This window comes from Actinomyces sp. 2119 (assembly GCF_003591215.1).
Classification (GTDB): domain Bacteria; phylum Actinomycetota; class Actinomycetes; order Actinomycetales; family Actinomycetaceae; genus Actinomyces; species Actinomyces lilanjuaniae.
In genome coordinates, this window is sequence record NZ_QYRR01000011.1 from 1 (window position 1) to 56,533 (window position 56,533).

Annotated in this window: 49 protein-coding genes, 1 tRNA gene and 1 riboswitch (1 of these 51 cut by a window edge); of the genes, 20 read left to right on the forward strand and 30 right to left on the reverse strand. The window is 70.6% G+C overall.

Annotation, left to right across the window (positions count from 1 at the left end; translation table 11 throughout):
- Positions 1-242 (forward strand): hypothetical protein (locus D4740_RS12975; RefSeq protein ID WP_182911415.1); only part of this gene is annotated, 242 nt, incomplete at its 5' end.
- Positions 243-490: 248 nt separating this feature from the next.
- Here D4740_RS12975 and D4740_RS13050 read toward each other — a convergent pair.
- A complete protein-coding gene (locus tag D4740_RS13050) occupies positions 491-1,630 on the reverse strand; it encodes a hypothetical protein (RefSeq protein ID WP_220475048.1) in 1,140 nt (379 codons plus the stop codon).
- Positions 1,585-2,436 carry a hypothetical protein gene (locus D4740_RS11935; RefSeq protein ID WP_119837101.1) on the reverse strand — a complete coding sequence of 284 codons (852 nt, stop codon included), beginning with the start codon at positions 2,434-2,436 and terminating at the stop codon, positions 1,585-1,587. Before D4740_RS11935 ends, D4740_RS13050 begins: the two co-directional genes overlap by 46 nt.
- Before the next feature lie 157 nt (positions 2,437-2,593).
- On the opposite strand from D4740_RS11935, the gene D4740_RS11940 reads away from it, so the two are divergent.
- The 4 genes from D4740_RS11940 (at position 2,594) to D4740_RS11955 (ending at position 5,343) form a co-directional block, all read left to right on the forward strand.
- Entirely contained in the window at positions 2,594-3,274 is a 681-nt protein-coding gene (locus D4740_RS11940; protein ID WP_119837102.1) for a TetR/AcrR family transcriptional regulator, read from the forward strand.
- 255 nt (positions 3,275-3,529) lie between these two features.
- Positions 3,530-3,602 (forward strand) — tRNA-Thr (locus D4740_RS11945).
- Between the two features lie 165 nt (positions 3,603-3,767).
- Positions 3,768-4,046, forward strand: coding sequence for a HigA family addiction module antitoxin (locus D4740_RS11950; RefSeq protein ID WP_119837103.1), 279 nt, complete (start codon positions 3,768-3,770; stop codon positions 4,044-4,046).
- Positions 4,047-4,053: 7 nt separating this feature from the next.
- Positions 4,054-5,343, forward strand: coding sequence for a methyltransferase domain-containing protein (locus D4740_RS11955; protein WP_119837104.1), 1,290 nt, complete (start codon positions 4,054-4,056; stop codon positions 5,341-5,343).
- 45 nt (positions 5,344-5,388) lie between these two features.
- Here D4740_RS11955 and D4740_RS11960 read toward each other — a convergent pair whose 3' ends face one another.
- Positions 5,389-6,843 (reverse strand): PAS domain-containing protein, encoded by a 1,455-nt coding sequence (locus D4740_RS11960; RefSeq protein ID WP_119837105.1) that lies wholly within the window; start codon positions 6,841-6,843, stop codon positions 5,389-5,391.
- A gap of 155 nt (positions 6,844-6,998) precedes the next feature.
- Here D4740_RS11960 and D4740_RS11965 point away from each other — a divergent pair, with 155 nt between their 5' ends.
- Entirely contained in the window at positions 6,999-7,445 is a 447-nt protein-coding gene (locus tag D4740_RS11965; RefSeq protein ID WP_119837106.1) for an N-acetyltransferase, read from the forward strand.
- Positions 7,446-7,543: 98 nt separating this feature from the next.
- Here D4740_RS11965 and D4740_RS11970 read toward each other — a convergent pair whose 3' ends face one another.
- The 4 genes from D4740_RS11970 to D4740_RS11985 all read right to left on the reverse strand — a co-directional run bounded on the left by D4740_RS11970 (position 7,544) and on the right by D4740_RS11985 (position 13,562).
- Positions 7,544-8,317: an HAD family hydrolase gene (locus D4740_RS11970; RefSeq protein ID WP_119837107.1), complete on the reverse strand. Its 774-nt coding sequence runs from the start codon at positions 8,315-8,317 to the stop codon at positions 7,544-7,546.
- A gap of 179 nt (positions 8,318-8,496) precedes the next feature.
- A complete protein-coding gene (locus tag D4740_RS11975) occupies positions 8,497-10,755 on the reverse strand; it encodes an NAD(+) synthase (RefSeq protein ID WP_119837108.1) in 2,259 nt (752 codons plus the stop codon).
- A 231-nt stretch (positions 10,756-10,986) separates the two neighbouring features.
- A complete protein-coding gene (locus tag D4740_RS11980; RefSeq protein ID WP_147392919.1) occupies positions 10,987-13,110 on the reverse strand; it encodes an alpha/beta hydrolase in 2,124 nt (707 codons plus the stop codon).
- A gap of 146 nt (positions 13,111-13,256) precedes the next feature.
- Positions 13,257-13,562 (reverse strand): PspC domain-containing protein, encoded by a 306-nt coding sequence (locus D4740_RS11985; protein ID WP_119837110.1) that lies wholly within the window; start codon positions 13,560-13,562, stop codon positions 13,257-13,259.
- Here D4740_RS11985 and D4740_RS13395 point away from each other — a divergent pair.
- On the forward strand, positions 13,561-13,686 hold the full coding sequence (locus D4740_RS13395) for a hypothetical protein (protein WP_259390824.1): 126 nt from the start codon (positions 13,561-13,563) through the stop codon (positions 13,684-13,686). The two genes, D4740_RS11985 and D4740_RS13395, sit on opposite strands and share 2 nt — an antisense overlap.
- Positions 13,687-13,720: 34 nt before the next feature.
- A complete protein-coding gene (locus D4740_RS11990; protein ID WP_259390828.1) occupies positions 13,721-14,392 on the forward strand; it encodes an HAD family phosphatase in 672 nt (223 codons plus the stop codon).
- Here the strand turns inward: D4740_RS11990 and D4740_RS11995 are convergent.
- Entirely contained in the window at positions 14,389-15,303 is a 915-nt protein-coding gene (locus D4740_RS11995) for a thioredoxin domain-containing protein (protein ID WP_119837111.1), read from the reverse strand. The genes D4740_RS11990 and D4740_RS11995 overlap by 4 nt on opposite strands.
- Positions 15,304-15,661: 358 nt before the next feature.
- Positions 15,662-17,920, reverse strand: a complete 2,259-nt coding sequence (locus D4740_RS12000) for a serine/threonine-protein kinase (protein ID WP_119837112.1) — start codon at positions 17,918-17,920, stop codon at positions 15,662-15,664.
- A gap of 235 nt (positions 17,921-18,155) precedes the next feature.
- Between D4740_RS12000 and D4740_RS12005 the strand changes: the two genes are divergently transcribed.
- Together D4740_RS12005 and D4740_RS12010 are read left to right on the forward strand one after the other, a co-directional pair.
- Positions 18,156-19,283 (forward strand): ABC transporter ATP-binding protein, encoded by a 1,128-nt coding sequence (locus D4740_RS12005; protein WP_119837113.1) that lies wholly within the window; start codon positions 18,156-18,158, stop codon positions 19,281-19,283.
- A 232-nt stretch (positions 19,284-19,515) separates the two neighbouring features.
- The gene (locus tag D4740_RS12010; RefSeq protein WP_119837114.1) at positions 19,516-20,883 is read left to right on the forward strand and encodes a DUF4032 domain-containing protein; all 1,368 of its coding nucleotides are present in this window, start codon (positions 19,516-19,518) and stop codon (positions 20,881-20,883) included.
- 50 nt (positions 20,884-20,933) lie between these two features.
- Here D4740_RS12010 and D4740_RS12015 read toward each other — a convergent pair whose 3' ends face one another.
- The 13 genes from D4740_RS12015 to D4740_RS12075 form a co-directional block, all read right to left on the reverse strand.
- Complete coding sequence (locus tag D4740_RS12015) at positions 20,934-22,175, reverse strand: hypothetical protein (protein ID WP_119837115.1); 1,242 nt, start codon at positions 22,173-22,175, stop codon at positions 20,934-20,936.
- Positions 22,176-22,255: 80 nt separating this feature from the next.
- Positions 22,256-23,263, reverse strand: a complete 1,008-nt coding sequence (rlmB, locus tag D4740_RS12020; protein ID WP_119837116.1) for a 23S rRNA (guanosine(2251)-2'-O)-methyltransferase RlmB — start codon at positions 23,261-23,263, stop codon at positions 22,256-22,258.
- Between the two features lie 38 nt (positions 23,264-23,301).
- Positions 23,302-24,879 carry a cysteine--tRNA ligase gene (cysS, locus tag D4740_RS12025; RefSeq protein ID WP_119837117.1) on the reverse strand — a complete coding sequence of 526 codons (1,578 nt, stop codon included), beginning with the start codon at positions 24,877-24,879 and terminating at the stop codon, positions 23,302-23,304.
- A 70-nt stretch (positions 24,880-24,949) separates the two neighbouring features.
- A complete protein-coding gene (gene ispF / locus D4740_RS12030; RefSeq protein WP_119837118.1) occupies positions 24,950-25,564 on the reverse strand; it encodes a 2-C-methyl-D-erythritol 2,4-cyclodiphosphate synthase in 615 nt (204 codons plus the stop codon).
- A gap of 4 nt (positions 25,565-25,568) precedes the next feature.
- On the reverse strand, positions 25,569-27,158 hold the full coding sequence (locus D4740_RS12035; RefSeq protein ID WP_119837119.1) for a PTS ascorbate transporter subunit IIC: 1,590 nt from the start codon (positions 27,156-27,158) through the stop codon (positions 25,569-25,571).
- 107 nt (positions 27,159-27,265) lie between these two features.
- Positions 27,266-28,303, reverse strand: a complete 1,038-nt coding sequence (locus tag D4740_RS12040; protein WP_220475046.1) for a PTS sugar transporter subunit IIA — start codon at positions 28,301-28,303, stop codon at positions 27,266-27,268.
- A gap of 144 nt (positions 28,304-28,447) precedes the next feature.
- Entirely contained in the window at positions 28,448-29,248 is an 801-nt protein-coding gene (locus tag D4740_RS12045) for a hypothetical protein (RefSeq protein WP_119837120.1), read from the reverse strand.
- Positions 29,248-29,784, reverse strand: a complete 537-nt coding sequence (locus tag D4740_RS12050) for a hypothetical protein (protein WP_119837121.1) — start codon at positions 29,782-29,784, stop codon at positions 29,248-29,250. Before D4740_RS12050 ends, D4740_RS12045 begins: the two co-directional genes overlap by 1 nt.
- Positions 29,781-30,221 (reverse strand): hypothetical protein, encoded by a 441-nt coding sequence (locus D4740_RS12055; RefSeq protein ID WP_119837122.1) that lies wholly within the window; start codon positions 30,219-30,221, stop codon positions 29,781-29,783. The genes D4740_RS12050 and D4740_RS12055 overlap by 4 nt, the downstream gene beginning before the upstream one ends.
- The gene (locus D4740_RS12060; RefSeq protein WP_119837123.1) at positions 30,218-30,721 is read right to left on the reverse strand and encodes a hypothetical protein; all 504 of its coding nucleotides are present in this window, start codon (positions 30,719-30,721) and stop codon (positions 30,218-30,220) included. Before D4740_RS12060 ends, D4740_RS12055 begins: the two co-directional genes overlap by 4 nt.
- Before the next feature lie 14 nt (positions 30,722-30,735).
- Positions 30,736-31,809 carry a hypothetical protein gene (locus D4740_RS12065; protein ID WP_119837124.1) on the reverse strand — a complete coding sequence of 358 codons (1,074 nt, stop codon included), beginning with the start codon at positions 31,807-31,809 and terminating at the stop codon, positions 30,736-30,738.
- A complete protein-coding gene (locus D4740_RS12070; RefSeq protein ID WP_119837125.1) occupies positions 31,809-32,093 on the reverse strand; it encodes a hypothetical protein in 285 nt (94 codons plus the stop codon). Before D4740_RS12070 ends, D4740_RS12065 begins: the two co-directional genes overlap by 1 nt.
- 191 nt (positions 32,094-32,284) lie before the next feature.
- Positions 32,285-32,962 carry a uracil-DNA glycosylase gene (locus D4740_RS12075; RefSeq protein WP_119837126.1) on the reverse strand — a complete coding sequence of 226 codons (678 nt, stop codon included), beginning with the start codon at positions 32,960-32,962 and terminating at the stop codon, positions 32,285-32,287.
- 104 nt (positions 32,963-33,066) lie between these two features.
- Here D4740_RS12075 and D4740_RS12080 point away from each other — a divergent pair, with 104 nt between their 5' ends.
- The 3 genes from D4740_RS12080 to groL all read left to right on the forward strand — a co-directional run bounded on the left by D4740_RS12080 (position 33,067) and on the right by groL (position 36,987).
- Complete coding sequence (locus tag D4740_RS12080; protein WP_119837127.1) at positions 33,067-33,699, forward strand: LytR C-terminal domain-containing protein; 633 nt, start codon at positions 33,067-33,069, stop codon at positions 33,697-33,699.
- Positions 33,696-35,039 (forward strand): glycoside hydrolase family 15, encoded by a 1,344-nt coding sequence (locus tag D4740_RS12085; protein WP_119837128.1) that lies wholly within the window; start codon positions 33,696-33,698, stop codon positions 35,037-35,039. Before D4740_RS12080 ends, D4740_RS12085 begins: the two co-directional genes overlap by 4 nt.
- A gap of 322 nt (positions 35,040-35,361) precedes the next feature.
- Complete coding sequence (gene groL, locus D4740_RS12090; RefSeq protein WP_119837129.1) at positions 35,362-36,987, forward strand: chaperonin GroEL; 1,626 nt, start codon at positions 35,362-35,364, stop codon at positions 36,985-36,987.
- A gap of 147 nt (positions 36,988-37,134) precedes the next feature.
- On the opposite strand, the gene D4740_RS12095 is transcribed toward groL, so the two are convergent.
- The 7 genes from D4740_RS12095 to D4740_RS12125 all read right to left on the reverse strand — a co-directional run bounded on the left by D4740_RS12095 (position 37,135) and on the right by D4740_RS12125 (position 45,590).
- Positions 37,135-37,425: a WXG100 family type VII secretion target gene (locus tag D4740_RS12095; protein ID WP_119837130.1), complete on the reverse strand. Its 291-nt coding sequence runs from the start codon at positions 37,423-37,425 to the stop codon at positions 37,135-37,137.
- A 188-nt stretch (positions 37,426-37,613) separates the two neighbouring features.
- The gene (locus tag D4740_RS12100; RefSeq protein ID WP_259390825.1) at positions 37,614-38,999 is read right to left on the reverse strand and encodes a hypothetical protein; all 1,386 of its coding nucleotides are present in this window, start codon (positions 38,997-38,999) and stop codon (positions 37,614-37,616) included.
- 218 nt (positions 39,000-39,217) lie between these two features.
- Complete coding sequence (locus D4740_RS12105; protein ID WP_119837131.1) at positions 39,218-40,804, reverse strand: cell wall metabolism sensor histidine kinase WalK; 1,587 nt, start codon at positions 40,802-40,804, stop codon at positions 39,218-39,220.
- On the reverse strand, positions 40,804-41,541 hold the full coding sequence (locus D4740_RS12110; protein ID WP_119837132.1) for a response regulator transcription factor: 738 nt from the start codon (positions 41,539-41,541) through the stop codon (positions 40,804-40,806). The genes D4740_RS12105 and D4740_RS12110 overlap by 1 nt, the downstream gene beginning before the upstream one ends.
- Positions 41,542-41,675: 134 nt before the next feature.
- Entirely contained in the window at positions 41,676-42,266 is a 591-nt protein-coding gene (locus D4740_RS12115) for an NYN domain-containing protein (RefSeq protein WP_119837133.1), read from the reverse strand.
- Positions 42,267-42,447: 181 nt separating this feature from the next.
- Positions 42,448-43,290, reverse strand: coding sequence for a PspA/IM30 family protein (locus D4740_RS12120; RefSeq protein WP_119837134.1), 843 nt, complete (start codon positions 43,288-43,290; stop codon positions 42,448-42,450).
- 170 nt (positions 43,291-43,460) lie between these two features.
- Positions 43,461-45,590 carry a TPM domain-containing protein gene (locus D4740_RS12125; RefSeq protein ID WP_220475047.1) on the reverse strand — a complete coding sequence of 710 codons (2,130 nt, stop codon included), beginning with the start codon at positions 45,588-45,590 and terminating at the stop codon, positions 43,461-43,463.
- Positions 45,591-45,706: 116 nt separating this feature from the next.
- Here D4740_RS12125 and D4740_RS12130 point away from each other — a divergent pair, with 116 nt between their 5' ends.
- Entirely contained in the window at positions 45,707-46,672 is a 966-nt protein-coding gene (locus tag D4740_RS12130; RefSeq protein WP_119837136.1) for a type 1 glutamine amidotransferase, read from the forward strand.
- A gap of 147 nt (positions 46,673-46,819) precedes the next feature.
- Here D4740_RS12130 and D4740_RS12135 read toward each other — a convergent pair whose 3' ends face one another.
- Positions 46,820-48,496: a DNA repair helicase XPB gene (locus D4740_RS12135; RefSeq protein WP_119837137.1), complete on the reverse strand. Its 1,677-nt coding sequence runs from the start codon at positions 48,494-48,496 to the stop codon at positions 46,820-46,822.
- Between the two features lie 123 nt (positions 48,497-48,619).
- On the opposite strand from D4740_RS12135, the gene D4740_RS12140 reads away from it, so the two are divergent.
- The 6 genes from D4740_RS12140 to D4740_RS12165 form a co-directional block, all read left to right on the forward strand.
- Positions 48,620-51,004 (forward strand): helicase-associated domain-containing protein, encoded by a 2,385-nt coding sequence (locus D4740_RS12140; RefSeq protein ID WP_259390826.1) that lies wholly within the window; start codon positions 48,620-48,622, stop codon positions 51,002-51,004.
- Positions 51,005-51,067: 63 nt separating this feature from the next.
- Positions 51,068-52,114, forward strand: coding sequence for a DUF3027 domain-containing protein (locus D4740_RS12145; RefSeq protein ID WP_259390827.1), 1,047 nt, complete (start codon positions 51,068-51,070; stop codon positions 52,112-52,114).
- 156 nt (positions 52,115-52,270) lie between these two features.
- Positions 52,271-53,749 (forward strand): NCS2 family permease, encoded by a 1,479-nt coding sequence (locus D4740_RS12150; RefSeq protein ID WP_243106761.1) that lies wholly within the window; start codon positions 52,271-52,273, stop codon positions 53,747-53,749.
- Between the two features lie 223 nt (positions 53,750-53,972).
- The gene (locus D4740_RS12155) at positions 53,973-54,644 is read left to right on the forward strand and encodes a metal-dependent transcriptional regulator (protein WP_119837138.1); all 672 of its coding nucleotides are present in this window, start codon (positions 53,973-53,975) and stop codon (positions 54,642-54,644) included.
- Between the two features lie 334 nt (positions 54,645-54,978).
- Positions 54,979-55,160: riboswitch (cyclic di-AMP (ydaO/yuaA leader) on the forward strand.
- 4 nt (positions 55,161-55,164) lie between these two features.
- Complete coding sequence (locus tag D4740_RS12160) at positions 55,165-56,028, forward strand: C40 family peptidase (protein ID WP_119837139.1); 864 nt, start codon at positions 55,165-55,167, stop codon at positions 56,026-56,028.
- A 206-nt stretch (positions 56,029-56,234) separates the two neighbouring features.
- On the forward strand, positions 56,235-56,533 hold the 5' end (the start) of the coding sequence (locus D4740_RS12165) for a universal stress protein (RefSeq protein WP_119837140.1). The gene runs 634 nt beyond the window's last position; the window shows 299 of its 933 coding nt (coding positions 1-299); its start codon is at positions 56,235-56,237; its stop codon lies beyond the right edge, outside the window.

Genomic DNA, 56,533 nt, shown 5'->3' on the forward strand with positions numbered 1-56,533 from the left:
ACGAGCCGGGGTCGGGGGACGGGCCGGTGGTTGACCTGCCTGCTGCTCCTGGTCCAGGGACTGTCTCTGACGTGCGTGAGTGGGCCATGTCTATTGAGGTGGCCAGGGCCGACCACGACGACGTCCTAGGCGGTCTGCGCTCCAATGTTAGCCAGGGTGCTAGGGAGGCTGCTGAGCTGGTGCTGGGGGATGACGGCGAGCCGGGTGGTGACTCTGGTGACGTCACCATCAACAAGGACTAGCCGTGTTGGCTGCGGTGGGAGGATGAGGCGGGCAGGGGGAACTGCCCTTGCGGCGGTCTTGCTGGGTTTGTCTGGCTGTCTTGGTGGTAGCCCAGAGGGTGAGAATGTGACTGCGTCGTCGATCCTGCTGGCCCGAGGTCGGTCTCCCCGGGTGTCAGTCTGTCGGCTTCCTCCGCGGTGGCTTTCTGGCCCCCGGGGCCGGGACCCTGGTAGCGCAGGCGGTGGTGTTTCCGGGTTTCTAGTCGTTTCTAGTCGGGGTTGGTGGTGAGGGTCTGGACCTCGGCGACAGGGATGTCGTGGGTGCTGGTGGTAGTCACGGTGTCCAGGGTGTCGGCGGCGCCGTCGGTGGCGGTATAGGAGACCTCGTAGCGGACGGAGGTGGTCAGGGGCGTGGTCCCGCCCAGGTGGGCCGAGCTGCGGGTGAACACCACGGTGCAGTCGGTGCCCTCGGCGCCCTGGTTCCAGGGTGTGCCGAAGCCGTGGCAGTCCACCTGGGCGTCGGGGGCGGACAGGTCCAGGCCGGTGGCGGTGGCGGTGACGGTGGCGGTCACTGGTCCGGCGGTGGCGGTGGCGGTGACCTGGGTGGGTGTGTCCCCGGCGGCCCACACCCAGGTGTACCAGCCCACCAGGGTCGCGCCTCCCTCTCCCAGGGAGGGGTTGTGGCCTACCTCTGGCACGGGTATGTCCACCGCGTCCCAGGCTGCGGCAGCCAGGGTGGCCCCGTCCACCGGGGGCTCGGGAGGCGCCTCCTCGGCCTCCACGTAGACCGGGGGGTTGTCCTCCATGAAGGAGGTGACGAGGTCGATGAAGTCCTGGTCGTCGTCACCCTCCCACCTGTTCCTCTCACAGGTGGGGAGATACCAGTGGCCCTGGGCGTCCTCGGCGTGGTCCTCCCAGTTGCGGTAGTTCATGACGATGCTGGCAGCGTCATCCCTGGTAGCGATCCTCTCCAGGAACTCGGCAGTCTCCTGGCCGGTATTTCCCTCCTCGAACCAGCACACGGGCAGCACGGTGGTCTCCACCTGGGTGGATGTTGTGACCGGGCTACCCCCGGTGCCCTCGGAGCCTGCCTGGGCCTGGGTATAGGACACCGACACCGTGACCTGCGCGCCGCCGTCAGAGGACTGGCTGGCTCCCGCCGCGCTGGGCGCGTTGCCTCCGTTGTTTTCCTCATCTCTCGCTGTCGCGGTCGAGACGACGGGGAGGCCCGCAACTGCCAGCACCGCAGCAAGGAGGAGGGGCGCCAGCCGGTGCGGAGCCCGCAGGGCCGCCCTGCGGGGGCATCTCCTGCCCCGCCCCCATCCACCGAAGGCGGGGCTGATCTTCCTGAGGCGGTGCGCGCTCAGCACCAGTCTGCCCCCGTATCTGACCAGGACGAGACCTTCCATCCCCCGACGCTGTAGATCAGCGTGAAGTCTGCACTGGAGGTGCTCTGAAAGCCTTCCGGGGTCTGGTCCTCTCCTGAGGAGGACAGACGTGTTACTTCTCGGTAGTCCCCGCAGGATCCCACCGTGGCGACGCCATAGTCTGAGATGAGTTCCACCGACTCCACAGTCATTGAGAAGGAGCCGTCATAGTGCTGGGCGGCCTCGTCATACCTGTTGTAGGTCTCGGTGTAGGACTCCAGGGCGCTGCCGGTGGTGGTGGCCTCGACCTCCTCCAGGCCGTCCATGTCGCGAAGAGCCTCCCAGGTGGCGCGGTCATAGGCCACGAAGGCCAGCAGCACCTCCGCCTGGGCCTGGTCGAGGTCATCGGGGACGGAGGTCACCGTGTAGCCGGTGGCGGGGTCGGACAGGGACTGCGCGGTGACCTCGCTGGGATCGGGCGGGCTGGCCTGGGCAGAGGCCTGCTCCGGGGCCTGGGTGCCGTCCGCGTCTTCCGTCCCGTCCTCGCTGCCAGCTGACGCAGTGGCCGCGTCCTCGGCTGCGGCCCCGCTCTCAGCGGTGGCCTCCTGGGAGGCCCCGGGCGTCGCGGAGGCGGAGGCGGCCTCCTCCAGGGCGGGGATGTCGGGGTCCTGGCCGGAGGAGCAGGCCACCACGCCCCCTGAGGCCAGGAGCACCGCCGCCACCACGGCCGCTAGGCCCCGACGGGCGCTGCCAGCGCAGGTGCCGCCGCTGGCAGGGGCGGGGCGGGCGTCTGGGGCAACGGCGTCACGGACAACGGCTTCACGGGCGTTGCGGGGCTCGGCGGGCATCTGGGCCTCCCTCGGGCTGGCAGTGCGAGGACCGGCGTCTGCGCCGGGACCAGGACCAAACCTATACCAGGATCACGTTCCTGTCACGGGAACACTGTCACAAAGGTAAGCGGGGTCGGAGGTGCCGCACCAGGGCCAGCAGTGCCATGATGCAGGTATGAGCAGCCCAGACACCCCTCCTGGCGAGGCGGGTCCCTCACGCAGGCGCGGTCCCGGCAGGCCCAAGGCCGGCAGCGAGGACAAGCGCGAGCGCATCCTCACCGAGGCCGTCACGCTGTTCGGCTCCCGAGGCTACGCGGGCACCTCCCTGGCCGATGTCGCCGCGGCTGCCGACATCTCCAAGGCGGGTGTCCTCCACCACTTCTCCTCCAAGGAGGAGCTGTTCACCAGGGTCCTGGAGCGCCGGGACCAGCGCGACGTTGCTGACTTCCTGGCCCAGGCCGAGGGGTCGGCCGACCCCTGGCACCAGCTGGAGCGCTACATCGACCTCCTGCACCGCAGCGCTCAGTCCCGCGAGCTGGCCGCGATCTACACGGCGACCTCGGTGTCGGTCCTGGACGCCAGCCACCCGGCCCACGCCTGGATGGCCGCCCACCTGGGCAGCGCCGTGGGGCTCTTTGAGGCCTGCTTCGAGGCGGGCAAGCAGGCTGGCACCGTGGACCCGCAGATGCCCTCCCGGCTGGTGGCGCGCACGCTCGTCGCCCTGTCCGACGGCCTCCAGCTCCAGTGGCTGTGCTCGACGACGCCGGGCAGCGCGGCCACCGACGTGCTGGAGACCACGGTGGTGGACGAGCTGCGCCTGTACGCGAACTCTCTGCGGGCGCGGTGGGCGCGCTGAGGAAACGGTCGCCCTGAGAGAAGACGCTAGGTCCTGGCGCCGGTACGTCGGCGGTGTACCGCCCACCAAGCCCCAGCAAGCAGAATCCAGAACCAGGGGCGCTGGCCTTGAGGAGGCAGCGTGCACCCGATGTGTTCTGGGACCCACGGCCCACCCCTGGACCCCGAGGGCTGGGGGAGCATCCCGGCGGCTCACGGAGCGCCGCTTCCCCTGCGGGGCAGCCTGTGACAGACTGTCCTGCGCCACCAGGCGCCCGCCGCTTTAGCTCAGCTGGTAGAGCAGCTGTCTTGTAAACAGCAGGTCGTCGGTTCGAGTCCGACAAGCGGCTCTGTGGGACCCAGCCGCCCCAACGAGGAACAGCAGTCCCACCCACCCGGGGCGTAGTTGCGAATACCTGGTACGTACGCTTAGATCCGCTATCTGGATCGCTATCTAGTGTGACCTGCTCGGCTCAGCGCCAGCCGAGGGCTCGTCGTCCCCGAGGAGAACAGTCTTGACTCAGCGTCCCAACTACGTCGTGCCTACCGGCGACTTTGTCGAGGAGTGGATGGAGGACCAGGGGGTCAGCGCCGCCGAGCTCTCCCGCAGGCTCGGTGTGAGCCGTAGGCACGTGAGCAGGCTTCTTCACGGGGAGGTCCCGCTCAGCCGCGAGATGGCGCTGCGGCTTGAGGAGGTCACCGGTGTGCCTGCTCGTATCTGGAACCTCCACGAGACCGGCTACCGGGAGCGCTGGCTCGCTGCGAGGCCGGGGGGACACCCAGAAGGACGCTGAGGAAATTATGGTGAGACACCAGCCGTCACTGTGCGTGCTCCACGACGAGGGCCGGTGCGGCTCCTGCCCCCATCTGGACACGCCACCGGGAGACCAGCTGGAGGCCAAGCAGGCCCGGGTGGCTGCCCTCCTGAGGGCGCACGTACCCACTGGCGCGTGGCAGCCACCCTGCCCCAGCAGCCCCACCCACTTCCGCAACAAGGCCAAGATGGTGGTGGCCGGGACCTCGCGCCACCCCACCCTGGGAATCCTCGACGCCGTCGGCCGCGGCACCGACTTGAGGTCCTGCCCCCTGCACGTGCCCGCCGTCCGCGACGCCCTGCCCGTCCTGGCGGATCTGGTGACTGGCACGGGGATCGCCCCCTACGATGTCCCCGGGCGCCGCGGGGAGCTCAAGCACGTCCTGGTGACGGCCTCGCCCGACGAGGACCTTATGGTCCGCTTTGTCCTGCGATCCTCCCGCCACGTCAGCGACCTGCGTGACGCCCTGCCGGACCTGCGCCGTCGGCTGCCCCAGCTGGCGGTGGCCAGCGTCAACATCCAGCCGGTGCACCAGGCGGTCATTGAGGGGCCTGACGAGATAGTGCTGACTGAGGAGGACCGCCTTCTCATGCGCCTGCGGCTGCCACCACCGGGAGCCACGGCGGCTCAGGCCCGCCCGTCGGGCAGCGACGCGCCGGGCGGCCAGGCCCGCCCCCACGAGCTGCTGCTCCATCTGCCCCCGCGCTCCTTCTTCCAGACCAACACCGCTGTGGCCCAGACCCTGTACGCCACGGCGCGCGACTGGGCCGAGGACATCGGGCCGGGCGGGGCAGCCGGGCAGCCCCCAGCCCGTGTCCAGGACCTGTTCTGCGGGGTCGGCGGGTTTGCCCTGGCGCTGGCCGGGCCTGGGCGCCGGGTCCAGGGGGTGGAGGTCTCCGAGGCGGCCGTCAGCGGGGCGCGCGACTCGGCCAGGCTCATGCGGCTGGACCCGGGCACGGTGCGGTTTGACTCCGGTGACGCCCGCGCCCTGGACCTGCTGGAGGGACCCGCCGCCGAAGGCGAGGGCTCGCACCTGCTGGTGGTCAACCCTCCCCGGCGCGGCCTCGGCCCCGACCTGGCCCGGCGCATTGAGGCCTGCGGCGTGCCCCGTGTGCTCTACTCCTCCTGCAGCCCGGCGAGCCTGGCAGCCGACCTGGGGCAGATGCCGTCCCTGCGCGTGCGGCGCGCCCGCCTGTTCGACATGTTCCCCCACACCGACCACGCCGAGGTGCTGGTCGAGCTGGCTCGGACTCAGGCTAGCCCGGACTCAGGCTAGCCCGGGCTCATGCCCCAGCCCAGCCCAGGCTCCCAGCATCCGGGCTCAGGCCCCCAGCTCGGCCAGGGCAGCACGAACCTCCTCCAGACGGGCATCGACTCGCTCCTCCTGGTAGGGCAGGTCCAGGTCGCGTACCCGGCCCGCCAGGTCCGCGAGGTCGCGCGCCTGAGGGAACCCGTCACCTGCCAGGGCGCGCACGGCAGCCACAGCGTCCCCGTCGTCCTCGTTGTCCCCGTCATACCCTCCTGGGGCAGCGGTCCCGCTCCCGTCCGGCCCGATAGTGCTACCTGCTGCCCGCAGCAGCTCTGCCAGGGGTGCTGTGGTCGCAGCGAGCGAGCCGGCCACCGCCTCAAGCTCCTCGGCTACCAGGTCGCTGCGGGCGGACAGGAGGTCGAGCCGCCGCGTCAGCGACGCCGCCCCGGCCTCCAGGGCGGTGCACAGCTCGACCAGGGAGCCCACGGCGTCGTTGGCGCCCAGCTCGTCGTCGCCCTCCAGGAGCTGGAGGGCGAAGAAGCCGGCAGCCAGATTGTGCAGGCGCATGAGCGCGATGGCGAAGCGCACCGAGTCGACGTCGCCACGCAGCTCCTCAACCTGACCGTGCAGCGGACGCAGCTGCTCGGCGCACTCCAGGACCAAGGCGTCCACCTCGCGCCAGGTCTGGCCGCCCTGGGCTGGCTGGGGCGCACTGGCCTGCTCCTGGGACTCCTCCCCCAGGCGGCGCAGGGCCTGGCGCAGCTCCCCTAGGCGCTGAGAGAGCCGGTCGATCTGGTCAGCCCTGCGTCCCAGTACCTCCACCAGACTCCTGCCCTCCTCAAGGACACCTACCAGGCCGGAGGTCTCCTCCTCCACCGCGTTCATGGCCGTCAGGACCCGGCCGACCGGCCCCGTGGCACCGGGCCGGTCGGGGATACCCACGCCGCTGGCCACTAGCGCAGCGACCTCCTCGGGCAGGACCTGCCGGGTGAAGCTGACGGCGTCGGCATAGCCAAGCCCACGCAGCTCGGCCAGAAGAGCCGAGTTGCCCGCCGCCGCGACCTGGCGACGCGTCGAGCCTGCCGCGGCCGAGGCGGACTCGACCTCGCGGACCCGCTCGTAGACCTCCTCCATACGGTCACGCAGCCCCGTGAGCATCGGCAGGGTCCGCACCGACAGGTACCCGTCCCCAGAGGGGACGATCGTGGCCAGCACCCGGTAGCGGCCACCGTCGCAGGAGCGGTTGGTGATGTAGGCGGTGGCGGCGTAGCCAGCCTCGATACTGTCCCACACGGAGCGGAACAGGCCTGCAGGCATGTCAGCGTGGCGCACGATGCTGTGGGGCTGTCCCACCAGGCTGCCGCGCGGGTAGCCTGACAGTCTCATGAAGATAGCGTTTGCCCGGCGGATACGGCCCCGGGAGTCCGTGGTGGAGAAGAAGAGCTCGTCGGCGCCGAAGAGGTGCTCGACGCCAGAGGGGTCACCAGAGGGGTCACAGGAGTCGCGCGACGACGGGTACTCGACCATGAGCAGCCTTCCGGGTAGCAGCCAGGCCCGGCGGCGTCCGGGACACCGCCTAGGCTACCCTGCTGAGGACCAGCAGGCACGACAGGGCAGACAGGGTAGACACGGCAGGATGTAGGCTCACCACGTCACGTTGCCTGCCCACCCAGGAGGAAAACATGTCCGTCGAGCTCGTCACCGCCTCCGGCCCGGAGGTCGTCGAGGCCATGGAGAGGCTCATCCCCCAGCTGTCCCGCAGCGCCCCGGCACTGACAGCCGAGCAGTGCGAGGCCCTGGTGGCCCAGGAGGGTGTCTACCTCTTCGTCTTCCGCCCCGACACCCAGGAGCAGGAGCCTGCGCCCATCCTGGGGATGCTGACCCTGGCCACCTTCACCATCCCTACCGGGCTGCGCGCCTGGGTCGAGGACGTCGTCGTCGATGCCGACGCCCGGGGCCAGGGAGCCGGGCAGGCCCTGGTGGAGGCTGCTGTCGAGCACGCCGCCGGGCTGGGTGCGCGCACCGTGGACCTCACCTCCCGTCCCACCCGTGAGGCGGCCAACCGCCTCTACCGCCGTGCGGGGTTCTCGCTGCGGGAGACCAACGTCTACCGCTACGCCCGGGACTGAGGGTGCTCGGCTACCCGGCGGCGCGGCTGCTGGGCGGCGGCTACGGCTCCTGCGCCGCAAGGGGCCGATGAGTGGCTACGAGTGGCTACGACGAGTGGCTAGGACTCTCCCTCCAGGAGGGAGTCGATGAGCTCGGCCATGGAGGTGGCGGTGCGCTCGCAGGCTCGTACTACCTCCGGGGGCGACCAGGGCAGGGCGACGGCGTGGTCGGCCTGCGCGTGCATGTCGAGGTCGTTCCAGGAGTCCCCGACGGTCCACACCTCCAGCTCCTGGCCAGCCAGGGGGCCGGACAGGAGCTGCCTGAGCCCGCTGCCCTTGGAGGAGCCGGCCGGGACGAGGTCCAGGAAGTCCTGGTTGCGGTGGCACTCCAGGATCCCGCCCCAGCGTCGGGCGACCTCAGTCCTGACGGCCTCCCGCCGGGCGTCGTCGGGCACGCGCATCGGCACCCCGATGAACTGGTGGGCGGCCATCTCCTGGAGGGTCATTGGGCTGTAGACGGGCAGGACGGAGGAGGTCCCCCCGCCCTGGGCCAGGATGTGGTCGGCCTTGATGGTGGTGGCGAAGACTGTGACCCCCGGCCACTCCATGAACGTGGAGACGACCTCGTGGGCCACGCCGTCGGGGATGAAGCGCGCGGAGAGCACCTGGTAGCCGCCGTCCACCAGGACAGCCCCGGTGAAGACGACGCCGTAGTCAAAGTCGACCCCGCAGGGCTCCAGGACGTCCCGGGTGGCGACGACGGACTTGCCGGTGTCCACGACCAGCAGGTTGCCTGCCTGCCGCCAGCGCTCCATGGCGGCGCGGTCGGCGGCCCCCACCTGGCGGTCAAAGACGATCGTGGCGTCCAGGTCGGTCACGAGAAGTCTGGTCACTGCGGCTCCCTAGCGTAGTCTCAGCCCTGCTGGTTCTATTCTCAGCCAGTCTCCTCCTGTCAGCCACCGCAGGGGCGCGTGCTGTCCAGGCACAGGTCGCTGCGGGACGGGTCACCGCTTCTGGCCCTCGCCTGCCGCCCTCCTGCGGGCCGCAGGAGCCCCGGGAGCGAGCCAGGGCGTCACTCCTGCGGGACGTTGCGCTCCAGCTCTGCCAGCCACGCAGTAGCGGCCACGTCCGAGGGCATGCGCCAGTCCCCCCGGGGCGACAGTGACCCGCCTGCCACGACCTTGGGGCCGTTGGGCAGGGTGGAGCGCTTGAACTGGCTGGAGAAGAAGCGGCGGTAGAACACCTCCAGCCACTGGCGGATCTCAGGCAGGCGGTAGGAGGTCTTCTCCGCCTCCGGTAGTCCCGGGGGCCACGTGCCCTCCTCGGCGTGGGCCCAGGCCTTCTCCGCCAGGAAGGCGATCCGCGAGGGGCGTGAGCCGTGGCTCAGCACGTGCCACAGGGTGAAGTCCTGGAGGGCGTAGGGACCGATCCGGGCCTGGGTGGACTGGACCGGGTCCGCCTGGGTCGCCGGGACCAGCTCGGGGCTGATCTCCGTGGACAGGACGGAGGCCAGCACCTGGCTGACGTCCTCGCCGAAGAGGCCCTCAGCGGCCACCCAGCGGACGAGATGCTGGATGAGGGTCTTGGGCACGCCCGCGTTGACCCCGTAGTGGGCCATGTGGTCGCCCACCCCGAAGGTGCACCACCCCAGGGCCAGCTCGGAGAGGTCCCCCGTGCCTAGAACGATGCCGCCGCGCTCCCCGGCGATGCGGAACAGGAAGTCGGTGCGCAGGCCTGCCTGGACGTTCTCGAAGGTGACGTCGTAGGCCCGGGGGGACCTGTCACCGCTGGCGTAGGGGTGGCCGATCTCCGCCAGCATCCGGGTGGCGGTGGGCCGGATGTCCAGCTCCTCGAAGTGGCACCCCAGACCGAGCGCCAGGGCCTCGGCGTTGCTGCGGGTGCCCGGGGTGGTGCCGAAGCCGGGCATAGTGAAGGCCAGGATGTCGGAGCGGGGGCGCCTCAGCCGGTCCATGGCCCGGGCGGCCACGATGAGGGTGTGGGTGGAGTCCAGCCCCCCGGAGACGCCAACCACCAGGCGTGGGGACCCGATCGCCCGCAGCCGCTGTTCCAGGGCGGCGACCTGGATGGAGTAGGCCTCCTGGCAGTCCTGGGCGAGGCGGTCAGGGTCGGAGGGGACGAAGGGGAAGCGGTCCACGACCCGCCTCAGGCCGATGTCCGTACGCGGGGCGGCCAGGTCCTCCTCGCCGATGACCACGGTGGTGAAGCGTGACGGGTCCCCCACGGGTGCGGCCTGGACGCCCTGCCCGCCGCCGGGCACCGCCTGGGAGAAGGTCACGGCGTTGTCCCGGAAGGTCCCCTGCCGCAGCCGCTGGGCGCGCAGCCCCTCGATATCGACGTCGGCGACCGTGGCGCGCGGGCCGTCCGGGAAGCGCTCACCCTCCCCCAGGAGCGCACCGGCCTCACAGACGAGAGTCTGGCCGTCCCAGGCCAGGTCTGTGGAGGACTCCCCCTGCCCGGCGGCTGCGTAGACGCAGGCGGCCAGGTTACGGGCGGAGGAGGAGCACACCAGCGCGCGGCGCTCCCGCGAGCGCCCCACGGTGACCGGGGAGCTGGCGATACTGACCAGGACGGTGGCTCCCGCCAGCGCCGCCAGCGACGAGGGCGGGACCGGCACCCAGGTGTCCTCGCAGACCTCGACGTGGAAGACCAGGCCTTCCACGTCACGCACGTCGAAGAGGAGGTCGGGGCCGAAGGGCACGAGCACGCCGGGAAGCCGGGCCGTGTGGTCCTCGCCGTGCTCCTCCGCCTGGCCCCCTGCCCCGGCTCCCGGCCGCTCCTGGTGCGGCCCCGGGCTTACGCCGGGCAGGTGCAGGTGGGAGGTCCGGGCGCTGATGGTGTCTCCGGGGGTGAAGTGGCGCCTCTCGTAGAGCTCGCGGTAGGTGGGCAGGTAGGACTTGGGGACAACCCCGCGCACGCAGCCGCCCTGGATGACTACGGCGCAGTTGTAGAGCGTGCCGTGGGCGCGCAGGGGCGCGCCCACCACCAGGGCGGGCAGGAGGTCCTGGCTGGCGGCACGCACCGCCTCAATGGCTGCGAGCACCTCCTCCTCCACGACGTCCTGGAGGAGGAGGTCGTCAATGGCGTAGCCGCTGAGGCCGAGCTCGGGGAAGGCCGCCAGGCACACGCCCTGCCCGGACAACTGCCGAGCCTGCTCGATGACGGCGGCGGCGTTGGCTGCGGGGTCCGCGGGCACGACGGGCAGGGTGACCGCTGCCACGCGCGCGAACCCCTGGTCATAGGCGGAGTGGAACTCGATACGGCGGGGACGAGCCTGCTCGGCGGGGCGGGACTGCGGATCGGGCTGCTGCATGGTCCCGATCCTGCCACGAACCTGTGACAGGCTCGGGACGGGGTCTGGGTGGGCGGAGCGGGACGCAGGGGCCTGCCGGGAGCAGCGACGTCGGGAGGCGGCAGAGGAAGGTGCAGGGAGTGAGGCAGGGGCTGTTCTGCCCGGTACGCGGCGTGGCGGCCACCGGAAGCAACAAAGGTGGCCGCCACGCTCACGGATGGATGAGAAGCATCAGGGTGGGTTCCTGCCTGCTCACCTCCTTCCTGTCCTGCTGGTCAGGGCTGCCGCAGCCGCGGCCTGGTCCGGGGTCTGACGGCCTCCGTCCAGGACCTCCTGCAGGGCCGGTCCCACAGCGTCCCCCGCGTCCCCGGTGTCCTCTCCGGGGCCGGGCAGGGCGCAGGTGGTCCCCTCCTGCGGGAGCTCACCCCTCAGGAGGTAGGCGTCGACAGCCGCGTCCACGCAGTCCGTCGAGCCCTGTCTGTAGGCGCAGTGCTTGTTGCCCTCGGCGGTCAGCAGGTGGCCCGACTCCAGCTGGTCGGCCAGGGACTGCGCCCACTGGTAGGGCGTGGCCGGGTCCTGCGTGGTGCCCACCACCAGGATGGGGGCCGCGCCCTCAGCCCTGGTCTCAGCGGGCTCCCGCACAGCCTGGCGGCCCCAGCCGGAGCAGATGGCGTCGCTCCACGCACGCTCGTTCGCCCCAAAGAGGGGTGAGACCTCTGCCCGCAGCTCGAACTGGGTCTCCCACTGCTCCAGGTCACCCTGGACGGGGTTGTCCAGGCAGTTGATGGCGATGATGGCAGGAGCGTTGGCCCGCGCGGCAGCCGCTGCCTCCAGCTCCTCGGGCGAGGGCTCACTGTCCTGCGGGTCCTGCCCGTCGGGGTCCCCCTCGGGTGAGGTCGATCCGTTCACGCTGGCGAGCCACTCTGCCAGGGGCAGCGCGTCCCGGTCGGTGAGGAGCGGTCCCAAGGCTGTGGCCAGGCCGGCCCAGTGGGCGTCGTCGTACATGAGCTGCCCGAGGAGGTTGGTGAGGGCGGCGTCATCCAGCGGCTGGCCTCCCTCAGGGTCGGGCACCGGATCGTCCTTCAGCCCCTGGACAAACTCGGTCAGCTGGGCGGTGCCCTCCTCTGCCGTGCCGGTCAGCGGGCTGTCGCCGCGCTGCTGCCAGTAGGAGACAAAGCTGGTCAGGGAGGCCTGGAAGGAGACGGCGTCGGAGTACTGGATGTCCGCCATGCTCAGGGAGGGGTCCATGGCGCCGTCCAGGACCACGCGCCCCACGTTGTCGGGGAACAGGTCGGCGTAGATGGCCCCGAGGAAGGTCCCGTAGGAGAAGCCCAGGTAGGCCAGCTCCTCCTCACCGGACTGGGCACGCAGGACGTCCATGTCCCGGGCCACGGACTGGGTGTCCATGTGGTCGATGATCTCGGGGACCGGAGAGTGCTCCAGGCAGGCCGCCGCCAGGCTCGCCCCCTCCTGGACTGCCTGCTCTACCAGGGAGATGTCAGGGGAGGGCTCCTGGCCGTCGCCCTCCAGGGCGTCTGTCCCGCCCGCCTCCTCCAGCGTGGACTCGTTGGCGATCTCCTCCAGCGCCTCCTCCCGGCTCATGCACTCCAGAGGCGTGGACTGCCCTACGCCGCGGGGGTCGAAGCCCACGATGTCGTAGGCCTGGCGCAGGTCCTCGGAGAAGTAGCCCTCAGCAGCGTCGATCAGCTCCACCCCGCTGCCGCCGGGCCCGCCGGGGTTGGTGAACAGGCTGCCCTGGGACTGTCCGGAGGCGGGGAGCCGCTTGAGCGCCAGGTCGATGGTCTGCCCGGAGGGGTCGTCGTAGTCCAGGGGCACCTGGACGGTGGCGCACTCGCGGGCGGCCTGCTGCGCCTCCTGCCCCGCATCGTCGTGGCCCTGGGCGGCCTGCTGCTCCTGCTGAGAGTCCTCACAGGGGCCCCAGGCGATCTGACGGCCGTAAAAGTCCTCCAGGCCCTCGGGAACCTCCTCGCTCGGAGCGGAGTCAGCGGAGTCTGTGCTGTCCGTACTGCCGGAGTCACCGGCGCTCCCGCTGCCGTCTGAGTCACCCGTCGAGGAGTCTGAGGCTGAGGACTCTGTGGAGGAGTCCACCGAGCCAGAGGGGTCCACGGACTCGGAGCTCCCGGCCGGCTGGGCGGCAACGGCCCCGGGGGCAGCAGATGCCACCAGTCCCGCTGCTAGTGCCACCGAGGCCAGGACGGACAGGGCGGCCGCCCCGGGGCGCCGCCCGCGCCTGCCGCGTCTCCCGGCAGAGCTGTGCCCGAAGGCCTCTGCTCCCGGCCCGGGCGGCCTTCCGGCTCCTTCGCCTGCCTGCACTGCGTCCGACACGTTACGCCGTGTCCTCGTCGTGATCTTCACGGTCCCACCGTACGAGTGCGGGGACGGTCTGCCATCCTCACGGGGAACGAACTCCGACCTGTTCCCCGCCCGTCCCCTCCGCCGCGGGGACCACCCGATCTCCTTCTTCGGGATGAGTCCGGGACAGTCCCTGGGGCTGGTGCGGGCTACCACCGTGCCTGTGCACCGTGGTCTGGCCCCGGGGTGACCGTCCCCTCCAGCGGCATCACCACCCAGGCCAGCACGTAGACCGCCCACATCGGTCCCGGCAGGATGCCCAGGAGCAGGACGCCCACACGCACCACCCGGGGGCGGGTACCCCACGCCCGGGCCAGGCCGCCGCAGACACCACCCAGAATGCGGTGGGTACGGGAGCGGGCTGGCAGGGTGGTTCGCAACCTGGTCCACCAGCCGCCGGTGCCGGAGGAGTCGGGACGGGGCGGAGGCTGCTGCGAGGGGCGCTGCTGTGTCATGGTCCCATCCTCTACTGCTCCCGGCTCGTCCGGTATCGGGGAGTCCCCCGAGCCCTCCCTGGCCCGCCCGGACAGCCGCCCCAACCGGTACCCTGAGGAAGGTGACCTCGTCCACACCTTCTGAGCCCGCCACACCTTCTGAGCCCGCAGCCCCTGACCTGGCTCCCGCTGTGCGTGCCGTCCTGTGGGACATGGACGGCACCCTCATCGACTCCCAGCCCTTCTGGGACGAGGCCTTCACGAGGCACTGCACCGCCCGGGGCGGCACAGTGACCCCGCAGCTGGTCTCCGCACTGGCGGGGACCTCCATCCCCGTCGCCCGAGGGATCATCGCCGCCACCGGCGCCGCGGCCAGTCCCCAGGACCCCGCCGCCCTGGAGGTCTACGAGGCGATGGCCCGCGACGTCGAGGCCAGGGTGGCCGCGCGACCGCCCCTGCTGCCGGGCGCGCGGGAGATCACCTCGGCCGTAGCACGGGCGGGTCTCGTCCAGGCGATCGTCTCCGCCTCCCCGCGCGTGATCGTGGAGCGGGTGGCCGCCGAGCTTGGCGGCGTCTCTGGCGCCGCGGTCTTCGCCACCCTGGTCTGCGGTGACGACGGTGTGGGGGCCAAGCCGGACCCCCTTCCCTACGCCACCGCCGTGGAGCGCCTGGGCGTGACGCCGCACGAGTGCGTCGTCGTCGAGGACTCACCCACCGGCGCCGCCTCAGCGCGGGGCAACGGCATCCGCGTGGTCCAGGTCGGCAGCAGCAAGCACTTTCCGGCTGACCCCGGGCTGGTCGCGGTCCCCGACCTGGCCTCCGTCACACTCGACCTCCTGCTGCGCCCCTAGCCCTCTGCGGCGGGGGACGCCTCCGACGTGGCCCCCTCGCTGGCGGCAGGCGACGCTGAGGCCTCGACGGCCTCCACCAGCTCGGTGATAGCGGTCTCCCCGCTGATCTGGCTCAGGTCGAGTCGCTCGCCGTCGAGGTAGACGGTGGGCGTGGCGGTGACCCCGACCGCGGAGGCCGCCTCCTGGGCGAGACTCGTCCACTCCTCGTAGGTGTTGTCGTTGACGGCCTTCTCGAACCGGGACGAGACCTCGGTGGGCACCTGAGCCGAGGTGGCTGCGGCCACCAGGTTCTCGGTGGTCATCATGGAGGTGTCCTGGGCCTCGTAGATCCGGCTGAAGAGCTCCATCACGGCGGTATGGAAGGCCATGGACTGGTCCGGAGCCTCGTTCAGGACCACGCCCATGGCGTTCATCACCTGGTCGGTCCACTCCTGGCCGAGGATCTTGGAGGGGTGCAGCACCAGGGTGATCTTGCCCTGCGACAGCAGCGTGGAGATCTCTGAGGCGTGGGTCGTCTCGAAGGAGGCGCAGAAGTGGCAGGAGTAGTCAAAGTAGACGTCGAGGACCGGTGCCTGGCTGCTGATGGTGTCCAGCCCGCTGCTGGGGCCGTAGGTCCACGAGCCGTTGGACAGCACCGGCTCGGGCACCCCGCTGCGGTCGGCCCGGGTGGTGGCGATGGCTCCTGCGGTCGGGAACTGTGCGGCGCCGGTGCCACCACTGTTCTGGAGGTGGTTGTAGACCACGTAGCTCGAGACTCCCGCCACCCCCACGACGGCGGCACCGAGGAGGGAGCGCCGGGCGATCGTGGCGCGCCTCTGCCTGCGGGCCTCCTGCTCCCTCAGGGCCTTGGCCCTGGCGCGGGCCTCCTCACGGCGCTGGGCCTTGGTCGGACGGGGCTGGTTCGAGGCCACCTGGAGCTCCTCTGTACTGTGCGGTGCGGATGTGGGTAACGGGCTGGGAAGTGAGGACGCCGGGCCGATCGGAGGACCGCACCCGGATGGTCGGGCAGGAAGGCTGGTACAGGACTGCGCCCCAGTATGGGGCAGGGCGTGCGCGCCTGTCCCGACGGTGCAGGTATTGTCACCTAGGCGCTGGGCGGCAGCGCCGTCGTTCGCGGTAGGGGGACAGCGCTGTGATCTGGGCCGACCCGGCCTAGTGCCCGGAGCCGTGCCCGGGCCGAGCTGTCTTTTCGGAGTGTCTTTCCGGACTGTCTCTTCCCTGCCCCGCAACCGTGCTCCCACGTGGCTCGTTCAGCGGCCGCAGCACACCTCAGTAGACGGCGAGCAGCGGCTCCAGGAGCTGCTGGGTCACCTGGCCGGACTCCTGGAGGGTGTAGAGCAGCAGGCTCAGCCCCAGCACCACCGCCACCAGGACCCACCTGGCCCGCGTCGTGGGGGCCACGGCCTCGATCAGGTGGGCCCCTCCACGACGGGCCGGGGCGCCCCAGGGAATGAGCCACAGTACCAGGGCGTACACGGCGACCCACAGGGCCAGCATGAACGGGAGCCTGCCGCCCGGGTCGAGGAAGGACAGCGGACCCTCCCAGAGCTCAGGTGCACGCAACGCGACGTAGGGCAGCGGTGCGGTCACCATGAGGACCGATACCGCAGCGAAGGCCGTGGCCACCAGGGAACGCAGCAGATACCACGGCGTGGCCAGCCACATGCGTGAGCGGTCGCCCGGGGTGACCGCCCGGTTAGCCAGCCTGGTCCAGCGCAGGCTGTCCTGGGCGCGTCCCACCGTCCCCGCCGCGAGGGTCAGCAGCGTGACAGCGAGGACCGTCCACCCTGCTGAGAAGCGCCCCGCTACGGTCAGCAGGACCAGGATGGCGGCCACGCTACCCGGGTGCCGTCTGGGCTCCTGCGCCCAGGCAGGTAGAGGTGCAGGAGCAGGCGTGTCGTAGGAGGCCTGGAGGTAAGGGTCCTGCGGGTAGGAGGCCTGGGGGTAGAGGGCCTGCGGCGGCTGCGCGGCGGTGGGAGGCGGCCCTGACAGCACCGGGGGCTGGACAGATGTCGGCTGGTAGGGGTAGGCGGATCCCGTTGACAGGGCGGCAGGCGTCGTCGGGGCGGCCGGGGGACGGGGGTGGCTGGAGCCTGGCCACGGCTCCCCCGGTGCTGGTGGCGCCGGAGGCGGGACCGTGGCAGGAGGCGCCGCCGGGAGGGGGAGGCTGGCCTCACCCACAGCTCCCGGTGCCGGGTAGCCGTCGTAGGCCTGGGGGGCCTGGGGGGCGTAGGGCGGTGGGGCGGTAGGCGCCCTGGTGTCTGGTGACACAGCAGGAGGCGCGGAGGGTTCCGCTGCGTCCAGCGGGGCGGGGGCAGGTACGGTGGTGCCGTCAGCGACAGCACCTGCAAGACCTGCAAGACCTGCAAGACCTGCACGGTCTCCTGCTCCTGGGGCCCGGTCCGTGGAACCGGTCACGGGGGCGGCTGCCACGACGGTCGCCGGGGCACCAGGATCGACCGCGCCGGGGCCGTAGGTGGAGCCGTATGCGGAGGTATCCCCGGCAGCGGCCTCGATAGGGGTGCTGGCGGTGACCTCAGTGCCCCTCGGAGCACTGCCCACGCCGCTGGCAGCCCCTGCCGCCCCCGCTACAGCGGCGAGTCCCGTTCCTGTCAGGGCGGCGGCGAGGGCCTCCTCGCCGCCGCCTCCCTCGGCGACCTCGTCAAGGACGGCCAGGAGGTCGTCAGGGCTCAGGCGCTGGTCGGCCTCGGGGGCCAGGGCGGCGGTGAAGGCCTGCGCCAGGGCGGGGCAGACCTCCTCCAGCCCTCCCAGCTCCGGCGTCCCGGCGTAGACCCGGCGAAAGACCGCCTGCCAGGGACCGGAGCCGAAGGGGGGCTGGCCCGTGACCGCGAACAGGAGCACCCCCGCGCAGGCGTACCAGTCCACCTGCGGGGAGGGCGCCCCGCCGTCGAGCATCTCCGGAGGGATGAAGCCCGGGGTGCCGGTGACCTGACCCGTCTGCGTGAGGCGGCTGTCGTCAGCGACCTGGGCGATGCCGAAGTCGATGAGGACAGGCCCCTGGGCGCCGAGCATGACGTTGGAGGGCTTGAGGTCGCGGTGGATGACCCCGGCTGCGTGGACGGCCCTCAGCGCCTCCACGAGCCCGTGGGCGAGGTCCGCCAGGTCGTGGGCGTCCCGGCCCAGGTCGTAGGCCCCCTCGTGGTCTACCTCGTGCTGGAGGGTGGGACCGTCGACGAGCTCGGTGATGACGAAGGTGACGTCCAGGCCCTCCCCGGGGCCGCCACCGGTCTCGACGTCGAGGACGCGGGCCACGCGCTCCCCCCTGACACGTGCCAGGACCCGGGCCTCACGCTCCAGGCGGCGCCGGGCCACCGGGTCGGCGGCGATCTGGGGGTGGAGGATCTTCATGGCGACACGCCGACCGTCGGCGTCGGCTGCCTCCCACACCACGCCCATGCCGCCGGCGCCCAGGCGGCGCAGGAGCCGGTAGCCGCCGACGTCGCTGCCTGCGTGCAGGCCGCGCAGGGGCGGTGCCCCGCTGGTCGGCACCCCGGGATCGTAGGTCATGTCTCCACAGTACCGGCAGCGTTACGGGGGTGGGAGCAGTCAGGCCCGGTGCGGGACTCGTGAGATCGGCTGCGAGACTCGTGGAACCAGGGCTGGTCAACGGGCTGGGAGTGTGAAAGCATGTCCCTGCCGCAGGGAGACCGTCCTCCCAGCGGACCGTGTCAATGCGGACACGCATCGGCACCTTTCACCACGGATCGTCTGGCACGTACCTGCCAGTGAAGGGAAAGCGCACATGGCAACTGTGACTTTTGAGAACGCGACACGCGTCTACCCGGGTAACGACCGCCCCAGTGTCGACGCTCTCAACCTCGAGATCGCTGACGGGGAGTTCCTCGTCCTGGTCGGCCCCTCAGGCTGTGGAAAGTCTACCTCGCTGCGGATGCTCGCGGGCCTGGAGGACGTCAACTCCGGCCGTATCCTCATCGGCGACCGCGACGTCACCGACGTCCAGCCCAAGGACCGTGATATCGCCATGGTCTTCCAGAACTACGCCCTGTACCCGCACATGTCGGTCCACGACAACATGGGGTTCGCCCTGAAGATCGCAGGCACTCCCAAGGAGGAGATCGACAGCCGCGTGCGGGAGGCGGCCAAGATCCTGGGCCTGACCGACTACCTGGACCGCAAGCCCAAGGCCCTGTCCGGCGGCCAGCGCCAGCGCGTGGCCATGGGGCGGGCTATCGTGCGCAAGCCGAAGGTCTTCCTCATGGATGAGCCCCTGTCCAACCTGGACGCCAAGCTGCGCGTGCAGACTCGCACCCAGATCGCCTCCCTCCAGCGCTCGCTGGGTGTCACCACGGTCTACGTCACCCACGACCAGACCGAGGCCCTCACAATGGGGGACCGCATCGCCGTCCTCAAGGACGGCGTGCTCCAGCAGGTGGGCACCCCCCGTGAGATGTACGACAACCCCGCCAACGAGTTCGTCGCGGGCTTTATCGGCTCCCCGGCGATGAACCTGGGCCAGTTCACTGTCGAGGGTGACACCGCCACTATCGGGGAGGCCAGGATCCGCCTCTCCCGGGCGACCCTGGACGCCCTCAGCCCTGAGGACGGCGGTAAGGTGACCATCGGCTTCCGCCCGGAGTCGCTGGACGTCGTCTCCTCCTCTGACGAGCACTCCATCCCGGTACGGCTGTCCTTTGTGGAGGAGCTCGGCTCGGACGCCTACATCTACGGTGAGCTCGTCGGGGCTGAGGACTCTGAGGCCAAGCTCGGCTCCGGTGAGGACTCCAGCCAGATCATCGTGCGGGTGCCTCCCAGGACGGCCCCCGAGCCCGGGGAGACTGTCTACGTGCGCATCCGTCCGGGCAAGGAGCACATCTTCTCTTCCGCCACCGGCAAGCGACTTCCCTCCTGATGTCGCATTCTGGTGCCGCGTCCGGCTGCGCCTGTTCGTAGCCTCCTTACGGCGAGTCCCGCCCCGGTAGCAGACAGGGGCGGGACTCGCCGTGCCGGTACCTGGTGCCGCGCTCCGGTACCGTCTTCCCCGCTCCTCCCGACCGTCCTCCCGACCGTCGCTGCCCGTCCTGTCCCTACGGGGCGAGGCCCGGGGCACGCACCGTCGATCTGCTGACCTGAGAGGATGAGCCATGCCCCAGTCCATGAAGATTGCCGCGGTGACCATTGATCCTGCGCTGCTGGACCTCCCGTGGGAGACGCCGCTAGATCGGTGGCCGACAGAGGTCCTCGCGGCGCTGCCCCGTGGCTTGTCGCGGCACGTTGTGCGCTTCGTCAACCTCTCTGAGCGGGTGATCGCCGTCAAGGAGATCGGCGAGTCGGTCGCCCACCGGGAGTACACGCTGCTGCGGGACCTGGTACGCCTGGGCGCGCCCTGTGTCCAGCCCACGGCAGTGATCTCAGGACGCACGGACCTCCGCGGCAGCCGACTGAACTCCGCGCTCATCACCGAGCACCTGTCCTACTCCCTGCCCTACCGTGGCCTGTTCAGCCAGTACATGCGCCCTGAGACCGCTACCCGTCTCATCGATGCCCTCACGGTCCTGCTGGTGCGGCTGCACCTCCTTGGCTTCTACTGGGGCGACGTGTCGCTGTCTAACACCCTGTTCCGGCGTGACGCCGGAGCCTTCGCGGCCTACCTGGTGGACGCGGAGACCGGAGAGCTCCACCCCGACGGGATCACGGAGGGCAAGCGCCTCTACGACATCGACATCGCCCGGACCAACATCATCGGTGAGCTTATGGACCTCCAGGCGGGCGCGCTGCTGGAGCCCAGCGTGGACACCATCGCGGTAGGGGACCGGATCGTGGCCCGCTACAGCGAGCTGTGGGACCTCCTCACGGCTGAGGAGTCCTTCTCCTCACGGGAGCGATGGCGGGTGCGCAACCGCATCGAGAGGCTCAACGAGATGGGCTACGACGTCGCCGAGCTCACCATGACCACGGACGCGGGCGGCACCTACATGTCCATCCAGCCTAAGGTTGTCGACGCGGGCCACTACCACCGGCAGGTCATGCGCCTGACCGGCCTGGACGTCCAGGAGCGTCAGGGTCAGCGCATGCTCAACGACCTGGAGGCCTACCGGGCGATCCGCGGCCGCAAGGACGACCCCATCGAGCTGGTCGCCCACGCCTGGCTCGCCGACGTCTTTGAACCGACCATCATGGCCGTCCCGCTGGAGCTGCGTCGCAAGCTGGAGCCTGCGGAGATCTTCCACGAGATCCTGGAGCACCGCTGGTACATGTCGGAGCAGCGTCAGGGCGACGTGTCCATGGAGGACGCCACCGCCGACTACGTGGCGACAGTCCTGCCCCAGCACCGTGACGAGCGGGCCTTTCTTGCCACGCCGGACACCCAGGAGATCGAGGCGGTGTCCATCCCGGAGGAGGAGGCTGAGCCGCAGGACGCAGAGTTTGCTGCCCTTGACGAGCAGACGCTCGCTGACTACGAGGCCAATCCCTTCGGCTTTACCGCAGGAATGAGGTTCAAGGGGGAGTGAGGCCCCTCCTGGGGCTGGTCCCACGGAGGGAAGTCCCAAGGAGGGAAGGCTCAGGCCCCGAGCTCCTCGGCGACCAGGGCGGTCTCCCGGTCTGCCCGGCGGCGAAGCTCGCGATGGCGGGTCCACGAGGCTAGCGAGACCTCGGTGACGGCGTCGACGATGAGGAACGTGCCCACGGACATGAGTCCTCCCGGCAGGCCACCTCCGCTGCGGTGCCTCCGTGCTGCGGCGCCCATGAGCGCCCCGCCGAGGCCTGCCTCCAGGAGGGTGACCGCCCTGACGGCCCAGGGCATGTCGGTGACCGTACGGACATAGGAGTGCCAGAAGGCGGAGCCGGGGGAGGAGGGGTCCTCCAGGAACAGACCGACGCTGCGGCCCACGGCGTTGGACAGGCCCCGGGGCTCGTGGACGACGATGCCAGGAACCTCGACCGGGGCCAGGCTGCCCGTCAGCACCTTGAGCACCCAGTCGGGCAGGCCCAGCGCCTCGATCATCGCCTGGAAGCCCTCGGCACCTGGCCGAAGCACAGCGGTCGCCGCGGCCTCCAGGTCCGCACCCGGCACGGCGGCAGCGATGTCGGAGGCGTCCTTGCGGTCGGCGAGCACCTCGTCGGCCAGGGCGCGCAGGGCGGGGCCCGGCTCCTCGACGGCACCCCACACGTGCAGCGAGCTCATGCCCCAGGAGAAGACAGCGTCCTCATCCGGGTCCCCGGTGGTCACGGCACGTACCGACATGTCCTCCGAGTCAGAGGTCAGGACGAGGGCCGGGAGGGACTCCTCGTCCCACCCGAAGGCCCCCAGGTCGTTGCCCTCCCCGGAGTACATGACGATACGGCGGTCCAGGTCGGGGGCGGAGGCGACCGCCAGAGGCCGTTCCAGGAGCGTGGCCTGCAGGGGAACCATGTAGGCGCTCATGGGGGAGACCACGACAGTGCGTGCGCTGGCGGCCCCGTGGGTGGTGGACGGGGGCAGTGTGAGGTCGCCCGGCAGGGCGTTGAAGGAGGCCGGGCCGACGGCGACGTCAGCCGTGAGCTCGCGTGCCAGTGACTCCACCAGCTCGCCGACCCCCGGGCCGGGGACGACGCCCCCGCGGGAGGGAGGGGTGACAGCAACACGTCCGTCCATGTCGGTCATCAGGGTGAGGCTGAGCAGGTGGGCGGTGGTGGGGAACCACTCAAGACGGGCGACGACGCTGCGGGCGGCAAAGGCGGCAGCAACAGCCTCCGGGGCCGTGCCCGGGGCGACGATCACCCCGTCGGTACGGTTCCAGCGCTGAGACACGGCTTGGGCCATGGGGACCTCCTGTGGTGGGCTGGGCCCATTGTGTCAGCAAACGGGGCCCGGGTGTCTGCGAGGGGGAGCGCCGGTGAGTCCTAGCGGGTGCCAGTGTCGGCTGCGCCTTGTGCCTGGCGGCGGAGGCGGTCGACCTCGTAGAGGCTGATGCCGGTGGCGACTGCGGCGTTGAGGGAGTCCACGGAGCCGGTGATAGGCACTGAGACCAGAAGGTCACAGGTCTCACGCACCAGGCGGGACAGGCCTCTGCCCTCCGAGCCGGTCACGACGACCAGGGGGGAGTCGGCCAGGCCCATGTCCTCTACGCGCGTCGTCGCGCGGGGATCGAGCCCTACCACAAAGCACCCCTGCCTCTGGAGGCGCTCCAGGCAGCGCACCATGTTGGTCTCACGAGCGACGCGCACCCGTGCTGCCGCGCCAGCAGAGACCTTCCACGCGGCTGCGGTAACGCCGACACTGCGGCGGGCCGGGACGATGACCCCGTCGGCGCTGAAGGCGCCGGCACTGCGCAGGACGGCTCCCAGGTTGTGGGGGTCGGTGACCTGGTCCAGGGCCACGAGCAGAGGGGTGCGGCCCCGGCTGCGGGCATCCTCCAGCAGGTCTGCCGCGCCCACGTATTGGTAGGGGGGCACCTCCACGGCCACGCCCTGGTGGGCGGCACCTCCTGTCAGGGCCTCCAGGTCCGCTTTGCTGGCCTCCACGACGGGGACAGCGGCCAGGGCGGCACGCCGTACCACCGCCTGGAGGCGCTCGTCGTCCTCGGCCGGGGCGGCCATGAAGACCTGGGAGAAGGGCACGGAGGCGTAGGCGGCCTCTGCCACGGCATTGCGACCGAAGACGATCTCACTGCTGCGGGAGACCCGGAGGCGTTCCCGGGTGCGATGGTGCTGCTCGGCGCGGCTAGGACGCTCCTGCTGGGCCTGGGCACGCTGCCTGGCCCGCGCCTTGGGGTGGCCAACACGGTCCTCCGCCTTTGGCGTGGGTCCCCTGCCCTCCAGGCCGCGGCGGCGGTTTCCGCCGGAGCCCTTGGTAGGTCCCTTCCTGCCGCGTCGGCGCAGGGCGCCGTGCCGACGATCGTTTCCGGGCATCGCTGGCTACCTCCTTAGCTCGTCGTTCCTGGTCCTGGTCAGGACAGGTGCCAGCGGGCGCCGACGGGTGAGTCCTCGACCACGACCCCTGCCTGCGACAGGGCGTCACGCAGGGCGTCCGCCCGGGCCCAGTCCTTGGCGGCCCGGGCCTGGGCACGCTGGTCAAGGAGGTCGGTCACCAGGTGGTCCAGGGCGTGCGCGGCCGCGTCGGACCCGCTTGTCGCACCTGTGGCCCCTGCCAGGCAGGAGCGCCACGGATCGCTGAAGGGGTCCAGCCCCAGAACGTCAAGCATAGCGCGCAGCTCCAGGGCGGTCTGGCGCACGGTCGTGACCCCGGTGGGCACGTCGTCGGCTGCCCCCGTGCTGGCGGCGTCGCCCGCCCTGCCGTGGCCCATCTGGGTCAGGGCCGTGTTGAGCCTCTTGAGGCAGGCGTGCACCTGGGCCATGGCGCCCGCCAGGTTGAGGTCGTCGTCCATGGCGGCAGCGAAGGCCTCAGGCAGCGCCAGCCGCCTCAGCCCGGCCTGGTCGGTGCTCTCCAGGTCCCCGCAGACCTCCTGAGCCCGGGTCAGGGCACCGGTCAGGCGCTCCCACAGGGAGGCGGCCTCGCTCAGGGTCTCCTCGGAGAACTCCACGGTGGAGCGGTGGTGGACGGTCCCCATGGCCAGACGCAGGACGACCGGGTCGTGCGACCTGAGGAGCTCGGCCACGGTCAGGGAGTTGCCCAGCGACTTGCTCATCTTGGCGCCCTTGATCGTGACCCAGGCGTTGTGGACCCAGTGGCGGGCGAAGCCCCATCCGGCGCCGTGGGACTGGGCCTGCTCGTTCTCGTGGTGCGGGAAGCGCAGGTCGATCCCGCCCCCGTGGATGTCGAACTCCTCGCCCAGGTAGCGGTGCGACATGGCCGAGCACTCCAGGTGCCACCCGGGACGCCCGCGTCCCCACGGGGCGTCCCAGGCAGCGTCCTGCGGCTCGCCGGGCCTGGCCGCCTTCCACAGGGCGAAGTCCCGTGGGTCACGTTTGTCTGCCTCGGTGTCCTCCTGGTCCTCCTGCTGCGGGTCCTCCGTGGAGGTCAGGTCCTCGGGGCGCTGGTTGGTCAGTGAGCCGTACCCGGGCAGAGAGGCGACGGAGAAGTAGACGTTGCCAGCCTCCCCCGTATAGGCATGACCGCGCTCCAGCAGGCGGGTGACCAGGCTGATCATCTCCGGGAGGTGGCCGGTGGCGCGGGGCTCGTAGGTCGGAGGGGCGACGCCGAGGGCCCGGTAGGCGGCGTCGAACTCGCGCTCGTGGCGCTGTGCCCACGCCCACCAGGCGACGGGGGGGACGGCTGCGGCGGAGCGGGCGAGGATCTTGTCGTCGATGTCGGTGACGTTGCGGATGAGGACGACCGTCTGGCCCTGGCGCTCCAGCCAACGGCGCAGCACATCGAAGGCAATGGCTGAGCGCATGTGCCCGATGTGCGGGCTGCCCTGGACCGTGGCACCACACAGGTATATCGCTACCACCCCCGGGGTCACGGTGGGGGCCAGGGGAACGACCGTCCGCGCTGCGGAGTCGTACAGGCGCAGGGTCGGCTGAGGGGCGGGGGAGCCGGCAGGTACGGCAGTCGCGGCAGTCACGGCCCCACCCTACCGGGGCGATGACCGGGCTGGAAGAGCCGGTGGGCAGGAGGGGCCCGCTAGGTCGGAGTCAGGAGACGGGGCGGGCCGGGTAGACCAGCGCGGTAGCCACCGCTGCCAGCCCCTCCTCTCGTCCCAGGAATCCCAGGTGGTCGGTCGTGGTGGCGCTGAAGGTGACGCGTGCCGAGGCCGCTGTTGACAGTGCTGCTGCCGCCTCAGCGGCGCGGTCGGTCACCCGGGGGCGCTGCCCGACCAGCTGGACGGCGACGTTGCCGATCTCGAAGCCGGCCTGGCGCACCCGCTGGGCGGTCTCGGCCAGGAGGACTGCCCCCGAGGCCCCCTGCCACCTCGGCTCGTTGGTGCCGAAGACACTGCCCAGGTCCCCCAGCCCGGTAGCGGACAGGAGGGCGTCGCAGCAGGCGTGCGCGACGACGTCGCCGTCGGAGTGGCCCTCCAGCCCGGTCTGCCCGGGCCACTCCAGGCAGGCCAGGTGCAGCGGGGTGGCCGAGCCGGGGGCGGCGAAGGCGTGCACGTCGGTGCCGATCCCGGTCCGGGGCAGGTAGTGGACGACCTGGTCGAGGTCGATAGTGGCGGGGCCGGTCGCGTGCCGGGGCGTGCGACGCAGGGGCGGGGCCGCGGGCTGCGCGGCGTCGGGCAGTGGCTCAGGAAGTGAGGTACCGGGCATGGGGCTAGTGTGCCTGAGCGGCTCCGGTGCTGTCCTGAGGCGGACGCGGTGGGGGAGGGACCGGGGCGCCAGCCGGGGGTCTTACGCGCGGGTAGCGTTGGGCCGACACGGGGGCGGCGCTGGTCGTGCCCGGGGAGTCCCCGGCCTGCCCGTCTGGCCGGGGGCGGGCCGGGGCAGGGTCCCAGCCGGGCTCCACCACCCGACGCTGCACCACGACGGCTGCCGTCAGGAGGCCTGCGGCCACCAGGGCGAGCACCAGGCTTCCCGCTGTGGCGCCAGCCCGGGCGCCGTACCCGATGAGCAGGCCGAACCAGCCGAAGTCGGTGTCACCGAAGGTGGTGGTAGCCGTCTCCAGCGTTCCCAGGACCCGCAGCAGCAGCGCGGGGAGGAAGGTCACCAGCAGGCCGTTGACGAACCCGCCTGCTATCGCTCCCCGGCGTCCGCCGGTGGCGTTGCCGTAGACGCCCGCCGCGCCCCCGGTGAAGAAGTGGGGGACGAGCCCGGGCAGGATGAGTGCCAGGCCGAGGGCGGGTCCCAGCCAGGTCCCCAGGACCAGCAGTCCGACCAGCCCCCCGGCGAAGGAGGAGATGAACCCGATGAGGACGGCGTTTTGGGCGTAGGGGAACACGATCGGGGCGTCCAGCGCCGGGATGGCCCCGGGGACCACGGCCTGCGCGATCCCCTGGAAGGCGGGGACGAGCTCGCCCAGGATCGTGCGGACCCCGAACAGGATGACGGCGACGGCGACACCGAACTGGAGGCCCTGGGTCACCGCCTGCATGAGGTAGTTGCCGACGTCTGTGGCCCCGTCCGCGAAGGCAGTGAAGGCGGTGTCGCTACCACGCCGTACCAGGTAGGTCACGGCCAGGACCAGGTACATGACCACCATGGACAGGGCGGTGGACACCATGGAGTCCCGCAGGAAGCGCAGGGACTCCGGCACCTTGAGGTCCTCGGTGGAGCGGGAGCGCCCCCGGGGGTCGGCCAGCCGCCCCACGGCTCCTGCCGCGATGTAGCCCAGGGTGCCGAAGTGGCCGATGGCGATGGAGTCGTCCCCGGTGACCCGCCTGGTCCACGGGTGCGCCAGGGCGGGCAGGGACACCATGAGGACTCCCAGGAGCAGGGCTCCCAGGGCAACGACGACCGGCCCCGACATGCCCGCAGAGGCCATGACGATGGTGATGAGGGTGGCCATGAACAGGATGTGGTGGCCGGTGAGGAAGACGTAGTGCAGCGGGGTCAGGCGAGCCAGGAGCAGGGCTACCACGAAGCCGAGGATCATCAGCCAGGAGACCTGGGTGCCGTACTGCTCCTGGGCGATGCCCGCGATCGCCTCGTTGGTGGGGACGACGCCCCGGGTCCCCAGGCTGCCCTGGATCATGGTCCCCAGGGGCTCCAGCGAGGCGGTGACCAGGCCCGCCCCGGCGCTGACCAGCAGGAAGCCGAGCACGGCCTTGGTGGCGCCTCCCAGCACCGTGCCGACGCCTCGGCGCAGGGCGATCAGGCCGACGGCGGTGATGAAGCCGATGAGGAAGGCTGGGACGCTGAGGATCTCGTTGACGACGAACTGGGCGATAGTGGCAAGGAGTGACACGGTAGCCTCCCGGTCGTGTCAGTGGCTCGGTGGATGGGCTGGGTGCATGGCTCAGTGGATGATCCGGTGGATGGCGGGACGGGCGGCAGCCCGGTCGGCGGGCCGGATCACACGGCGTAGGTGCGGCGCAGCGCGGCGTCGACCTCGGTGAGGGAGGTGAAGTCCTCGATGACCTCGACCGGTGTTCCGGGGTCGCCCAGGGCCTGGGCGATGGCCCCGGAGGTCAGGAGCAGGTCGGCATCCTTGGCCCTGCCCCTGGCAGAGATCGTGTCAGTGGCCTCGACCCGCAGGTAGGGCAGCCAGCCCCAGGTGTCGAGCACCTGCTCCAGGGTGTTCTTCAGGAACAGGCTGGTGCCCAGGCCGTTGCCGCACACGGTGAGAACCAGTCCCGTGGAGGCGACGGTGGTCTCAGTGCTGTCGGTGCTGCCTGTGCTGCTGCTTGCGTCTGCGGTGCCCTCGGCGGTTCCCGGGTCCCCCTCGCCGTCGGCGCCCTCGGGACTGTCCGTGCCCCCGGCGGCCTCGGTGCTCCTGCCAGCGGGCGGGCGGGCCTGCGGTGGCCGCAGGGCGTCGAGGACCTCCTCGGGGGTGCTGGCGTTGTCCAGCCGGTGACGGCGCTGCGGATCGGCCAGGACAGTAGCCAGGTCCGCCAGCGCCCTCAGGTGCGCGGTGCCGTCAGCGGCGGCCAGGGCCATGACGACGCGGACGGGGTCGTTGGTCTCGTGGCCGAAGGCGACTGGGGACGTCAGGCGCACGTAGGACAGGGCGGTGCGGGTCACAGAGTTGTCGGGGCGCGCGTGAGGCAGTGCCAGGCCGGGTGACAGCACGATGTAGGGGCCGTGCTCCTCCACGGAGCGGATCATGGCCTCGGTGTAGGAGGAGGCGCAGGCCCCGGCCGCGACCAGGGCGTCACCGGCTTCCCGGATAGCCTCGCGCCAGTCGGAGGCGGTGGCGTGCAGACGGACGGAGCGGGTGTCGACCAGGGTGGGCAGGCTGGGCGCGTCGGTGGGGTCGGGACGGGGGTCAGGCTGGTCGCGGGGCTCGGGCACGGTACCCTCCTTGGTCGCGTGAGTGCCCACGGCGGCTCCTGGGGCTCCCAGGGCTGCTGGGGAGGCGGTAAGGCCCTGGAAGACGAAGCCTGTCGGCACATATAGTCTACAGCACACGGCGGATGTCGTCGGGGTGTGGAGCCGTTGGTATGTGGAAGCGGGTCACAGGCCGTGGGGCGGGGGCGAGGGTGGCCGCTCGCTCCCGCCGGGGATGTCGTCACGGTGCCCGCTGCGGGCGCCGGGTCAGGCAAAGAACCAGGGGACGGCGCGCAGCCAGGCGATCATGGCGGTGGTGGGATCCATGATGAGGTCGTCGGGGTCGCCCCCGCTGCCTGGGCTGCGCCCGGCAGCCTGAGCCAGCGAGCGGGGGTAGAACTCGTAGAGGCACTCGGGGACGGAGAACGTGTGGAGACTGGAGTCCACCTGCCAGTCCAGGACGCCTGGGACCCGCACGCTGGCCGTGATGATGGAGATCGACCACGTCTGGTTGACCAGGCCCTCGATCAGCGGCGTGGTATCACCGGCAGCCCCTGGGTACGAGCCCGATCGCAGTCGCTTGCCGACCCTGGTGAAGATGCTGGCCAAGGGCGAGAGGTCCCCGCCCTCGCTCAGCAGCCCAGTGGCCTCGGGCGCGGGCACCACCACGGGCTCCGCCTCGACGAGGGGGCGTGGGTGGAAGTCAAGGAACTCGGCGAAGGCGGAGGGGACCTCGCAGGCGTCCAGCCCGTAGACGTGCAGGCCGTCTGTCAGGCTCTTCATCATGGTTGTCCGGGAGGGGCCGATCCAGGCCAGGACCTGGCGCACCCCCTCGCGCGGACCCAGGCGGACCACCTCCAGGTAGCGGCTCGCGGTGGCCCGCCCCTGGAAGGCGGGGGCGGCGGCCTGGGTGAGGCCCACGTCGTCGATGATCCCGGCCTTGCGCAGCCTCCGGGCGAGACGGTCCTCAGGGACGGGGTCGCCCTGGCAGAGCGCCTCGACCGTCAGCCACTCCTGGTCGGAGAGGATCGCCACAGGGTTGGGCGTGTCCGTCCTGAGCCGCGCCATCAGTGCACCTCCAGGGTCTCAGACATGGTGGAGAAGAAGGGGACGGTGACCGGGCTGGTGCTGGTGGGGCAGGTGAAGGTCGCGGTGACGCCGCGTCGCAGCCTGCCGTACCTGTGCGTCTCGACCCAGCTGCACTGGTAGAAGGTCAGGGAGCGGTCGCTGGTGTCGATGTAGACGCCCAGGCGCAGCAGGCCCGCCGAGCCGCTGCGCGACCGCCAGCCGAGGAGGTCGATCATCCGCACGCCCGCGATGGTTTCCATGACCTGGGCGGTGCTCGTGCGGAACCACTCCTCCTCCGGCATGTCCTCGGGCAGGCGGACGGTGGTGATGACGCAGCTGTCCACGAACCCTGGGGCGGAAGGCTCTGAGGCGGTGCACACCAGGTCGATCCCGTCCTCGTTGCTGGCGTTGACCGGGGCCACACCCAGGTCGGGGAAGTCGGCGTCCACGACCTGCCAGCTGGAGGGGGCCGTCACAGCGGTGAGGTGTCCGCGGAACGTGGTGGTGAGCGGTCCGTAGAGGGTTGGCTCGGTCATCGGGGCTCCTCAGGAGGGCTGCTGGTCGAGGCGGGGGTCCTGTTGGCGCTGCTGGTGGTGCTGCTGCTGGCTGCGGCCAGGGCGGCGCGGCGGCGTTCCAGGCGGCGTGCGGCGTGCCACTGGGGGTACATCCACCGGGGCAGGGGGATCGGGAACCGGAAGACGGCTCCGAGGATCAGGAGGAGGCCTGCGACTGCTGAGGCGGCGATGCGGGCGTTCTCCGCGTCGGGGAACAGCGGCTCGGACAGCAGTGCGGCGCAGCCGATAGTGAAGGCCAGGCCTATGGCGGGCAGGCAGAAGGCGGTGCCGTTCCTGACGTCGGACAGGGAGTCGTAGAGCTCGCCTGCCTGGGTGTCGGTGAACATGGCCAGCGCCCAGAACACCAGAGTGATCACTCCCAGAAATAACCCAATGGTAAGCCATGCTGTGTCGCTCATGCGGTTTGTCCTTCGCCGGGAGAGCGGCTTGGTGGCTCCTGTGCTGGGTCCGTCTGTTGAGGGGGTGCTGGAATGGTTGCTGGTGGCTGCGGGTCCTTATTGGCGCTGCTGGTGGTACTGCTGCTGGCTGCGGCCAGGGCGGCGCGGCGGCGTTCCAGGCGGCGCTCGGCGTGCCACTGGGGGTACATCCACCGGGGCAGGGGGATCGGGAACCGGAAGACGAGTCCGAGGATCAGGAGGAGTCCTGCGAATATTGAGGCGGCGATGCGGGCGTTCTCCGCGCCGGGGAACAGCGGTTCGGACAGCATGACTATACCAATGATAGTGAAGGCCAGGCCGCCAACTGGGGCGAAGAAGGCGGTGCCGTTTTTGACGTCGGACAGGGAGTCGTAGAACCGGCCTGCCTGGGTGTCGGTGAACATGGCCAGCGCCCAGAACACCAGAGTTGGTATGCCCAGGAAGCCAAGGCACCCGATTCCGACCAGGGTGTTCTCGCTCATGGGGTTTACCCTTCCTAATGGAACAGTTTACTAATCACCTTGTTGGCGGCATCGGCTACTGTCTTGCCAGCCTTGGACCCCATGAATCCGCCAATGGCTCCGCCAATAACCGTTCCAGCGGCAATGCCGAGCGGCCCGCCCAGGGCGCCAATCGTTGCCCCGACCTGGGCGCCAATTGCGGCGCCATAGTATCCCCCGGCCCCCTGCGCGACGGCCTGGGTCCCTGCCCGGGCAATCTTCTCTCCCTCACCCATGCTGGGGTTGGCGGAGTCCTTCTGGTACTGCTCGAGGCCGCCAAGGCCACCGCTGACCGCGCCGGAGGCCCTCCCGAACCACTTCATGGCGGTGGTGCCCAGCCTCCAGTAGGGCTGCGTCCTCCAGTTGCCGGGCACGGCGGGCTTCTGGTGCGCTGCCTTGGAGACCCAGTTCTCCAGCTTGGTCTTCTGCCAGAGCGTGGACAGAAGGCCCGTGGGGGAAGTCGCGGGCGCGAACGTCCCCCGGCGGTGCACCTCCGCCCAGCGGGCCACCGTGACACCGCGACTGGCCCAGCCGTAGGCGGTGTTCGCCGTCGCGGCCGCCCCGGCCGCCCCGCCAGGGCCTTCCGGCTCGACCCCCGAGACCTCCTGGCAGGCCGCCTGCAGGTCGTCGTGGGCGGTGGACTCGTCCTGCCTGATGACAGAGAGGTCCTCATCCAGCTCGCTGTAGGTCTTCTGCTTCTCCTCGTAGTCCGGGTCCGAGGCCTCCGGCTCCAGGATCAGGTCGCCTGAGACCACCAGCCCGGCCTCCGAGGCCCGCGCCCGGGCGTCGTCCAGCCGAGTCTTGATTGAGGACATGGTCTGGGCGAAGGCGTTCACCGCCGTGGACAGCGAGGAGGTCTCCGAGCTGAGCGTGTTGATCGTGGTGCTCTGCGTGCCCAGACTGGTCTCCGCCGCTGTCGCGGTCAGACCGGTGTTCTCCGACTGGATCAGGCTGCGGGCCGACGTCACGGTGGCCTCGGCGTCGCCGACCGTGGTCGCTGCCGTGCTCAGGCTCGACGCGAGGGTGAAGGCCGTCTCCGGGAGGACGAGGACCTTGACGTCCAGCGACATCAGTACGGCTCTCCCTCGAGCTGCCGTGCGCCCTGGGCGCTGGCCTCGTCGACCTCGACAAAGTCGGCCCCTGCCCGGCGCAGGCTCGACGCGATGTTGGTCAGGCCTGTGGCCGTGCTCGTGGTCCGTGAGGACAGCGCGCTGACCGCCTGGCTGACCAGGCCGGTTGAGCGGTCCAGGCCGGAGACCTCCGGGAAGTCTGCGCCGCTCAGCTCTCCTGATGCGGCATCGGCCTTGCTCGCTGCGCTGTTGAGCGTGTCTGGGCTGATGGACAGGTCCGCCATGGAACCACGACCTTTCGTGCCGTCTGAACGTGCCTGCGACAGCTGGCTCTAATCTGGGTCTATATGCTTCCGCAACCAGCGTCACGCTATCATCACGTGAGGCTTGTCGCCAAGGCGTGCCGCCGTGGCAGCGGCACTAGTGGCACTAGCGGCACTGCGGGGTTGCCCCGCCCGGCCCCGGTCCTTCCGGATCAGGGCAGGCGCCAGTCCACGGGCTGCGCCCCCAGGGACACCAGGATCTCGTTGGCCCGGCTGAAGGGGCGTGAGCCGAAGAACCCTCGCGAGGCGGACAGCGGCGAGGGGTGGGGTGAGGCGATGACGGGGGTGTCCCCCAGCATGGGGGTCAGGGACTGGGCCGGGCGCCCCCACAGGATCGCCACCAGCGGGCCGCCGCGCTCCACCAGGGCCTCGATAGCCCGCTGGGTGACGGTCTCCCAGCCCCAGCCCTTGTGCGAGGCCGGGGCGCCCGGACGCACGGTCAGGACCCGGTTGAGAAGCATGACCCCTTGCTCGCACCACGGGGTCAGGTCCCCCGAGCCCGGCTGGGGCACACCCAGGTCGGAGACCAGCTCACGGAAGATGTTCTCCAGGCTGCGTGGAGGCCGCACCCCGGGCGCCACGGAGAAGCTCAGCCCCACCGGGTGCCCCGGGGTCGGGTAGGGGTCCTGGCCCACGATGAGGACCTTGACCTGCTCCATGGGGTAGGTAAAGGCGCGCAGGACATCGGTGCCAGCGGGCAGGTAGCCATGTCCTGAGGCGACCTCCTCGCGCAGCCTGGCCCCGATCTGGTGAACCGTGGGCTCCACCGGGGCCAGGGCGCGTGCCCACGAGGCGTCAACGAGCTCGGACAGAGGCTTGGCGGAACTCACCCCTGAAGCCTAGCCAGGACAGTGCCCGCACGCGACCAGGGCTGGACGTCGGGACGGGGCTTGTTGGTCCCCACGATCGGAGTCAGGGTCGGTATCTTGGGAGTGTGAGCGAGTACAACTACCCGGAGGACGAGTTCGACGTCAGTGAGGACGACGCCCCCGTCCCCGTCGGGGTGCACCGGGCGCAGGCACCTCGCTGGCGGGGCTGGGTGCCCCTGCTTGCCGTTATCATCGTCGTCCCGGCCCTGGCCTGGGGCGTGGTGACTCTGCTCGGGCAGCGCAGCGGGGACGGGGACTCTACAGGTGGTGCCGCAGTGGCCTCGGGCCCGGCCGACGCCGGAGACGACCAGGCCCCAAGCAGCGACGAGGCTGACCAGGAGACCCAGGACCCCGGTGCCTCACAGGAGGCCACGGACGATCCCACGCAGGCCCCCACCGACGCCTCGGTGGACTACACGCTGGGAGTCACTGTCTACAACGGGACGACGACCAGCGGCCTGGCGGGGCGCAGTGGTGACCGCCTCACCAACGTCGGCTTCGTGTCGGTCACGGTTCCGGAAGGCATCTACCAGGGGTCTGAGCCTGCCGACACGACTGTCTACTACGCCAGCCCCGAGGACCGTGACACGGCAGAGGCCGTAGGTGAGCAGCTCGGTATCGACAACGTCGTCGAGGACGCCGCCAGCGCCTCGTCCAACCCCATCGTCATCATCTTGCGCGAGGACTTTCAGGAGTGACCCTGGCGGCACGTCCCGGCCGCCGCGGCCTCCTTGCCGCTGCCGGGGCCGTGTCGCTGGCTGCTGGCGGGACGTGGGGCGCCCCTCGGCTACGTGCTGCGCTGAGGCCTGCTCCCGAGGCCTTGAGTGAGGGTGTGGTCGTCGGGGCGCACGGCGCCCTCCAGGTGCTGGCCCCCGGGGAGAGCGTGGACTACCTGCCGGGGACCCGGCTCCCGGCCGACCCGGCTCCCTGGGGTATGGACCCGCAGCAGCGTGACGAGCTGGCGCAGCGCGCGGCCCTGCGGCAGCAGGGGGCGCGGTTGCCGCACGGGAGGTGGGGGTCGCTGGCCCGGGAGGCGCTCGACGACCTCCTGGCCCTGACCGGCCCGACGCTCGTGGACGACGGCGAGGCAGGCGGCGTGCTGGACTTCCCCGTCGGTGCCGTGGCCGCCGCGCCGGTGGGAGGCTGGCGCTACGTGTGGCCCCGGGACGCCTCCTTCTGCGCAGCGGCCCTCAGCAGTGTCGGCCTGTACCAGGAGGCCCTCGGCGTACTGGGGCGCCTGGCCTCCTGGCAGGACGAGACGGGAGCCTTGGAGGCGCGCTACACCCTCAGCGGGAGGCCACCTGACCAGCGTCCCCGCCAGACCGATGGCGTGGGCTGGCTCATGTGGGCCGTGGGGCGCATGCTGGCTGACGGCGTCTCCGTGGCCGACCTGGAGACGGCTCTGGGGCACTGCCTGGCCCGTACGACATCCCGGCTCCTGTGGCTTACGGACACCGCCTCCCACCTCCCTGCGGCCAGCCCGGACTACTGGGAGGTGCCCGAGTCCGTCCTGACCCTGGGCACGGCCGCGCCGGTACTGCTGGGCCTGGAGGCTGCGCTGGGGCTCGCCCGGGCGGGAGCGGACCTGGGGGCCGACCCGGAGAGGCTGGAGGAGCGGGTCGCCACGGTGCGCCAGGCGGTGGAACGCGGCTTTGCCCCTGGATGGGGCAGGCACGTGCGCCAGGACGACGTCGACGCGGCAGTCGTCTTTGTCCTGCCGCCCTTCACCACGGAGCTGGCCGGTGCGCGCGGGGTGAGGCAGGATGCCGTAGCGCGGATGTCGCGGCCTGCCGGGGGCGTGGCTCCCGGGTCGTCGTGGCGCAGGGACGGTGTGTCCTGGACCCCGCAGACGGCCCTGCTGGCGTGGTCAGGTGTCGTGCTGGGCATGGAGGAGGGGCCGCGGCTTCTTGGGTGGCTGGAGTCCCACCGCACCCGGGTGGGGGCGCTTCCGGAGAAGGTCCTGGCTGACGGCTCCCCGGCGGGGCCTGCTCCCCTGGCCTGGACCTCGGCGTTGGTGGTGCTGGCTGCTGGGGCGTGAGCGGGGCTGGTATCCCACGGGGCAGGTGGCCCAGGGGCTGGGTGCGCCTGGGCGGGCCAGCCCCTGGGCAGTCCCAGGCCGGGGGAGAATGAGATGGCGGGGCCGCTTCGCCGTCGGAGGATTCCTGGAGACGTCAGATCTGAGTGTCTTGCACTCAAGACCCGAGAGTGCCAGCATTGCGGTTAGCACTCGGAGCCTTCGAGTGACAACGCACATGGCTGGGCCGTGAGGGTCGGTGCCGGGCGTGACGTGAACGCCTGGGACTGGTCCGTCCGTCGCGGGCGCGGGCCGGCCGCACCCACCACGCAGTGGAGGAGACCTAATGTCCAAGATCATCGCCTTCGACGAGGAGGCCCGCCGCGGCATGGAGCGCGGCCTGAACACCCTGGCTGACACCGTCAAGGTCACTCTCGGCCCCAAGGGCCGCAACGTGGTCCTCGACAAGAAGTGGGGCGCTCCCACGATCACCAACGACGGCGTGACCATCGCCAAGGAGATCGAGCTGGAGGACGCCTACGAGAAGATCGGTGCCGAGCTGGTCAAGGAGGTCGCCAAGAAGACCGACGACGTCGCCGGTGACGGCACTACCACCGCCACCGTCCTGGCTCAGGCCCTGGTGCGCGAGGGTCTGCGTAACGTGGCCGCCGGCGCCAACCCGATCGCCCTGCGTCGCGGCATCGACAAGGCCGTGGAGGTCGTTGTCGAGCGCCTGCTGGCTGACGCCAAGGACGTCGAGACCCAGGAGGAGATCGCCGCTACCGCCTCCATCTCCGCTGCTGACGAGCAGATCGGCGAGCTGATCGCCGAGGCCCTGGAGAAGGTGGGCCACGAGGGCGTCGTGACCGTCGAGGAGTCCAACACCTTCGGCCTGGAGCTTGAGGTCACCGAGGGTATGCGGTTCGACCGCGGCTACATCTCGCCCTACTTCGTCACCGACGCCGACCGTCAGGAGGCCGTCCTGGAGGACGCCTACGTCCTGCTGGTGGAGTCCAAGATCTCCAACGTCAAGGACCTGCTTCCCCTCCTGGAGAAGGTCATGCAGGCGGGCAAGCCGCTGGCGATCATCGCTGAGGACGTCGAGGCCGAGGCCCTGGCCACCCTGGTGGTCAACCGCATCCGCGGCACCTTCAAGTCCGTAGCGGTCAAGGCCCCCGGCTTCGGGGACCGCCGCAAGGCGATGCTGCAGGACATGGCGATCCTCACCGGCGGCACCGTCATCTCCGAGACGGTCGGCCTGAAGCTGGAGAACGCCACCCTGGAGGACCTGGGCCAGGCCCGCAAGGTGGTCGTCACCAAGGACGAGACCACCATCGTGGACGGTGCCGGGGACAAGGACGCGATTGACGCCCGTACCTCCCAGATCCGCATGGAGATCGAGAACTCCGACTCCGACTACGACCGTGAGAAGCTCTCTGAGCGCCTGGCCAAGCTGGCGGGCGGTGTGGCCGTGCTGAAGTCTGGTGCCGCCACCGAGGTAGAGCTCAAGGAGCGCAAGCACCGCATCGAGGACGCCGTGCGCAACGCCAAGGCCGCGGTCGAGGAGGGAATCGTCGCCGGTGGTGGTGTGGCCCTTCTCCAGTCTGCAGCCCAGGCCCTGGAGTCCCTGGACCTGAGCAACGACGAGGCCACTGGTGCGGCGATCGTCAAGGTGGCTGTGGAGGCCCCGCTCAAGCAGATTGCTGTCAACGCCGGCTTTGAGGGTGGCGTCGTGGTGGACCGCGTGCGCGGCCTGCCTACCGGTGAGGGGCTCAACGCCGCGACCGGCGAGTACATCAACCTGCTGGAGGCCGGTATTGCTGACCCGGTGAAGGTGACCCGCTCCGCGCTGCAGAACGCGGCCTCCATCGCCGGCCTGTTCCTCACCACTGAGGCCGTTGTGGCGGACAAGCCGGAGCCCCCGGCTGCTCCGGCCAACGGTGGCGGTGACGAGATGGGCGGCATGTACTGATCTGCTGCCAGCAGCTTGGGCCGGGTCAGTGAGCCGCTGAGCCGACTTGGCCTGGTCACCAAGCATGTGGTGGGCCGCCCCTCCGTATGGAAGGGGCGGCCCACCACTTGTACGGTGGCAGGCGCACCCCTGCCAGCCAGAGCGCTCTTAGGCGTGCCCGAACCGTCCGATGTTGGCTGACTCGGCGTCATAGGAGGTCGCGGCCTGGTCCAGGGCCAGGCTGATACTCTCCAGAGTGGTCTGGACCTGGAGCTGGGTGAGTCGCCACTCCTGCGCGCACACGGCCATTGAGGCTGAGGCGGACCCGGCCCACACGTTCTCCAGCGCGCCGATGTCGGCCTGCATCCCGTCAACCTCGGTCTGGATGGTGGCGATACGGCTGCGTGCCCGCGCGGCGGTATCAGCAATGACGCTGGTGTCAACAGAGAAGGCAGGCATGACAGGGCCCTTTCGTCAGTCTGGTAGGTAGTGCCTTGCGGCGTGGCCTCCAGCCTAGGGACCGGGACGCACTGCCGTTCCAGAGGCTAGCCGTCCCTGTGGACAGCCCTTGCGTCCTGCTCACCTGTGGTGCCGGGAGGTAACGGAGCAGCCAGCGGTCGGCTGGTCTGCGCCGTGGGTCGTGTCCGCTAGTCCGCGTGGAGGGGGCCGGGCTCCTCCAGGACTGTGTTCCTGCTCCCTGTCGCCGCCGCTCTGCCCGAGCCGGTTGCAGGATCGCCGGTGCGTGCCTCGCGCAGCTGCCTGGCCTCCTGTGCCTTCTCTCTGAGCCTCTCGGTGAGACGGAGACGGGCCGCCTCTGCCTGGGCGCCCCGGCCCGCGGTGGGCCCGGCCTGTCCAAAGTGGCGGGAGCGCGGGGCTGCCAGGAGAAGGTCGAGGTCCTCGGCGCAGGACTCCATGGAGGTGCTCAGCGCCGGGTCCTCCTCCGCGCTCCTGGCTGTCGGCCGGACCGGTCTCCCGTCTGCTGCCGGGGGAACAGGGCGGGGAACCCCGGTGGCAGGTGTCCGGGGGGAGGAGGCAGACGCCGCTGTCGCGGAGGAGGTCGCCACAGGGGGAGTCAAGGAAGGATGCGGGGTAACTGATTCCGCTTCCGCGACGGTGCTCGTGTCCCCGGCGCCCAGGGGCGGGGAGGGCGGCTGTACCGCGACGCTCTCGTCTGTCGGGGTACTAGCACCGGCTAGGGCAGCGCTGCGGTCATGAGACGGGCGGGGGTCGTCGGGCTCCTCGGCCAGGCTGGAGGAGGAGCAGTCAGAGGACCGGGGCACGCGGCGTGACGCAGGCTCTGCCTGCCAGGGACAGCACTCGGTGTGCTGCCCTGCCTCGTCTGGAGTGAGTCTGGCGAGCTTCTCCGTCAGCCGCTGCCTCTCTGCCTTGAGGTTCTGCCGGGCGGGTCGCTCCCAGTGCTCGCCTAGGGGTGAGTGGAAGAGCTTCTCACGTTCCAGGAGCCTACCCACGATCACCAGGCGGGTCTCAAGGTAGCTGGCCAGGGGGACGTGGGCGTACTCCTCGCGCAGCAGCCTCAGGTACTCCTTGTAGGTCTGCGGGTCCACCGCGAGCGCACCCAGGTCCGCGTCCGCCAGAGCTGCCGCGTCCATGTCGTCGGTGTCCAGCCTGTGCCCCGTGAGGTTGCGGATCAGGTCCCCGACGCGGGCTGTCGTCGCCTCCGGGACGCCGAGGTCGCTCAGGTCGCGGACAGCCACCTCGGCGGAGGCTTCCTCGTTCTCGCCTCCGTTGTGCTGCCTGGGCTCCCCCGCGCCGGTGGAGAACACGCAGCCGTGGTACCAGGTGGCGACCCGCATGACATCAGGGCTGTGGGACTCGTCGGCCAGCTCGTCGACGCGTGCCAGCATGTCGATGAGGTGGCGGAGGTTGTGAAAGCGGCGGTCCGGGGTGGACCACTGCTCAATGAGGTGCTCGCCTCGGGAGCGGACCTGCTCGGCGGAAGCCGTGGCGCCTAGCGCCCGCAGGCTGCGGACGAAGGCGGGAAGAAGCCACTGCGGCGCGTCGGTGACGCCCATCGGTCTGTCTCCAGGATCGGGTAAAGGATGGCTGCCATCGTAGGACTACCCGCTGAAGGAAGTCGAAGAAAGAACGTGTCTCTCCCGCCACGTCCTTGTGCCTACCCTCCAAGAACCTGCTTCGTGCTGCCTCTTGTGCGGCCTAGGTGACCGGAGCGGCTAGCCGGGCAGCCTGTCCTCCTGCCGGAGCCGGAGGCTGCGTGCGCCCCGGAGCGCTGTCAGGTGGCGGCAGCAGGTAGCGGCAGCTCGATGTGGACCGTCGCTCCGCCCCCGGGCGTCTGGAGCATCTGTACGGTGCCGCGGTGGCGCTCCACGATGCCCAGCACAATTGACAGCCCCAGGCCGGAGCCCCCTGTCTCACGGTTGCGTGAGGAGTCGGAGCGGTAGAAGCGCTGGAAGACCTTCTCCGCCTCGTCGGGAGGGACCCCGCCCCCGTGGTCACGGACCTCGACGACGGCCACCTGGTGGTCTGTGGTGTCGGTGCCGACCCTGGAAGCGGGGCCTGTCCCCACCGCGATCTCCACCGGTGTCCCGTCGGGAGTATGGCGTACCACGTTGCCCAGGAGGTTGGTCAGCACCTGGCTCAGTCGGTCCTTGTCTCCCACCACCGTCACCGAGGGGGCGTCCTTGCCCGCCGCCTCCGCCTCAGGGTCAAGCGGGACGAGAGCACAGTCCCGGTTGGGGGCGAGGACGGCCATGTCGGACAGGGCGGCACTGGCCAGCCCGGTGAGGTCCACCTCGGTCATGTCCATCTGCCGACCCTCGTCCATGCGTGCCAGCTGGAGGAGGTCGTCCACCAACCGTCCCATGCGGTTGGACTCGTCCTCGATACGCCCCATGACCTCGCTCGTCTTTTCTGGCGAGACACCGCCCATTCGATAGAGTTCTCCGTAGCCTCGAATGGCGGCCAGCGGGGTGCGCAGCTCGTGGGAGGCGTCGGAGATGAAGCGTGTCATGCGCTCCTGGGCCACGACCTGCACGGAGAAGGCGTGCTCGTTCTGGGAGAGCATCGTGTTGAGCGCCCGCTGCAGGGAGCCCACCTCCGTCGTGGGAGGCTCAGTCACCAGGATGCGGGCGGAGAGGTCCCCCTGGGCGATCCGTCCCGCCACGCCCTCGATCTGGCGCAGCGAGCGGAAGGAGCGGCGTACCAGGTAGGTCGCGGTCAGAGTGCCCAGGAAGATGATGATGATGTCGGAGAAGAGCACCACCAGGTTGGTGCGCTCCAGGGTACTGGTGACGTCCTTGAGGGGGAGCGCGATGGCGGCTACGCCGACGTACTCCCCGGTGTTGTCGTCGCTCAGCAGCATGATGATGACCCGCCACTGGCGGGCGGGCTGCTCCGACTCCACAGTGACCAGCCGCGGACGACCCTCGTGGGCGAGGGTCGTCTGAAAGTCCAGGGCGTCTCCGAGCCGGGGGGTGCCGTAGTCGGCTGCCGTCCTGGGGTCGATCCACGGACCGTCGTCCTGGCCGTTCTCGCGCTTCGTCTCGACGTAGTAGGTGGAGGGCAGGCTCTCGACGCCGGGGCCCCTGATCGCCTGGCTGCCGAAGACCTCAGCCGTGCTGCGGAGCTGGTCGTCGATCTGTCCCAGCATCTGGTCGCGCAGCACGAGGCTGACCACGAAGGAGATGATCACCAGGCCCAGAGCGAGCAGGACGGTGATCATGACAGCGAGCCGAGTCCTCAGGGGCTGCGCCTGGACCGGCCGCTGGATGGCCGTGATCGGGTGCCACCGACCGCGTTTGACGGGGCGGTGCTGCTTGCTGACCGGCCGTGAGGTCCAGGCGCGTGTGCGCGCCCCCATTACTCGCTCTTGGGCTCACGCAGCATGTAGCCCACGCCGCGACGAGTCTGGATGAGGGGGACCACGGGCTGACCGTCCCGGCCTGTGATCTGGTCCACCTTGCGGCGCAGGTAGGAGATGTAGGACTCGACAATGGCCGCGTCGCCGTTCCAGTCGTACTCCCAGACGTGGTCGAGGATCTGAGCCTTGGATACCACGCGACCGGCGTTGAGCATGAGGTAGCGCAGCAGCTTGAACTCGGTGGGGGAGAGGTCGACCTCGACGCCGGAGCGGTGGACCTCGTGCGCGTCCTCGTCCAGGACCAGGTCCGCGACGTGGACCACTCCGTCGTCCTCGTTCTCGGTGGCGTGCGTGCGCCTGAGGATGGCGCGTATGCGGGCGATGACCTCCTCCAGGCCGAAGGGCTTGGTCACGTAGTCGTCCCCGCCGACGGTCAGCCCTTGCACCTTGTCCGCCATGTCGTCGCGGGCAGTGAGGAACAGGATCGGGGTCGTGACGTCGCGCTCGCGCAGGCGGCGAGCGACCGTGAAGCCGTCCATGTCGGGGAGCATGACGTCCAGGACGACCAGGTCCGGATCGCCCTTCTCCACATTCTTCAGCGCACCGTTGCCGTCGCCGGCCACGGAGACCTCAAAGCCGGCGAAACGTAGCGATGAGGCAAGTAGGTCACGGATATTCGGCTCGTCGTCGACGACGAGCAGATGAGCTTCGGTGCGAGACTGCTGGGAACGCTCCATGAGCAACACCTTCCCCCTCGGTCCTGGGTGACTACTGAATGTTATCAGTGTGAGTGCTGCACCGGAGGGGGCTGCGAATGGGCCGGGGAGGCCGCCGAGCGGCTGGGGACGCCGCACGGCGGTGCCCGGCAGGGTCAGAGGAACTTCACGGGGTCGAAGTCGGCCAGGGGGATGATGCGTACCCGCGGCAGGGCGATGGTGAAGGCGTCCACGTCGCTCTCCAGGTCGTGGATAGTCAGGCCCCGGGCCTCCAGTGCCGCGAGGTGGGCGTTGAGGAACTCCCGGAAGCACAGGACCCCGACGCGGGCTCCGGCGTCCAGGAGCCTCTCGACCTGGGGGATGTAGTCGCCGTCGTGGGAGCCGAGGAGGACCTGGATGTCCTGGCCCGCCTCGACCTGTGCGGCCAGGGCGTCCAGGGTCCGCTGGATACCGATGTCGACGACCTTCTCCTCGGGCAGGCCCGATCCTGCCAGCGGTACCGGGCGGTAGTCCATGGCCAGCAGGGCCTGGATAAAGCCCATAGGCATGTGGCCTGAGGTGGCGTTAAGGAAGAACAGGGCGCGGGCGCCCTCCTCGCCCTCGGTGCTCGACAGGTGGTCGCAGTAGGCGAGCACACGGTCCCACCGAGGGCGCTCGTCCGGGTCGGGTCGACGTCCCAGGACACTCATTCCCAAGGTGGCGTCGAGGTTCTCCCCGTCGACGAAAAGATAGGTAGAGACGGTCATGGGGTCATGGTAGTGGTGCGTTCCAGGAATGCGGTGTCAACACGGTGTCAACGCAGCCGGTGCCCGCCCTCTGCCGCAGTGGTTCTGCCAGCCCGCTCCTACTTTGTCCCGGTTTGTGTCGTCGGCGCTGCAGCTGAGGTGGGTGCAGCCCCGCCAGGAGCTCAGCGTGGTCAGTAGGTGGTCAGTAGGAGGAGTCGTCCTCGCCCGGGCGGGTCTGCGCCTTGAGCTCCTGGAAGGCGGCGTCGAGCCGGGCCTCGTCACCCTCTGTGATCTGCGCGGGGGACGTAGTAGCGGAGGGGAGCGCCGTGCCCTGGCCGGTCTTGAGGGCGGCCAAGCGGGCCTCTGCCTCCATGCTGGTACCCGAGGCCTCCAGCTCGGCGAACTGGGACTCCAGAGAGGACCCGGCCAGCTCCGCCTGCCCTGCCGCCTGGGCCTCGACCCGGCGCACCTGGTCCTCGTAACGGGCCAGCTCGCTGGTGGGGTCCAGGACGTTGATCGACTGGATCGCCCCGTGGACCTTGACCTGGGCCTCGGCGGTCTTCTGCCGGGCGAGCAGCTGGTCCCGCCGGGACTGGAGCTCGCTGAGCCTCAGCTCCATCTGCTGCAGCCCGTTCTTGAGCTGGTCGACGACCTGGCGCTGCGAGGCGATGAGAGGCTCAGCCGCCTTGGCCTCGTTCTCGGCGTTGATCTGCTTAGTCAGGGCGACCTTGGCCAGGGAGTCCCACTTGTCGGCCCCGGCGGCGTCCCCTGCGGCGCGCAGCTGGTCCGCCTTGCGTGAGGCGGCCAGGGCCTTGCCGCCCCAGTCCCGGGCCTCGGCCAGGTCGGCCTCGTGGTCCTTCTCCGCCAGGCGCAAGTTGCCCACGGTCTGCGCGACGGCCTCACGTGCCTCGGCGATCGAGGTGGAGTAGTCGCGTACGAGCTGGTTGAGCATCTTCTCCGGGTCCTCGGCTCGGTCCAGGAGCGCATTGATGTTGGCACGGGTCAACTGGGCGACACGTCCCAGGATCGACTGCTTCTCAGCCATGGGTGCAAGTCCTTCTGTCGGTGCGCGGCGGCACAGGTCCGCAGCACGGTGGTGGGGCTGATGCTTCCAGGTCGTCGGTGCACCAGGTGGGTGGTACGGCGCCCTGATCGCTCAGGGCATGATGGTGGCGTGGTGGCGTCCAGCTGTGCGGGGTGCCGCGGGTAGACGGATCAGAAGCCGCCGCCCCGGCCACGGGAGCCGCTGCCCCCGCCGAAGCCTCCGCCGCGACCTCGAAAGCCTCCGCCCCCGCCGAAGCCTGCGCCGGGGCGGGGACCGGGTGCGCCCCACCCCCCGTACCTGCGGGGTCCTGAGCCTCCGCCGAACAGGATGCCGCCTAGGACCAGGGCGCCCAGGGCGTCAGCGCCAGGCCCGCCGAACGAGCCGCTGGGACCGCTGCCACCTCTCACGTCAGCCTCCGCCAGTGCCTGGGCCTGGGCGACAAGAGGCTCACCGGCGGCAACCTCGGCCAGGGCTGCCACCGGGTCTGCCTCCTGTACCGCTGAGGCGGCGCTGGCGTGCCTGGAGGCCTCGCTCAGGGCGGTGCGCGCCGAGGCACCCACCACGCCCCGGTGGGTGGTGATGTAGGCGGTCACTGCCTCCACCTGGGAGCCCAGCCGACTCAGGCGGGAGCCGACCGAGGCCCGTGCGCGTGAGATGTTCTCCTCCTGCTCCCGTGCCGACGCCAGGGCGGCGTCGATGGCGGCCTCTGCCCGTTCCAGGTGGTCGAGTGCCGCCAGCGGGTCTGCTGACGGGGTGGGCCCGCTGGCGGCCCGCCCCTCCTCGACCGCTGCCTGCGCGTCGTCCACCAGGGGGCGCAGGGTCGCCTCGGGTACCGCGTCGGCAAGCCGCTGCGCGTCCACCAGGTCAGAGGAGATTGAGGCGATAGCCGCCTCCAGGGCCTTGCCCGCTCCCTGGAGACGTTCCCGCGCTGTAGTCACCTGTGCTGCCAGGTCGCCCGCCTGGGCGATGGCCCCCTGGGCAATGCGCACCTGCTCGACGGCTGCCACATTCTGCCCCTGCTCGACGCTGCTACGGGCCTGCTCCAGGGCGGTGCGGCCAGCCGCCAGGAGCCTGCGGGCCTGCTCCGGAGCCTGGGAGACGCTGGAGAGGGAGGGCTGTGGGTAGGCGGCGTGCAGAGTCACCAGCAGGCTCTCGGCCACAGTGATGGACTGCTCGGTCTCGTCGGCCCTCTGCGTGGTCTCCGCGATAGAGGTCGGCAGGCTTGCCTCGATCCCCCGGCGCTGGCTGAAGGCCTCCGCCTGGACGCGGATCTCCTCCACCGCGGCCTCACAGCGCCCGAGGATCTCGGTGCTCATCTGGCGCTGCTGCGCCTCGGTCTCGGGGATCTCGTCGTCAAGGCGCTGGCGCAGCTCGAAGGACCGGGCCACGTGCTCACGCGCCCGGTCCAGGGCAGCGGTAAAGGCGTCTGTCGCGGACAGCCCGAACTGCGCCTGGGCGTAGGACAGCTCCTCGGCCGCAGAGCGTACGGTGTCGTCGGCGTCTACCAGGGCGCTGCCGGCCCGGACCCGCAGCTCCTCAAGCGACAGGGCGTCAGGCTGCCCCTCGCCCCTGGTCCCCGCGCTCGTGGCGCTCGCCGCGCCCGGGCTCCTGCGTCTCCTGCGCACGGCAGCCCAGGCTGCGGCGCCACCGCCCACCGCGAGTGCCCCCACGCCCAGGGACACGACGGCCGGGCTGACCGAGCCGGATGCACCCATGCTCTCCGGAATGGAGGCGACGGCGGCGTCGTAGCGCTGCTTGCTCAGGGCCTGTCGGAGTGCATCGTCGATACGGTCGAGCTGGGAGTCGGAGATCCGGGAGGTGGCTGCCGTCGTCTGGAAGCTGTAGGTGCGCGCTGACGGGTTGTCGCTGGGGATGTTGACGACCAGGACGGCTGCATCCTCGCCCAGCCCGGACTCCTCCAGGACTGCGCTGGCGAGGTCCGCCGCGCTCCTGCCGGAGTCGGAGACGGTCAGCACCCACAGCCCGACCCCGTAGTCGGAGGCCATGCGGGCGACCACGTCCTCGGCGGCTGAGCGGTCCAGGATCCCCAGCTCGTCGGTGACGTGGCTGGTCAGGATCGTTGGGGAGCCTGAGGCGTCGGAGGAGAGTGGGTAGCCCGTGTCGTAGGCGGGCAGCCCGGGCAGTGCAGGCAGTGCAGACAGCGCGGCTCGTGTACCCGCCAGGTCGGCTGCGGGGGCGGTCAGGGCGCTGGCGGGCACAGCCAGGCCCCCCGCCAGGAGGAGGCCGCAGGCGGTCAGCAGGGTGAGGGCTCGGGCGGGGGATGGAAGTGTGTGCGGCATCGGGGCCATGCTTGCTGCCACGCGGGTGCAGGGCAAGCCGTCTCACTCGGTTTCGCCCAAGGCGGCAGGCGCGGTCGGGCCGTGCCACCGGCAGGGTGGTGGCTAGCATGACCGGCATGCACGAGACGACGAGCACGCACCTCCTGGACACGGGAGGGTTCCAGCCCCGGCGTCCGGAGGGCTCCGGCTCCTCCCAGGTCCCGGGTGGCAGCGCAGCCTCCGTGGCTTCCCCGCACACGACCCCGCCTCCCTCGTCGGCCTGCCTGACGGTCACCGTGATCCAGCCCGAGGAGCGTGCCCCGCTGGGGCGGCTGGGGGAGTGGCTGCGCGCCGAGGGGGTCGGGCTGCGCACGGTCAGGCTGTGGCGCGGGCAGGAGGTGCCTGCTGTGGAGCAGGTCGACGACGCCCTGGTCGTCCTGGGCGGGGCCATGAGCGCCCACGACGACGACACCTGCCCGTGGCTTGCGGACCTGCGTCGCCTCCTGCGGCACGCTGTCCACGAGGGCCTGCCCACAGTGGCCGTCTGCCTGGGTGCCCAGGTGGCCGCCGAGGCCCTGGGAGGCCAGACGGCGGTGCCCTCCCCGCACGGCAGGGAGGGCGGTGTCGTGGACCTCCACCTGACCCGGGCGGCACGGGAGGACCCGCTGCTCGGCCCGGCTGCCGAGGCTGCCGCGCGCCAGGCTGCCGACCTGGGCCTGCCCGCGTGGCATGACAGGTGCCTGCCCGCCATCGTCTCTCACGACGACGCCGTCGTGAGGCTCCCCGACGACGCGGTCCTCCTGGCCTCCTCGGCTCAGTGCCCCCTCCAGGCGTGGCGGGTCGGAGGGCTCCTGGCTCTCCAGCACCACCCGGAGTCCTCGCCCCAGCGGGTCGGCTACTGGCAGGCGCGCAGCCTGCTGCGCAGCCAGGGCGTTGCGGGGGCGAGCACGATGGACCAGGATGACATGCCCCGGTGGGCGGTGGCTGCCGGGGAGCGCGCCCAGCGCCAGGCGCAGGAGGCGGATCCTGTCATCCGGGCCTTTGGCCGGGCGCTGGCCGTCTCCCTGGTGGGGCAGGCCCGGGGGAGTGCCCCCGGCCGGTGAGGTCAGGGGGAGCACGGAGGCAGCCGAGGGGTGGGAGCGGGGTCGTCGTGCGGTGCCGGGGGTCGTGCGGTGCGGCTCGCCACCACGGGCGGGTCCGCACCGGCGGGGGAACCTGTAGTCAGAAAGGCCGGAGGGGCCAGCAGGGGACTACAGGAGATCCTCGGCGTCCACGACCTCGTAGGCGTAGCCCTGCTCAGCCAGGAAGCGCTGCCGGTGGGCTGCGGTCTCCTGGTCCGCCGTGTCCCGGGTGACCACGGTGTAGAAGTGCGCCTGGCGCCCGTCCTCCTTGGGGCGCACGATCCGCCCCAGCCTCTGGGCCTCCTCCTGCCGCGAGCCGAAGGTTCCCGAGACCTGGACGGCCACGCTGGCGCCGGGCAGGTCGATGGAGAAGTTGGCCACCTTGGACACCACGAGCCGCTCCACCTCCCCGGCGCGGAAGGCGTTGTAGAGGCGCTGGCGCTGGCGCACCGTGGTGTCCCCGGTGACGAGGGGCGCCCCTAGGTGATCGGCCAGCTCGCGGAGCTGGTCCACGTACTGGCCGATCACCAGCGCCTGCTCCCCGGGGTGGCGGTCCAGCAGCCTCTCCACGACCTCTATCTTGGCCGGGGCGCAGGAGGCCAGGCGGTAACGGTCCCGTGGCTCGGCGGTGGCGTAGGCCATGCGCTCCCCGGCGGTGAGGGCCAGACGTACCTCGGTGCACACGGCCGGGGCGATCCAGCCCTGGGTCTCCAGGTCCTTCCACGGGGCGTCGTAGCGCTTGGGGCCAATGAGGCTGAACACCTCCTCCTCCCGCCCGTCCTCGCGGACCAGGGTGGCGGTCAGCCCGAGCCTGCGCCGGGCCTGGAGGTCCGCTGTCATGCGGAAGACCGGTGCGGGGAGCAGATGCACCTCGTCGTAGACGACCAGGCCCCAGTCATGGGAGTCCAGCAGGTTCAGGTGCGGGTAGACGCCCTTACGGCGGGTGGTCAGCACCTGGTAGGTCGCCACGGTCACCGGCCGGACCTGCTTGCGTGCCCCCGAGTACTCCCCGATCTCGTCCTCCTCCAGGGAGGTGAAGCGGACTAGCTCCTCCTTCCACTGGCGTGCTGAGACCGCGTTGGTCACCAGGACGAGGGCCGTCGTCGAGCTGCGGGCCATGGTCGCCGCCCCCACGAGCGTCTTGCCCGCTCCGCAGGGTAGGACCACCACGCCCGAGCCGCCTGCCCAGAAGGCCTCGACCGCCTCCTTCTGGTAGGGGCGCAGACGGAAGGCCCCCGGTACCCGGGCGTCCACCTCCTCCTGGCTGGACTCGCGCAGGCTGACGGGGTGGGCCTCGCCGTCTACGTAGCCTGCCAGGTCCTCGGCAGGCCAGCCCAGCCGGATGAGTACCTGCTTGAGGTGGCCCCGTTCCGAGGGGTGGACGACGACGTCCTCCTTCCCTAGGCGCTGACCCAGCATGCCCGCTGTGCGCCGGGAGCGCAGCACTTCCTCGAGCACGGGGACGTCCAGGGCGTGCAGGACCAGGCCGTGTGCCGGGTCCGTGAGCAGCTGGAGGCGCCCGTAGCGGCCCATGGTCTCCGCGAGCTCGCTGAGCAGGGAGTGGGGCACGGGAAAGCGTGAGTAGGTGACGAGCGCGTGTACCACCGTCTCGGCGTCCAGCCCGGCCGCGCGGGCGTTCCACAGTGCCAGGGGGGTGATCCGGTAGGTGTGCACGTGCTCAGGGGCGCGTTCGAGCTCGGCAAAGGGAGCGACGGCTTGACGGGCCTGCGGGGCGTCAGGGTGCGACGTCTCCAGCAGTACGGTCTTGTCGGACTGGACGATGAGGGGTCCCTCGGAGGCGGGCATGTACGGAAGTATCCCAGCACAGCCCCGGCTGTCCACCTGGCTGCCCGCGCGGCGGTACCGGGACGGGGGCGGGGCCGGTGCCGCTGGCTGTCTCGGCGTCCGCAGTGGCGTAAGCTGGGACAGGTGAGCCCCGACGCCTCCCACCAGGACCTCGCTGCCTACCTGGCTGCCCTGCCTGACCGCGAGGTGGCCTCGTTCCTGCGGGCGCGGCCGGACCTGGTCTCCCCGCCCTCGACCTCCTTCAGCGCGCTCGCGGCCCGCGCCGCCGCCCGCCCTAGCGTGGAGGCGGCCCTGACAGGTCTGGACGCGCCCACCCTGGCCCTGGCGGAGGCTGTCGTGGTACTGGCGGATCCGGGTGCCCGGGAGGTTGTCGGCGACCCTGGCCAGGCCCTGGGCCTGGGGTCCGATGAGGCTAGCAGTGCGCTGCGGCGCCTAGAGCGCCTGGGGCTCGTCGTCGGGGGCAGGCCGGTGACAGGCCTGGTTGAGGCAGTGGGTCCCACTCCCTTCGGGCTGGGACCCCCGGCTGCCACGCTTCCTGACGTCCTGCCGCCGCCCCTGGAGGTGCTTGACAGGTACGCGGCTGACGGCGGTGAGGTCCCCGTAGGTACGACGCTGCCGGGGCAGGCGCCCAGGGAGCCGGTGGGTGGTGAGGCGGCCGTGGTGCTGCCCCGGGACAGTGTCTCCCTCCTGGCGGCCCTGGCCTGGGGGCCTGCGTCGGGGGTCCTGGGCGCCGGGGGTGAGATCCCGGCGGCCGACCCCCTCCTGGTACGGGGGTGGCTGGAGCGTGGGCACGATCCCCGAGGGGGGACCCGGCTGGTCCTGCCCCGTGAAGTGGGGCTGGCCCTGCGCGGGGGGCGGCTGGCCCGTGAGGCGCCCCGCTCCCCGGACCTGGACGCCCTGACGGTGGTCGAGGCGGGTGCCGTCGCCTCGGAGTCCTCTTTTCGTGCGGAGGAGATGGTCCGCCTCGTCGGCCTGCTGCTGCGGCAGTGGCAGCGCGATCCGGCGCCGGTCCTGCGTAGCGGTGGGGTAGGGGTGCGTGCCCTAGGCCGTACCGCGCAGTCCCTGGAGCTGGACGCGGCGCAGGCCGCCACTGTTATTGAGGTTGCCGCCAGCGCGGACCTGCTGGGGCTGGACGAGACCGGAACGTCGTGGCTCCCCTCACGCGTGGCCTCCAGCTGGCAGGAGGACCCGGCTGCTGCGCGCTGGGCGCCGCTGGCCGCGGGCTGGGTGGACAGCGCGCGCACACCGTGGCTGGTGGGCACCCGGGACGGGGGCGGGGCGCCCAGGCCGGTCCTGGGCACTGACTTGGAGGCGGGCTGGGCGCGTCGGCTGCGTCGGCGGGTCCTGGGGGTCCTGCTCGACCTGCCGGAGGGGGCGGCGCCCTCTGCCGACCTGGTGCGTGCCGTCCTGGACTTCAGCCGGCCCCGGTGGGCGGTGTCGGCTGAGGCCGTGAGCGCGGTCCTGGCGGAGATGGAGATGCTGGGACTGACAGGGGCCGGCGCCTTGTCCCGCAGCGGGCGTGCCCTCGGGCGCTGGCTGGTGGCGGGGGACCGGTCCGCCCAGAAGGCTGCGGGGCTCCTGACCGTGCTGGAGGAGGCCCTGGCCCAGGACCTCCCCGACGCCGTGAGCACCCTTCTGCTCCAGTCGGACCTGACGGCGGTGGTCCCGGGGCGTCCGGAACCACGGTTGGCTCACCTCCTGGAGCTGGCCAGCCGGACGGAGTCGCGCGGCGGGGCGCTGACCGTGCGGTTCACCCCCGAGTCGGTACAGGGCGCCCTTGACGCCGGCGCCACTGCCCCGCAGCTGCTGTCCGCCCTGGAGGACTTCAGCCCTGTCCCGGTGCCCAGCGCCCTGGAGGCGATGGTCCGTGACGCTGCCCGCCACCACGGCGCGGTGCGGGTGCGCCCCGTGTCCAGCGTCCTGAGGGTGGCCGACCCCGCGGTGGCGGCGGGGCTAGTGAGCGACCCCCGGCTGGCAGACCTCGGTCTTGACGAGCTGGCTCCCGGGGTCCTGGCCTCCTCCTCCCCCTCCGCCCGCGTCCTTCGAGCCCTGCGCGAGGCAGGCGTGGCTCCCGCCCTGGAGGACGGCTCCGGACGCCTTGTCCTGACAGCGCTGGACGCTGAGCGGCCGACTGCGGCGGTGGACCCGGCTCGACCGGGTCGCGACTACTCCCAGCAGGCCGTACGGCGTCGGGGGCCGGGTGACAGGGACCTCGCCGCCGCGGTGGGCAGGCTCCGGGCGGGGCAGGAGGAGCAGCGCCGCAGAGCGCGTACCGGTGACGCATCGGCATCGGCCGCTGACCCGGGCCATGTCCTGGGCCTCCTGCGCGAGGCGCGGTCCTCGCGGGCGGTGCTGCGGCTGAGGCTGGCGGGCGCTGACGGCTCGGTGCAGGAGCGGCGGGCACGTGTAGTTGCGGTGGAGCCGGGGAGGGTGCGTCTGCGTGACCTCGACCGGGAGACCGAGCTGACGGCGGCCGTCCACCGGATCGTGTCGGTGGGGCAGGAGTGAGGGGGACAGGTACCTAGCGCGAGTGGCGGCCCGCGCCGTGCCGCTGCCTCTACACTGGACGGCGTGACCGAGACCGTACCTGACACGATTCCGCGCCCGGGGGCGCTTCCTGTGGCGTCAGTGCAGGCGCAGGCGGCCAGGGACAAGCCCCTGAGCTCTGCTGCGGCGGTTGACCTGGCCCGTCGCGCGCTGGCGGAGGTGGCTGCGGCCGATGCTGTGGGGGACCACGTCGCTGCCTCCTACGACGCCGAGCGTCTGGTCACCCACCTGTTTGACTGTGCCATGCCCGGGTACCGGGGCTGGCGCTGGGCGGTGACGCTCAGCCGTCCGCCGCGCAGCCGTACAGCGACGGTCTGTGAGGTGGGGCTGCTGCCCGGGGAGGAGGCGCTTCTCGCCCCGGCCTGGGTCCCGTGGGCTGACCGGCTCCGTCCCGAGGACCTCGCGGCTGCAGGTCGCGCGCCTGGGTCGACGGACAGTGATACCGACTGGTCGGCCGAGGGGGCGGGCTCTGGGGGAGGTGCCCTGGCGCTGGAGGCGCTGAGGCCAAGGAGCCGACGGGTCCGCGGCGTCGAGGGTGTGGCCCGTGCCGCCCTGCGATGGTACGGCCGTGCCCTGGGTGCCCCCGGCGCCTCTGGCTCCCGGGACGCGGGCGGGATGACGGCCTGCTCTGCCTACGGCTTCTTTGCGCCCCTGACAGGGGCACTACGAGCGGTGCTCGGGGAGGAGGCTGCTAGTGTGCCAGCGTCCTGGCAGCCGAGGTCCCGGAAGGCTGCCGATCCCGACGGTGAGGACGGTGAGGAGGTGCGCGACGGCGGTGAGGGCCGTCGTGCGGAGCATGCTGGTGGGGACCAGTCCCCACCTCCGGCAGGCCCGGCTGCGGTTGGTGACGTAGCCGAGAAGCCTGGGGAGTCTGAGGAGCCGGTGGAGCCCGCCGAGGAGGACCGCGCGGCCTCAGCCCGTGCCGCGGTGATGGACCTGGCTTCCGACCTAGCGGCTCCTGCGGCTCGCGGGGACGATGCGGGACAGGAGGCGCCGGGGCGGGACAGTGACGCCCCTCCTGCCGCACCCTGGACCCTGGAGGACCTGGAGGCAGTCCTGCCCAGGCACTGAGACCGCTCCCGGCCGCTGGGTCGTGCCGGGCAGGTCGCGGTGGGCAGGGGCGCAGGCACGGGGCAGGTGTCCTGGTCCACCGTGATTCCGGTGAGCACTTCGCGCACTCCCCGCGGCGTTCGTCCTAGGTGCGAGGACGTGGGAGAATCCGGCTACGTGAGCACGACACCATCCCTGAAGTCTTCGACGACACCGTCATCAGCCCTGCCCGTCCTGGACCGCTTCTTCCATGTCACCGATCGCGGGTCGACCCTGGCTCGGGAGGTCCGCGGCGGTATCGTGACCTTCTTCACGATGAGTTATATCCTGGTTCTCAACCCTCTTATCCTCTCCACGGAGCACGAGGGCGTCCCGCCCCTGGGCACCACCCAGCAGATCGCTGCCGGTACCGCGCTGGTGGCCGGGCTCATGTCAATCTGCATGGGGGTGGTTGCCAACTACCCGATGGCTCTGGCCGCTGGTCTGGGGATCAACGCGATGATTGCCTACACGCTGGTCGGTACGGACGGGATGACCTACGCCGACGCCATGGGCCTGGTGGTCATCGAGGGCGTCATCATCCTTGTCCTGGTCCTCACCGGCTTCCGCGAAGCGGTGTTCAGGGCGGTGCCCGCCCATGTCAAGACCGCCATCTCAGTGGGGATCGGCCTGTTTATCGCTCTGATCGGACTGGTGGACGCCAAGGTGGTGCGCCCCGGGGGCACCCCTTTGGAGCTGGGGCTGGGAGGCTCCCTCCAGGGGTGGCCGGTCCTGGTCTTCCTCCTGGGCCTCTTCCTCATGGCTGCCCTCCACGTGCGCAGGGTCAGGGGTGCCCTGCTAATCGGCATCATCTCCTCCACGGTCGCGGCCGCCCTCATTGAGGGCGTCCTCCACCTGGGGGCGTACAACGACGACCCGGACAGCGGCCCGGTCAACCTCACTGGCTGGTCGTTGTCGGTCCCCACCCTGTCAGGGTCCCCCGTGCAGGTGCCCAGTCTGGCCACGCTGGGCGAGTTCAGCCTGCTGGGCAGCCTGGAGAAGGTCGGGGTCGTCTCGGTGGTCCTGCTGGTCTTCTCCCTCATGCTTGCCGACTTCTTCGACACCATGGGCACGATGGTGGCTATCGGGGCCGAGGGTGGGCTCCTGGACGAGCAGGGCAACCCGCCCCGGACTCGCGAGATCCTCGTGGTGGACTCCCTGGCTGCTGTTGCCGGGGGTGTGGGTGGGGTCTCCTCCAACACCTCCTACGTGGAGTCGGCGGCGGGCGTGGGCGAAGGCGCGCGCACCGGCCTGGCGGCGGTCGTTACCGGCTGCATGTTCCTGCTGAGCATGTTCCTCGCCCCGGTGGTCTCCATGGTTCCCTACGAGGCGGCGACCCCGGCACTAGTCATCGTGGGGTTCCTCATGATGACGCAGGTGACTGACATCGACTGGCGGTCCGCCCAGACTGCGCTTCCCGCCTTTGTCACCATCATCATGATGCCCTTCTCCTACTCCATCACCAACGGTATCGGTGCGGGCTTCATCACCTACCTAGTGGTCCAGCTCGCCACAAGGCGGGCCAGGCAGGTCCATCCGCTCATGTGGGTGGCTTGCGCGCTCTTCATGATCTACTTCACCTTGGCTCCGATCAGATCGATACTGGGGCTGGACTAGCCGGGCTGGGGTCGGCTGAGGGCGGCGTCGGCTGCGCGCGCTGCCCGTCGGCCCGGCCCCGTGGGACAGGTGAGCCGGCAGAGCGGGCGCCTGCCTGATGGAACCGAGACTGCCAGTGCATATTCTGTGAGAGGACGCATGACCGACAGAGGCCCCTCCCCGGACCTCGACCGGGAGCCGTGCTGTTGTATTTCACCCCGTGCCAGGCAGGAGGACCAGGCTCATGAGCGATCTCATCGACACCACCGAGATGTACCTCAAGACCGTCTACGAGCTGGAGGAGGATGGCGTTCCTCCGCTGCGGGCGCGCATCGTGGAGCGGCTGGGCCACTCGGGGCCGACCGTGTCCCAGACGGTTGCCCGGATGGAGCGTGACGGCCTGATTAAAGTTGCCCAGGACCGGTCCCTGGAGCTGACCGACGAGGGGCGCCGACGAGCCACGGAAGTTATGCGAAAGCACCGCCTTGCTGAAAGACTGCTTCTGGACGTGGTGGGACTGGACCGCAGGCTCGTCCACGAGGAGGCCTGCCGGTGGGAGCACGTCATGAGCGAGCAGGTCGAGGAGCGCCTGGCCCAGATCCTCGGCGAGGTGAGAACTGATCCCTTCGGCAACCACGTCCCTCCGAGCGGGGTCGGCCACCCCGCCCCCGCGCAGGACGAGATCGGCGCGCACCGTGCCGCAGGCAGCGAGACGGTGTCTGCCGTCATACGTCGTGTCGGAGAGCCTATCCAGGCCGACGGCGAGCTCATGGCCCTCGTGGAGGACGCGGCCCTCGTCGTGGGGGCGCGGGTGGGGCTGCGCCGCACGGCAGGTGGGGTGCGTATCACCGGGCCGACAGGTGATCCTGTCGTCCTGCCTGACGACGTCGCCCGTCACCTGTTCCTGGAGCGCTGAGCGCCACCGAGGACTACCGACGGTACTGAAGCCTCAGGCTGTCCCGTTACCTGTTGCACGACGCCTGCGGTCGGCTGTCCGGAGCCGGCCGCAGGTGCGGTCTTTCTCACCCTGCTTCGGTCTGAGCCGTCTTTCTGCGGAGGCTACGGCGGCGAAAAGGGCGTTACTGCCCGAAAAGCCCCAGAGAAAGGAGTTTCGGTGGTCGACACGTGCTTGGGTTCACACCAATGTGTGTGACCCTCCCGTGACGGCGTGGCTCTAAGTCATGTAGCGTTCTCGACGTCGCCGGGACGACCCCCTGACAAGGTCCCCTGGTGACACCTCGGAACGAGGCTTAGTCCTGCCGCTCGGTCCGAGGTCAGTGAAGCAACAACGTGGCAGGAACGGGGGAACCAATCATGGTTGTCCGGGCGGCGCCCGGTCGGCCTTGGGGTGAAGCCCGCAGGAGGCCCTGCGGGCCGGGCGTCTCCAGTCCGAACCCGACAGCTCACCTCGTCGGCTATCCAGGAGAAAGCACTACATGTCCTCACGAACCACAGCACGTCATCGCAAGGCCACCCGCGCCCTGACCCCGCTGGACGACTTTGCTCCCACTGCTCGTCGCGGCCTTGCTGTCGCAGCCACCTCCGGACTCGCGCTGACCATGATCGCCTCTGGCGCCACCGCTGCTGGCACCGCTACCGAGGTCGGCTCCTCTGCGGGCTCCCTTGAGGCCTCCGGTGTCGGCGCTCTGGCTGCCTCTGCGCGCGAGGCCGTCGCCACCAACGCCGCCGTCACTGTCGCGGACAACGTGCAGTGGGCCACGGACGCCACGACCCAGGTGCAGGCTGTTGCTCCCGTCGTGGAGGAGCCCGAGCCTGAGGTCGTCGAGGCCACGCAGGCCACCGACGCCGTCGCCACTGAGGCCGAGGCCGTTACCGAGCCGCAGGAGGAGGTCGTTACCGAGGAGGCGGTCGCTACCCAGGAGCAGGTCGAGGAGACCACTGCCGAGAGCGTCTCCGCTCCCGCGACTGAGACCACCACCACGACCACGGACGTCGCTCCGAGCGCTGCCTCCACCTCCTCGGTCGTCGCTATCGCGATGCAGTACGTGGGCACCCCCTACGTGTGGGGTGGCTCCAGCCCCTCCGGCTTCGACTGCTCTGGCTTCACCTCCTACGTCTACTCCCAGGTGGGGATCTCCCTGCCCCGCACCTCTGGTGCTCAGGGGGCCTCGGGTTACGCGGTCTCTGCCGCGGAGGCCCAGCCTGGTGACCTGCTCTACTGGCCCGGCCACGTCGCTATCTACGCTGGTGACGGCATGCTGATTGAGGCTGCCAACCCAGGGACCGGTGTGGTCTACCGCCAGATCTGGGGCTCTCCCACCTACATTCGCCTGGGCTGACTCCCAGCACATTGTTCACTGCCTTTCGGGGGCGGGCACCGCAAAGACCGGTGCTCGCCCCCGAGCGGTGTCTCCGATCTCCCCGGGAGACTGGTGCGTTCTCCTTCAGGAAACGATCCGTGTCGGCGCGTGTGCTGACCACCACAGGTTGTTTCAGGGCAAAATGGCTGAGGACGCAGACCTGCCCGGAGGAAGGGAACGGACCCATGGCTGGAGACAGTGTTGTTCTTGTCGGAGTTGACGGCTCGCCGCAGTCGTTGACCGCCGTGGACTGGGCGGTGGCGAGGGCATCACGCCAGGGGTGGCGAGTTCACGTCCTGTGTGCCTACTCCCTGCCGTCCTTTACGACAGCGTCGCTTGACGGCGGTTATGCCGCGCTTGACGACTCGGCTATCCGCTCCGGCGCCCAGGCGGTAGTTGACGAGGCCATCGCGAGGGCGCAGGGAACAGGGGTGACGGTGACCTCTTCCCTGGAGACTGGTGACCCGGCAGGAGTCCTGGTCGA

Bases quoted from the DNA above. Each gene is read 5' to 3' on its own strand.
- D4740_RS13050 (WP_220475048.1), bottom strand. From the start codon at position 1,630: ATGGAAGGTCTCGTCCTGGTCAGATACGGGGGCAGACTGGTGCTGAGC.
- D4740_RS11935 (WP_119837101.1), bottom strand. From the start codon at position 2,436: ATGCCCGCCGAGCCCCGCAACGCCCGTGAAGCCGTTGTCCGTGACGCC.
- D4740_RS11940 (WP_119837102.1), top strand. From the start codon at position 2,594: ATGAGCAGCCCAGACACCCCTCCTGGCGAGGCGGGTCCCTCACGCAGG.
- D4740_RS11955 (WP_119837104.1), top strand. From the start codon at position 4,054: ATGGTGAGACACCAGCCGTCACTGTGCGTGCTCCACGACGAGGGCCGG.
- D4740_RS11960 (WP_119837105.1), bottom strand. From the start codon at position 6,843: ATGGTCGAGTACCCGTCGTCGCGCGACTCCTGTGACCCCTCTGGTGAC.
- D4740_RS11965 (WP_119837106.1), top strand. From the start codon at position 6,999: ATGTCCGTCGAGCTCGTCACCGCCTCCGGCCCGGAGGTCGTCGAGGCC.
- D4740_RS11975 (WP_119837108.1), bottom strand. From the start codon at position 10,755: ATGCAGCAGCCCGATCCGCAGTCCCGCCCCGCCGAGCAGGCTCGTCCC.
- D4740_RS13395 (WP_259390824.1), top strand. From the start codon at position 13,561: ATGGTCCCATCCTCTACTGCTCCCGGCTCGTCCGGTATCGGGGAGTCC.
- D4740_RS11985 (WP_119837110.1), bottom strand. From the start codon at position 13,562: ATGACACAGCAGCGCCCCTCGCAGCAGCCTCCGCCCCGTCCCGACTCC.
- D4740_RS12000 (WP_119837112.1), bottom strand. From the start codon at position 17,920: ATGACCTACGATCCCGGGGTGCCGACCAGCGGGGCACCGCCCCTGCGC.
- D4740_RS12005 (WP_119837113.1), top strand. From the start codon at position 18,156: ATGGCAACTGTGACTTTTGAGAACGCGACACGCGTCTACCCGGGTAAC.
- D4740_RS12010 (WP_119837114.1), top strand. From the start codon at position 19,516: ATGCCCCAGTCCATGAAGATTGCCGCGGTGACCATTGATCCTGCGCTG.
- D4740_RS12015 (WP_119837115.1), bottom strand. From the start codon at position 22,175: ATGGCCCAAGCCGTGTCTCAGCGCTGGAACCGTACCGACGGGGTGATC.
- rlmB (WP_119837116.1), bottom strand. From the start codon at position 23,263: ATGCCCGGAAACGATCGTCGGCACGGCGCCCTGCGCCGACGCGGCAGG.
- ispF (WP_119837118.1), bottom strand. From the start codon at position 25,564: ATGCCCGGTACCTCACTTCCTGAGCCACTGCCCGACGCCGCGCAGCCC.
- D4740_RS12045 (WP_119837120.1), bottom strand. From the start codon at position 29,248: ATGGCGCGGCTCAGGACGGACACGCCCAACCCTGTGGCGATCCTCTCC.
- D4740_RS12050 (WP_119837121.1), bottom strand. From the start codon at position 29,784: ATGACCGAGCCAACCCTCTACGGACCGCTCACCACCACGTTCCGCGGA.
- D4740_RS12055 (WP_119837122.1), bottom strand. From the start codon at position 30,221: ATGAGCGACACAGCATGGCTTACCATTGGGTTATTTCTGGGAGTGATC.
- D4740_RS12060 (WP_119837123.1), bottom strand. From the start codon at position 30,721: ATGAGCGAGAACACCCTGGTCGGAATCGGGTGCCTTGGCTTCCTGGGC.
- D4740_RS12065 (WP_119837124.1), bottom strand. From the start codon at position 31,809: ATGTCGCTGGACGTCAAGGTCCTCGTCCTCCCGGAGACGGCCTTCACC.
- D4740_RS12070 (WP_119837125.1), bottom strand. From the start codon at position 32,093: ATGGCGGACCTGTCCATCAGCCCAGACACGCTCAACAGCGCAGCGAGC.
- groL (WP_119837129.1), top strand. From the start codon at position 35,362: ATGTCCAAGATCATCGCCTTCGACGAGGAGGCCCGCCGCGGCATGGAG.
- D4740_RS12095 (WP_119837130.1), bottom strand. From the start codon at position 37,425: ATGCCTGCCTTCTCTGTTGACACCAGCGTCATTGCTGATACCGCCGCG.
- D4740_RS12100 (WP_259390825.1), bottom strand. From the start codon at position 38,999: ATGGGCGTCACCGACGCGCCGCAGTGGCTTCTTCCCGCCTTCGTCCGC.
- D4740_RS12105 (WP_119837131.1), bottom strand. From the start codon at position 40,804: ATGGGGGCGCGCACACGCGCCTGGACCTCACGGCCGGTCAGCAAGCAG.
- D4740_RS12110 (WP_119837132.1), bottom strand. From the start codon at position 41,541: ATGGAGCGTTCCCAGCAGTCTCGCACCGAAGCTCATCTGCTCGTCGTC.
- D4740_RS12115 (WP_119837133.1), bottom strand. From the start codon at position 42,266: ATGACCGTCTCTACCTATCTTTTCGTCGACGGGGAGAACCTCGACGCC.
- D4740_RS12120 (WP_119837134.1), bottom strand. From the start codon at position 43,290: ATGGCTGAGAAGCAGTCGATCCTGGGACGTGTCGCCCAGTTGACCCGT.
- D4740_RS12125 (WP_220475047.1), bottom strand. From the start codon at position 45,590: ATGCCGCACACACTTCCATCCCCCGCCCGAGCCCTCACCCTGCTGACC.
- D4740_RS12130 (WP_119837136.1), top strand. From the start codon at position 45,707: ATGCACGAGACGACGAGCACGCACCTCCTGGACACGGGAGGGTTCCAG.
- D4740_RS12135 (WP_119837137.1), bottom strand. From the start codon at position 48,496: ATGCCCGCCTCCGAGGGACCCCTCATCGTCCAGTCCGACAAGACCGTA.
- D4740_RS12155 (WP_119837138.1), top strand. From the start codon at position 53,973: ATGAGCGATCTCATCGACACCACCGAGATGTACCTCAAGACCGTCTAC.
- D4740_RS12160 (WP_119837139.1), top strand. From the start codon at position 55,165: ATGTCCTCACGAACCACAGCACGTCATCGCAAGGCCACCCGCGCCCTG.